39 protein-coding genes, 1 tRNA gene and 1 pseudogene are annotated in these 49,137 nt (G+C 68.4%); 20 read left to right on the forward strand and 21 right to left on the reverse strand.

Going from position 1 to position 49,137, the window contains the following annotated elements; all coding sequences use genetic code 11:
- Positions 1-125 precede the first annotated feature (125 nt).
- Positions 126-1,319: an MFS transporter gene (locus tag AB0N16_RS24225; protein ID WP_365799900.1), complete on the forward strand. Its 1,194-nt coding sequence runs from the start codon at positions 126-128 to the stop codon at positions 1,317-1,319.
- Here the strand turns inward: AB0N16_RS24225 and AB0N16_RS24230 are convergent.
- The 5 genes from AB0N16_RS24230 to AB0N16_RS24250 form a co-directional block, all read right to left on the reverse strand.
- Positions 1,264-2,199 (reverse strand): slipin family protein, encoded by a 936-nt coding sequence (locus tag AB0N16_RS24230; protein ID WP_365799902.1) that lies wholly within the window; start codon positions 2,197-2,199, stop codon positions 1,264-1,266. The two genes, AB0N16_RS24225 and AB0N16_RS24230, sit on opposite strands and share 56 nt — an antisense overlap.
- A gap of 322 nt (positions 2,200-2,521) precedes the next feature.
- A complete protein-coding gene (locus AB0N16_RS24235; RefSeq protein WP_365799904.1) occupies positions 2,522-3,712 on the reverse strand; it encodes an SPFH domain-containing protein in 1,191 nt (396 codons plus the stop codon).
- A gap of 11 nt (positions 3,713-3,723) precedes the next feature.
- The gene (locus AB0N16_RS24240) at positions 3,724-3,972 is read right to left on the reverse strand and encodes a hypothetical protein (protein ID WP_365800035.1); all 249 of its coding nucleotides are present in this window, start codon (positions 3,970-3,972) and stop codon (positions 3,724-3,726) included.
- 121 nt (positions 3,973-4,093) lie between these two features.
- Positions 4,094-4,855, reverse strand: coding sequence for a zinc-dependent alcohol dehydrogenase family protein (locus AB0N16_RS24245; protein WP_365799906.1), 762 nt, complete (start codon positions 4,853-4,855; stop codon positions 4,094-4,096).
- The gene (locus AB0N16_RS24250) at positions 4,786-5,142 is read right to left on the reverse strand and encodes an alcohol dehydrogenase catalytic domain-containing protein (protein ID WP_365799908.1); all 357 of its coding nucleotides are present in this window, start codon (positions 5,140-5,142) and stop codon (positions 4,786-4,788) included. The genes AB0N16_RS24245 and AB0N16_RS24250 overlap by 70 nt, the downstream gene beginning before the upstream one ends.
- Before the next feature lie 486 nt (positions 5,143-5,628).
- On the opposite strand from AB0N16_RS24250, the gene AB0N16_RS24255 reads away from it, so the two are divergent.
- Entirely contained in the window at positions 5,629-6,387 is a 759-nt protein-coding gene (locus AB0N16_RS24255; protein ID WP_365799910.1) for a hypothetical protein, read from the forward strand.
- Between the two features lie 609 nt (positions 6,388-6,996).
- Here AB0N16_RS24255 and AB0N16_RS24260 read toward each other — a convergent pair.
- Positions 6,997-7,569 (reverse strand): hypothetical protein, encoded by a 573-nt coding sequence (locus AB0N16_RS24260; protein WP_365799912.1) that lies wholly within the window; start codon positions 7,567-7,569, stop codon positions 6,997-6,999.
- A 621-nt stretch (positions 7,570-8,190) separates the two neighbouring features.
- Here AB0N16_RS24260 and AB0N16_RS24265 point away from each other — a divergent pair.
- Positions 8,191-8,529: a glycosyl hydrolase gene (locus AB0N16_RS24265; RefSeq protein WP_365799914.1), complete on the forward strand. Its 339-nt coding sequence runs from the start codon at positions 8,191-8,193 to the stop codon at positions 8,527-8,529.
- Between the two features lie 143 nt (positions 8,530-8,672).
- On the opposite strand, the gene AB0N16_RS24270 is transcribed toward AB0N16_RS24265, so the two are convergent.
- Positions 8,673-9,866, reverse strand: coding sequence for a glycosyl hydrolase (locus AB0N16_RS24270; RefSeq protein WP_365799916.1), 1,194 nt, complete (start codon positions 9,864-9,866; stop codon positions 8,673-8,675).
- Entirely contained in the window at positions 9,859-11,109 is a 1,251-nt protein-coding gene (locus AB0N16_RS24275) for a glycosyltransferase family 2 protein (protein WP_365799918.1), read from the reverse strand. The genes AB0N16_RS24270 and AB0N16_RS24275 overlap by 8 nt, the downstream gene beginning before the upstream one ends.
- A gap of 471 nt (positions 11,110-11,580) precedes the next feature.
- Between AB0N16_RS24275 and AB0N16_RS24280 the strand changes: the two genes are divergently transcribed.
- Positions 11,581-12,885 (forward strand): UDP-glucose/GDP-mannose dehydrogenase family protein, encoded by a 1,305-nt coding sequence (locus AB0N16_RS24280; RefSeq protein WP_365799920.1) that lies wholly within the window; start codon positions 11,581-11,583, stop codon positions 12,883-12,885.
- Between the two features lie 433 nt (positions 12,886-13,318).
- On the opposite strand, the pseudogene AB0N16_RS24285 reads toward AB0N16_RS24280, so the two are convergent.
- From AB0N16_RS24285 to AB0N16_RS24295, 3 genes and pseudogenes are all read right to left on the reverse strand, one after another.
- Positions 13,319-13,646, reverse strand: a pseudogene (locus tag AB0N16_RS24285) (N-acetylmuramoyl-L-alanine amidase); the annotation flags it as partial.
- A 152-nt stretch (positions 13,647-13,798) separates the two neighbouring features.
- Complete coding sequence (locus tag AB0N16_RS24290) at positions 13,799-14,134, reverse strand: deoxyxylulose-5-phosphate synthase (protein WP_365799922.1); 336 nt, start codon at positions 14,132-14,134, stop codon at positions 13,799-13,801.
- Positions 14,135-14,238: 104 nt separating this feature from the next.
- The gene (locus AB0N16_RS24295) at positions 14,239-14,505 is read right to left on the reverse strand and encodes a hypothetical protein (RefSeq protein WP_365799924.1); all 267 of its coding nucleotides are present in this window, start codon (positions 14,503-14,505) and stop codon (positions 14,239-14,241) included.
- A gap of 542 nt (positions 14,506-15,047) precedes the next feature.
- Between AB0N16_RS24295 and AB0N16_RS24300 the strand changes: the two genes are divergently transcribed.
- The 3 genes from AB0N16_RS24300 to AB0N16_RS24310 all read left to right on the forward strand — a co-directional run bounded on the left by AB0N16_RS24300 (position 15,048) and on the right by AB0N16_RS24310 (position 18,055).
- Positions 15,048-15,320: a hypothetical protein gene (locus tag AB0N16_RS24300; RefSeq protein WP_365799926.1), complete on the forward strand. Its 273-nt coding sequence runs from the start codon at positions 15,048-15,050 to the stop codon at positions 15,318-15,320.
- A complete protein-coding gene (locus AB0N16_RS24305; RefSeq protein ID WP_328362906.1) occupies positions 15,317-15,745 on the forward strand; it encodes a type II toxin-antitoxin system VapC family toxin in 429 nt (142 codons plus the stop codon). The genes AB0N16_RS24300 and AB0N16_RS24305 overlap by 4 nt, the downstream gene beginning before the upstream one ends.
- Before the next feature lie 636 nt (positions 15,746-16,381).
- Positions 16,382-18,055, forward strand: a complete 1,674-nt coding sequence (locus tag AB0N16_RS24310; RefSeq protein WP_365799928.1) for a DUF262 domain-containing protein — start codon at positions 16,382-16,384, stop codon at positions 18,053-18,055.
- A 154-nt stretch (positions 18,056-18,209) separates the two neighbouring features.
- Here AB0N16_RS24310 and AB0N16_RS24315 read toward each other — a convergent pair whose 3' ends face one another.
- From AB0N16_RS24315 to AB0N16_RS24330, 4 genes are all read right to left on the reverse strand, one after another.
- Positions 18,210-19,796 carry a protein kinase gene (locus tag AB0N16_RS24315; RefSeq protein WP_365800037.1) on the reverse strand — a complete coding sequence of 529 codons (1,587 nt, stop codon included), beginning with the start codon at positions 19,794-19,796 and terminating at the stop codon, positions 18,210-18,212.
- Between the two features lie 67 nt (positions 19,797-19,863).
- Positions 19,864-20,400, reverse strand: a complete 537-nt coding sequence (locus tag AB0N16_RS24320) for an ATP-binding protein (RefSeq protein ID WP_365799930.1) — start codon at positions 20,398-20,400, stop codon at positions 19,864-19,866.
- Between the two features lie 462 nt (positions 20,401-20,862).
- The gene (locus AB0N16_RS24325) at positions 20,863-21,114 is read right to left on the reverse strand and encodes a hypothetical protein (protein ID WP_365799932.1); all 252 of its coding nucleotides are present in this window, start codon (positions 21,112-21,114) and stop codon (positions 20,863-20,865) included.
- Positions 21,111-21,467 (reverse strand): hypothetical protein, encoded by a 357-nt coding sequence (locus tag AB0N16_RS24330; RefSeq protein WP_365799934.1) that lies wholly within the window; start codon positions 21,465-21,467, stop codon positions 21,111-21,113. Before AB0N16_RS24330 ends, AB0N16_RS24325 begins: the two co-directional genes overlap by 4 nt.
- Before the next feature lie 334 nt (positions 21,468-21,801).
- On the opposite strand from AB0N16_RS24330, the gene AB0N16_RS24335 reads away from it, so the two are divergent.
- Both AB0N16_RS24335 and AB0N16_RS24340 read left to right on the forward strand, forming a co-directional pair.
- Entirely contained in the window at positions 21,802-22,668 is an 867-nt protein-coding gene (locus tag AB0N16_RS24335) for a helix-turn-helix transcriptional regulator (protein ID WP_365799936.1), read from the forward strand.
- Positions 22,665-22,877, forward strand: coding sequence for a DUF397 domain-containing protein (locus tag AB0N16_RS24340; protein WP_365799938.1), 213 nt, complete (start codon positions 22,665-22,667; stop codon positions 22,875-22,877). The genes AB0N16_RS24335 and AB0N16_RS24340 overlap by 4 nt, the downstream gene beginning before the upstream one ends.
- Before the next feature lie 177 nt (positions 22,878-23,054).
- Here AB0N16_RS24340 and AB0N16_RS24345 read toward each other — a convergent pair whose 3' ends face one another.
- The 5 genes from AB0N16_RS24345 to AB0N16_RS24365 all read right to left on the reverse strand — a co-directional run bounded on the left by AB0N16_RS24345 (position 23,055) and on the right by AB0N16_RS24365 (position 33,285).
- Positions 23,055-24,368, reverse strand: coding sequence for a hypothetical protein (locus AB0N16_RS24345; RefSeq protein WP_365799940.1), 1,314 nt, complete (start codon positions 24,366-24,368; stop codon positions 23,055-23,057).
- Positions 24,369-24,571: 203 nt separating this feature from the next.
- Positions 24,572-27,772, reverse strand: coding sequence for a type I restriction endonuclease (locus tag AB0N16_RS24350; protein ID WP_365799942.1), 3,201 nt, complete (start codon positions 27,770-27,772; stop codon positions 24,572-24,574).
- Between the two features lie 2 nt (positions 27,773-27,774).
- The gene (locus AB0N16_RS24355; protein ID WP_365799944.1) at positions 27,775-29,034 is read right to left on the reverse strand and encodes a restriction endonuclease subunit S; all 1,260 of its coding nucleotides are present in this window, start codon (positions 29,032-29,034) and stop codon (positions 27,775-27,777) included.
- Positions 29,031-31,040: a class I SAM-dependent DNA methyltransferase gene (locus tag AB0N16_RS24360; RefSeq protein WP_365799946.1), complete on the reverse strand. Its 2,010-nt coding sequence runs from the start codon at positions 31,038-31,040 to the stop codon at positions 29,031-29,033. The genes AB0N16_RS24355 and AB0N16_RS24360 overlap by 4 nt, the downstream gene beginning before the upstream one ends.
- Positions 31,041-31,131: 91 nt before the next feature.
- Entirely contained in the window at positions 31,132-33,285 is a 2,154-nt protein-coding gene (locus AB0N16_RS24365; protein WP_365799948.1) for an N-6 DNA methylase, read from the reverse strand.
- 203 nt (positions 33,286-33,488) lie between these two features.
- Here AB0N16_RS24365 and AB0N16_RS24370 point away from each other — a divergent pair, with 203 nt between their 5' ends.
- From AB0N16_RS24370 to AB0N16_RS24410, 9 genes are all read left to right on the forward strand, one after another.
- On the forward strand, positions 33,489-33,815 hold the full coding sequence (locus AB0N16_RS24370) for a hypothetical protein (RefSeq protein ID WP_365799950.1): 327 nt from the start codon (positions 33,489-33,491) through the stop codon (positions 33,813-33,815).
- A gap of 150 nt (positions 33,816-33,965) precedes the next feature.
- Positions 33,966-34,604, forward strand: a complete 639-nt coding sequence (locus tag AB0N16_RS24375) for a hypothetical protein (RefSeq protein WP_365799951.1) — start codon at positions 33,966-33,968, stop codon at positions 34,602-34,604.
- Complete coding sequence (locus tag AB0N16_RS24380; RefSeq protein WP_365799953.1) at positions 34,601-35,191, forward strand: hypothetical protein; 591 nt, start codon at positions 34,601-34,603, stop codon at positions 35,189-35,191. Before AB0N16_RS24375 ends, AB0N16_RS24380 begins: the two co-directional genes overlap by 4 nt.
- Positions 35,192-35,408: 217 nt before the next feature.
- On the forward strand, positions 35,409-35,843 hold the full coding sequence (locus AB0N16_RS24385; RefSeq protein WP_365799955.1) for a hypothetical protein: 435 nt from the start codon (positions 35,409-35,411) through the stop codon (positions 35,841-35,843).
- A 292-nt stretch (positions 35,844-36,135) separates the two neighbouring features.
- Positions 36,136-38,598 (forward strand): AAA family ATPase, encoded by a 2,463-nt coding sequence (locus AB0N16_RS24390; protein WP_365799957.1) that lies wholly within the window; start codon positions 36,136-36,138, stop codon positions 38,596-38,598.
- Positions 38,595-39,008, forward strand: a complete 414-nt coding sequence (locus AB0N16_RS24395; RefSeq protein ID WP_365799959.1) for a hypothetical protein — start codon at positions 38,595-38,597, stop codon at positions 39,006-39,008. The genes AB0N16_RS24390 and AB0N16_RS24395 overlap by 4 nt, the downstream gene beginning before the upstream one ends.
- Positions 39,009-39,440: 432 nt before the next feature.
- Entirely contained in the window at positions 39,441-45,086 is a 5,646-nt protein-coding gene (locus AB0N16_RS24400) for a DUF4011 domain-containing protein (RefSeq protein ID WP_365799961.1), read from the forward strand.
- Positions 45,087-45,118: 32 nt separating this feature from the next.
- Entirely contained in the window at positions 45,119-45,430 is a 312-nt protein-coding gene (locus tag AB0N16_RS24405; protein ID WP_365799963.1) for a hypothetical protein, read from the forward strand.
- 109 nt (positions 45,431-45,539) lie between these two features.
- Entirely contained in the window at positions 45,540-46,058 is a 519-nt protein-coding gene (locus tag AB0N16_RS24410) for a hypothetical protein (protein WP_365799965.1), read from the forward strand.
- Between the two features lie 642 nt (positions 46,059-46,700).
- On the opposite strand, the gene AB0N16_RS24415 is transcribed toward AB0N16_RS24410, so the two are convergent.
- A tRNA-Arg gene (locus AB0N16_RS24415) sits at positions 46,701-46,773 on the reverse strand.
- 167 nt (positions 46,774-46,940) lie between these two features.
- On the opposite strand from AB0N16_RS24415, the gene AB0N16_RS24420 reads away from it, so the two are divergent.
- The gene (locus AB0N16_RS24420; protein ID WP_365799967.1) at positions 46,941-48,119 is read left to right on the forward strand and encodes an MFS transporter; all 1,179 of its coding nucleotides are present in this window, start codon (positions 46,941-46,943) and stop codon (positions 48,117-48,119) included.
- Positions 48,120-48,189: 70 nt separating this feature from the next.
- Positions 48,190-48,951, forward strand: coding sequence for a glucose 1-dehydrogenase (locus AB0N16_RS24425; protein ID WP_365799969.1), 762 nt, complete (start codon positions 48,190-48,192; stop codon positions 48,949-48,951).
- Positions 48,952-49,137 lie beyond the last annotated feature (186 nt).

Here is a 49,137-nt window from a genome sequence, read left to right on the forward strand (position 1 = left end):
GCTCGCGAGAGGTCCACCGTCCGTTAGAGCCCCTCACACTCGCGACGGACCCACCGGCCGTTAGAACCTTTCGCGTCCCCGCGAAACAATAACGCCCGCTACAAGCACCCCCGAGACTCCCGACCATGCCCACCACCTACCGGTCTCTCTTCCGCACGCCCGAGTTCACCCCCCTCTTCCTCGGCTCTGCCGCCCAGAACGCCGGCGGTACCGTCGGCGGGCTCGCCCTCGGCACGCTCGTCTACCGCACCACCGGCTCCCCCCTCCTGTCCGCGCTGAGCATGTTCGGCCCCTCGCTGGCCCAGGTGCTGGGCGCGACCTTCCTGCTTTCCGGCGCCGACCGGCTGCCCCCACGCACCACCCTCGCCGTGATCTCGGCCACCTTCGCCGTCGGCACCGCGGGCATGGCGCTGCCCGGCCTCCCGCCCGGCGTGCTGCTCGCCGCCGTCCTGCTGCTCGGCCTGGTCGCCTCGCTCGGCGGCGGGGTCCGCTGGGGGCTGCTGAACGAGATCCTCGCCAAGGACGGTTATCTGCCCGGGCGTTCGCTGTTCAACATGATGAGCGGACTGGTGCAGGTCACCGGGTACGCCGCCGGCGGGGCCCTGCTCGCCGCCGTCTCCCCACGCGCCTGCCTGCTGCTCGCCGCGGCCCTCTACCTGGCGTCCGCCGTCGTGGTCCGCCTCGGCCTGACCGACCGCCCGCCCCGTGCCGCCGGCCGACCCTCGGTCGCGGAGACCCGCCGTACCAACGCCCTGCTGTGGTCGTCCCGCCCGCGCCGCCTCACCTATCTCGGCCTGTGGCTGCCCAACGGCCTGGTCGTCGGCTGCGAGTCGCTGTACGTGTCGTACGCCCCGGACGCGGCCGGCACCCTCTTCGCCTGCGCCGCCCTCGGCATGCTGGCCGGTGACGTGACCGTCGGCCGACTGCTCCCGCCCGCCGTCCGGACCCGCATGGCCACCCCCCTGCTCCTGCTCCTGGCCACGCCTTACCTGCTCTTTTTCCTCCACCCGCCCCTGGCACTCGCCACGGTCTGCGCCACCGTCGCCTCCGTCGGCTTCGGCGCGAGTCTGGTCCAGCAGGAGCGGCTGATGAGCCTGACCCCCGAGGAACTCAGCGGCCACGCCCTGGGGTTGCACTCGGCGGGGATGCTGACCCTGCAGGGCGTGGGTGCGGCACTGGCGGGCTCGGTGGCCCAACTCACCTCGCCCGCCAGTGCGATGACGCTGATGGCGCTCGCGTCACTCGCCGTGACGCTGACGCTGGCTACTGCCGGTCGGCAGGAGCGGAAGGTTCCGGCGACGGTCCCCGTGGGGCGGTGACCTCCCCGGCCGGCCCGAACCGGTCGGCGACGGCGGCGATCTGCTCGATCCCGGCCTTCAGCGCGGCCTGCCCCTCCGGCGCCTCCAGCTCCCGCTCGTTCTTCTCCACCTCCTGGTCGAGCCGCTTGGTGGCGCGCTCGAAGTAGCGCAGCAGCTCGACCGGGAAGGGCATCACCAGGGTGGAGTTCTTCTCGGCGGCCACCTCGACGACGGTCTGCAGCAGCCGCAGCTGCATCGCCTCGGGCGAGTCGGACATGATCCGGGAGGCGTTGGCGAGCTGCTGCGCGGCCTGGAACTCACCGTCCGCGGTGATGACCCGGGCCCGCCGCTCCCGCTCGGCCTCCGCCTGCCGGGACATGGACCGCTTCAGCGACTCCGGCAGCTGGACGTCCTTGATCTCGACGCGGTCGATGTGGATGCCCCACTCGGCGGCCGGGCTGTCGATCATCAGGGCGAGCCCCTCGTGCAGCCGCTCCCGGTCGGTGAGCAGGTCGTCGAGGTCGCTCTTGCCGATGATGGACCGCAGCGACGACTGGGCGACCTGCCCGACGGCGAAGACGTAGTCCTGCACCTCGATCGCGGCGCGGATCGGGTCGGTGACCCGGAAGTAGACGACGGCGTCGACCTTCACGGACACGTTGTCCTTGGTGATGCCCTCCTGCGTGGGCACCGGCATGGTGACCACCTGCACGTTCACCTTGCGCATCCGGTCGGCGAAGGGAATGAGGAAGGTGATCCCCGGGTGCCGGTAGGCCGGCAGCGCCTTGCCCCACCGGAACACGACCCCGCGCTCGACCTGGTTGACCACCCGCATCCCGCTGCGCAGCACCAGCAGGACCAAAACGACGACCAGTACGACCCCTACGACGGCGCCGTCCATCGGCACTCACTCCATTCTCCGACGAGATCCGGACAACGATCCGGCAAGGATGAGGACACCGGCCGGACCCCACGGGATGCAGGGGCGGGCGTCAGGAGTGCGTAAAGAAAACGAACGGGAGCCGGGGGCGCCTCGGCACGAGGTCCACGGCGCGGTGCGGCTATCCCAGCGGCGGGCCCACGCAAGAACGCCCGGCCGGGAAACCCTGAACGCCCGGCCGGGAAACCCTGGCCGGGCGGCCGGGAAACCCCGAACGCCCGGCCGGGAAACCCTGGCCGGGCGCCTGCCCTGCGTGAACCGCTCGCGTCTTTTCCGGGCGTACCTAGTCGACGTCCACCGGACCGTCGTCCGACTTCCTGGCCTTGCTGGAGGGCAGCTGGAGCAGGCTGCTGCCGCCCTTCCCGCTCTCCTCCGGGCGGTGGCCGTCGGACTCCTGTCCGCTCAGGTTCTGCCGGACCGAATCGAGGATCGTCAGGCCCTGGGACACCAGGCCGGCGGCGATCTCGCCGAGGCCGTCCGCGCCGTTGAGGACGTTCACGTTGGCGCCGGCGAGACCGCCGGCGGCCTCCTTGACGATCTGCGGAAGCTGGTCGATCAGCATCCGGTCGAGCGCGACGCGGTCGTACGACGCCGCGGCCTCCGCCTGGATCTTCATCCGCTGCGCCTCGGCGGCCGCGAGGATCCTGACCCGCTCGGCCTCGGCCTCCGCGGGCTTCACGACCTCGGACACCAGCTGCTGCTGGCGCAGCTTGGCCTGGCGCTGGGCCAGCTCCGTCTGGGCGGCGAGCACCTCCTGCTGGGCGTGTGCCTGCGCCAGCGGTCCGGCCTGCGCGGCCTGCGCCTGGGCGCGGTCCACCTCGGCCGAGTACTCGGCCTTGACGATCGCGGTCTGCCGGGCGTACTCGGCCTGGTTACGGGCCGCCACCTGCTCCGCCTCGACCGAGGCCTGGGTGGCCTGCGCCTGGGCGATCTGCGCCTGCCGCTGGATGGCCGCCTTGTGCGGCGCGGACATGGCGTCGATGTAGCCGGTGTCGCCGTCGTCGATGGACTGGATCTGCAACGAGTCGACGATCAGGCCGATCTTCGCCATCTCCGTCTTGGAGGTGTCCAGGACCTCCGCGGCGAGCTTCTGCCGCTCGGTGACGATCTCCTCGACCGTCATCGAGCCGATGATGGCCCGCAGGTGGCCGGCGAAGATCCGACCGGTGAGCACGGACATCTGCTGCTGGTCGGAGAGGAAACGCTGACCGGCGTTGATGATGCTCTCGGGGTCGTTGCCGACCTTGAAGGCGATGACCGCGCGGACGTGCAACGAGATGCCCTGTCTGGTCACGCAGGTCTCGGTGACCTCGGACTCACACATGGACAGGGTGAGGAACCGGACCTTCCGGAAGACCGGCAGCACGAACTTGCCGTGCCCCGTCACCACTCGGAACGGCGCGCCCCCCAGTCCCCGCCTGCCCCCCGAGATCAACATCGCCTCGTCGGGAGCGGGGACGCGGTATCCGAACATGCTTGTACTCCTCAGCCGGCCTCGGCTCTGTCGCCGAGCGCGTCCAATGGATCCACCCACTCGATGACGCAGACCTCGCGGCATCCACGCGATTCGATCACGAGCACCGCGGCGCCCACCGGCAGGGGATCCTCCGACCAGGCGAGGAAGGTCTCGGAGCCGCCCCGGACCCGTACCAGGACTTCGCCGGGGCCGTCGGAACCACGGGTTCCGATGAGTACCTGCCCCATGCAGCCGATCACGGCATCGTCCTGCGGCATCATCGGCCGCCTTCCTCGTCCTGGCCCATGATTCCGACGATAGACCCACTCGGCCCCGGACCCAACGGGCAGGTAATTTCGGGCTCCCCACAGGAACGCCCACGCCCCGGCCGGGCCGCGTCTACCCGCCGTCCGCGTCCCGGTCGTCCTCGAAGACGATGAGCGGTTTGGCGCCGTGCGCGGGTGCCTCGGCGAACGCGATGGCTTCGGTGAAACGGTCGAGCGGGAAAGGCCGGCCCCGGGGGATGCTCAGCACCTCGTCGGCGACCAGACCGCGTACCTCGGAGAGCGCGCGCAGCGCATCCGCGGGTGAAGTGCTGCCGAACCAGCGGTTGAGCCAGAAGCCGCGGACTCTTTTGGTCTCGTAGATGACCGAGCGTGCCCGCAACGGGATCGTCAGCGCCGCCGGGTCGGTCTGCCGATGGGTGGAGAGCGCGCCGTAGACCACGACCTCTCCTCCCGGAGCCAGTGCCTGGGACACCTGGGCACCCACGTCGCCCGCGACGCAGTCGGCGGCCTTGCGCACGCCGCCCGGTCCTGCGATCTCGGCCACCCGCCGCACCAGGTCCTCGTCCTCGGTGCAGACGACCTCGTCACCACCGAGCGCTCTGATCTCCTCGACGGCGGCGCGCCTCCGTACGACGTTGATCGTGCGCATCCCCAGATGCCCGGCCAGCTGAATGACGAGCCGGCCGACGGTGGAGCCCGCGGCCGTCTGCACCAACCACTCACCCGGCTGTACGTCGAGTTCGCGCGTCACCAGGAGCAGCGCGGTCAACGGGTTGACGGCGAGTTGACAGGCGCTGGAGTCGCTCAGACGGTCGGGGACCGGCAGGAGCCTGTGGGCATCGGCGACCAGGTATTCCTGCCAGGTACCGGCCACCCGCGGGCCGGGACGGCCACGGCCACCACGCGCTCGCCGATCTCCAGCCCCTCGGTGTCCGGGCCCAGGGCCTCGATGCGGCCCACGCATTCCATGTGGCCGCCGACAGTGGGAAACCCGGGGGAGAAGCCGTAGCGGCCACGCAGCACATGCAGATCACTGGCGTGAATCGGAGTCGCCTTCACACGGATCAGCGCCTGACCGGTCCCCGGGGTGGGAACAGGCCGGGATTCCAGCCGCAGGACATCGGCCGGCTCGCCGGCCGTTCCCGCTACGAGCGCGCGCATGGATCGTGGCATGAGTGACCTCGTCTCTCGGCGCCCGCCGGGCCCGGCGGGCGTTCCGGACGGAGCAGGCCCGTGCGCGGAGTGTCATCGGCGCCCGGGTCCCCTCCGGGCCTTTACCGGACCCCGGACACATGCCCTGCGAAGTCCGCCGCGCGCACCGCACCCGAGATCACGCTAAGCGCCACGGGCAGGCCCTGCAATCCAGCCTCCGACGGCTCCGTCCGGGGCCCCGTTCGGACGGGCGGCCTGACCACCACGCCGCATCCGGCGGTCGAGCAGCGGCGCGACGCACCCCACTTCGAGGCGGTCCTGGACGGCATCCGGGTGCCCCGGCCCGACGCACGCCTCCCGCGAGAACCTTGCTGGATGTGGCGGAGGAAAAATACGCCACCCTTCAGCATCCTGCCCGGTGAAATCGGCGATCAACAGGGGGAGGAACCACGGAGCGACCCGCCCACGACCTGGCCTCGATCGGAGTCCCTCTGGATGAGCAGCAGCCTCCGAGACCTCATGATCAACCTCTCTTCCGCTGCCATCGCCTTTGCGGCCGGTTGGTCATTCGACAAGCTTCGCGACTTGTGGCGATTCCGCAACATCCGAGGCTTCTGGAAGCCGTTCGCCACCAGCGACCTAAGGGTCGTGACGTCGATCTTCATCAAGGAAGAGCATTACATTTGGGAGCGATCAGGGCTTGTCGGCGTGGGGGATGTGCTGGCTCTGAATGAACTTCGGCAACAATTGAAGCGAGCGGGAGTCGACCAGCTTCCGATTACGCCGAGTCACCAGCTCACCGGGCTTGAGCGGCAAGGCAATCTCGTGCTCGTCGGGGGACCGCACTCCAACCGAATAACTGCCGAGGTCATGCAGCGATTGCCCGTGACCTTCACCTTTGGTTCCGTAGAGGCGCATGACGCACATATCTATGACTCCGTGACAGGTGATGTCATGCGATGCGTCATGAACTCCGATGATCAACTCGTCGTCGATCAAGGCATACTCATTCGAGCGACTAATCCTTTCGATCGGGAGCGAAACGTCGTCATCCTTGCCGGAAGTTTTGGATTTGGTACGAGTGCAGCAGCCCGCCTCCTCGCCGGCCTGGAGATCCTCACGCACGAAATCGTCGCTCAGGGTAATCCGTTTGAGGCCGTCTTCTCTGTTGAGATAGCCGGAGGTACACCCCAGCAGATCGAGTTGAAGAAACTACGGCAGCTGGATTCCACGGTGCTTCGGGTGGGAACGTAGGCCCAGCTCCTCGTGGTGTCAGCGCGCCGCCGCTCAAGGCCGACCAGTCGAACGGCCGGGTTCGGAGCCACCTGTGCCCGACCAGCGGAAACGCGGCGATCGCGGGCGGAAGGACATCGGCTTCCCGACGCTCACCGTCGCCTGCCCCATGGGCTGCCTGCCCAAGCTCGCTGCCCGTTCGAGCCGAGCCCGGGTACCGACCGGTCATCGTGGCGGTCGGCGCCACCGAGGACGCCGCCCAGGTCGTCGACGTGGCCGCCGCCATCGTGAACCGTGCCGCCGGTCCGCGCGGGGATCGGCCGATCGCGATCGTGAGTGCGTCGACGTCGCGGCGTGCTGGGCGAGGACCCTGCCGGCTGTGGCGGGGTCACCGGTGGCAGGGCACGGTGGCATGTCGGTCGGAAGGCCCTGACGGTGGCCGAGGGCTGGCCAGGTGACGGCTACGGCTGCCGCATCCCGCTCTTGACCCCGAGCCTTCGTCGGCCGCATTCGGCCCGATAGGGCCAGGCGCCCCTGGATGCGTGCTTGACGGCCCCTGCCCTGCTGCTCGGCCGGCCGGGGGCCGCTCGTTCCGGGGAACTTGCAGTCTCCCGTTGCGACTTCCGCTGATCAGGGCTGGGGTGTCACCGCAGTCCACTGAGACTGAGGCGTCGTCCCCTGTGCCGGAGCGGGACATACGAGCGTGGTGCCGTTGGCCGCGCAATGCAGCGTGTAGACCGAGCCGCCCTGAGTGATGATCTTGTAGAACGCGTCACTGCCCTGAGCGTCGACCGAGACGCCGCAGACCGGGGAATTCGTGGGAAATCCGGCGATCGTGCTGAGGTCGGTCCAGCCGGCCGTGTTGGCCGGGCCCGAGACGATGTTCGGGTTGTCCGGGTTGGTGTTGGTGTTGGGGCGCCTCCCGGCGAACGGCACCCCGTCAACGAGTGCGGCGAGGAATTGCTCCATGCCGTTCGGCTTCGTCGAGTCGACACCGGTGCCACATGCGGTTGCGGTCGCCGTCACCGTCGCGGTCGCCGTGGTGGTCGCGGTTGCGGTCTTCGTTACGGTGACGGTGGGTTTCGGGTGGGTGGTGTCGCAGTCGTCGTCGCCCCCGCGTCGGCCGGGCTTGTGGTGGTCGCAGTGGGGATCGACGGTGTATGACACGCCAGTCTGGGACGCGACCCCGGCGGCCGCCGCCACCGCGGGAGTTCCTACCGCGACCGTAACCGCCGTCGCGATCGCGGCCAGCCTGCGGACCCTGTGGGAGCCGCCGTGACCGGCTGGCCCGAGTTGCGAGGTCGTTCTGCGTTCAGGACTCATGGGGGTGCTCCTTGCTACTAAGTCCCGGGTGATCCCCGAGGCCACCTGCGGAGCTTGGCCTGGGCGCATCGGAGCACCGGTCTGATAGTGGGAAACACGCTTGTAGATCAATAAATCGGACTAGCTGACATCTTCCGAATGGGGCATTTTCTGTGGATTATCTGTGCGTGCCGGGCGGGGTCGGTACTTCGGCGTAAACGCTCGCCGGCATGTCTTCACCACACAGCGGCAGGAGCCCTCCGGTGGTCCCGGCGCGGGCACCGCTGTCCGGGCACTGCCGGTTCCGCCGCGCGACACCACACCGCCCGTGTCACCGAGCGCGCGCCTGCCGGGCCTGGTCACTTCGCCGCTGCGCATGATGGCGGCGATCGTCGGAGTCACGCTGAGCGCCGTGCCGTTCGCGATGGCGACAAAGCCCGCGTCGGCGCCCGCGCCGCAGCCGCACGTGGCCTCTTTCCAGGTAAGGGACCAGGAAATACCGGGCTTCTGGGGCGCCAACCGGTGCGCAACGGCAACCACCGGGGCGACTACGTGAAGGCGTGGCGGCACGTCCACGACCTCTTCGAGCAGGCCGGTGCCGACAACGTCGTCTGGCTGTGGAGTCCGAACGTGGTGCGGGACGCGCCCGCCGTGTCGCTGCGGGGGCTGTACCCCGGGGACGCGTACGTCGACCTGGTGGGGATGACGGGCTATCAGGACGACGAGTCCACGGCGGGCGCGGTGTTCGACGCGACACTCGCCCGGCTGCGCGGGCTGACCGGTCGCCCGGTGGTGATCGCGGAGACCGGGGCCCGGCCGGGCCGGAAGAAGGCCGCCTGGATAGCCGCCTTCTTCCGCTGATTCGCCGCGCACCGGGAGGTGATCGGCTTCGTGTGGTTCGAGCGCAGCCGTGCCGAAGGCGGCCACCAGGACTGGCGCTTCACCCAGACCCCGGGACCACCCGGGCCTTCGCCGGCGGCTGGACACCGTACGGCTGGCGAGGATCAGCCGTTCGTAGGGGTGGCGGAGGCCGTCGGGGTCCCCGACGTGGACAGGTCCGCCGACCCGGTCAGGTCGATGTGCGCGAGCCCGTGCCGGAATGCCTTGAGCGTCGCCCCGTTCTCGGTGAAGCGCCAGTCCGCGCCGCCGCCCTGTTGCCGGTCGCGTTCGAACCAGATGAAGCCGATGACGTCGTCCTGCTTGCTCTTCCCGAGCCACTTGAAGAAGTCAGTGATCCACGCCGCCTTCGACGCGCCGGGCTGCGCGCCGGCCTCGGTGATGACGATCGGGTGGTCGGTGAGCTTGCGCAGCTTCTTCAGGGTGGGGTTGAAGACGGCGACCGCGGTCTTCTCGTGCACGGCGTAGCCGACCGTGCCGATCCAGTCGGTGTAGTCGTCGCCGGGATACAGCTCGGCCAGGCTCACCTTGGGCACCGGGCGCAGGATGTTCGGGCTCCACAGCCAGATGACGTTGTCGGCGCCGGCCTGCTCGAAGAGGTCGTGGACGTGCCGCCACGCCTTGACGTAGTCGCCCTTGTGGTTGCCGCTGCGCTGCTCCGACCAGGGGTACCAGGCGCCGTTCATCTCATGCGCGAAGCGAACGACCACGGGCCACCGGTGGGCGGCGACGGCTTTCGCGAAGCGCGTGACGTACGCGTCGTACGTGCCGTCGGCGATCTTCGAGAGGGCGTACTTCGGCTGGTCGGTGCCGTATTTCCGGCCCGCCCAGGGCTGCCAGGAGATCACCGGGAGCATGCCCTGCCGGTAGGAGGCGTCGACGGCGGTGGGGTCGAAGCCTTCGTTCCAGTTGACGAAGTACTCGGACATGGTCGGCCGCTGTCCGGCCGCCTTCGCCAGGGTGTTCGTCTTCTTGGTCGACCAGGGGATCTGGGTGCTGCTGAGTCCGAAGTACTTGCCCTCGGGAGCGGTGAAGGAAGCTTTCTGCGGGACGGTGGAGCGGGCGGTGGACGTTCCGGACGTGAGCCGGTCCTTGATGCCCGGCTCGGCCGCGGGGACACCGAGGCCCTGGTAGACCGGCTCGGAGCTGGAGTTGGCGAGGAGGTAGACGCCGTAGCTGAGGAGCGTCAGTACGACGACGTTGACGGCCATCCACAGCCGCAGCCGGACACCGCTACCGCGGTTCCACCAGTGCAGGCGCTTGGCATGGGACCGGCCGGAGGACTCGGCTGTCTCAGACACTCATCATCACCGATCCGAAGAGCAGGGCGGCGCCCAGCAGGTAGGGGACCCCGACGAGGGGGCTGCGGGTGCGTTCGCCGGCGAAGCTGTCGGCACGGGTTCCCCAACTCGCGTTGTGCGCCATGCGGAAGAAGCCGAGGAGCCGAACCGGGAGCAGGAGCAGCGTGTTGATGATCATGAACACCGGCAGGAAGACCATGTCCTTGGGCCGGTAGGCGAAATGGCGGCCGAAGCGGATGGCCATGGAGATCAGGGACATGAGGGCGGCCAGGCCGAGGACGAACACCAGCGCGTGCCACGGAGTGTGCGGCAGCGGCAGCTGGTTGTAGATGCCGGGCTTGTCGCGCTGCCAGGCGGCGACGGCCCAGGACGCGAAGGTGCCGAGCAGGACGAAGGGCACCAGGATGTCGGCGATGTAGAACAGCCAGAGCATCTTCGCGTGGCGCAGCATCCACCAGAACATCCGCAGGGTGTTGTACTGCGAGCCGCGCGCCCAGCGGTACTGCTGCTTGGCGAGCTTCCGCAGCTCCAGCGGGGCGTCGGTGTAGACCAGCGAGGTGGACTGGTAGACACTCCTGTACCCGGCCTTGAGCGTGTAGTTGGTCAGCGTCCGGTCGTCGCTGACCTCCAGGAAGACGCCGAGGAACTTCTCGCTGAGGAAGTCCTCCATGCAGTCCTCCAGGATGCTCCGGCGGAAGGCGATGGTCCGGCCGGGCAGGCAGCCCACCGTGCCGACCACGCTCATCGCGGGCATCGAGTAGTGGCAGCGGACGCTCTCCAGCCAGTCGGCCCAGCGGGTGAGTACCGAGCGTCCAGGGTCAAGGATCCGCTGCCGGGTGGTGACACCGCCGACCTCGGGATCGCGGAAGGGTTTCACCAGTTCGGCCAGGGTGTCCGTGGTCCAGATGGTGTCCGAGTCGACGAGTACGGCGATCTCGCCGGTCGCCTCCGCCAGGCCGACGCGCAGCGCGTTGCGCTTGCCGGGGGTCTCGGTCCAGCGCCAGTCGACACCCATGTCGGTGCAGATGTCCTCCAGGACCGGGTTGCGCCGGCCGTTGATGACGACGATGACCTCGGTCGGCTGCTGCTCGGTTATTCGCTGGAGCACGGAACGGAAAAGGCCTTCCGGCTCGTCGACGACGGGAATGATGACGGAGGTCGTCGTCTGCCAGGGTCGCTTCCACGGTTTGTAGCGGCGGGCCAGCAGAATGCGGATGATCCAGAGCGACCAGACCATGGTCATGAAAACAGCGAACGGGTAGACAGCCCCGTTGTTCCGCCATTCTCTCAATTCCAGCAAATACGCAAGCATGACGTTCCCTGAGCCGTGGAATCGGAGATTCAGACACGGGAGGTCCTCTGCCGGCAGGCCGTGCCGACTGCTCCGCCGGGCCTGTGCAGCCCCGGTCGCCCTCCAGCCCCTGGCGTCGGCGACCTCGACACTGATCTCGCCAACTGGCCGGAAACTAGCAGGAGTTACAGTGTGCTAAATCGTGAAAAAAACCTCAAAACACCACATCGAGATCGTTCGTTATTGAACGGAGATGTGAAAGATGTGTGAGGGTTACACGTTCAAACCGCGAAAGATCACGCTCGTGTGACGTTTGCGCGGCATGGGCCGGTGAGGTCGATTCACCCTCTTCCCCGGGGTTATGGTTCCGCTCTCCACAGACCTCCAAAGGGTCATTGAGCACCATGTGCGGAAGGCGATTCAGTGTCTGCCCGTGTGACAGTCATCGGTACCGGATATCTTGGTGCCACCCATGCTGCCTGTATGGCGGAAATAGGCCACGAGGTTCTCGGGCTTGACGTCGACCCGGACAAGGTTGCCGCACTGCGATCCGGTCGGGTCCCGTTCTATGAACCCGGTCTGGAAGAGCTTTTGGCCAAACACGTGGCCACCGGGCGGCTGCGCTTCACCACCGCGTACGAGGAAGTCGCCGAATTCGGCGAAGTCCACTTCTCCTGTGTCGGTACCCCGCAGTCGCCCGGCGGCAACGCGGCGGACCTGCGCTACGTCGACGCCGTCATCGAACACCTGGCCCCGCTGTTGGCCGGCCGGAACGCGCTCGTGGTCGGCAAGTCCACCGTCCCGGTCGGCACCGCCGAGCGACTGGCGGCGATGCTGCCCGAGGACGCCGAACTCGCCTGGAACCCCGAGTTCCTCCGCGAGGGCTTCGCCGTCGAGGACACCCTGCGGCCCGACCGACTGGTCTTCGGCGTGCGCTCGACGACGGCGGAGGCCCGCCTGCGCGCGGTCTACGCCCCCGTCATCTCGAACGGCACCCCTGTCGTCGTCACCGACTTCCCGACGGCGGAACTGGTGAAGACCTCGGCCAACGCCTTCCTGGCCACCAAGATCTCCTTCATCAACGCCATGGCCGAGGTCTGCGAGGCCGCCGGTGCCGACGTCACCCTCCTTGCCGAGGCCCTGTCCCACGACACCCGCATCGGCGGCCGCTTCCTGCGCGCCGGCGTCGGATTCGGCGGAGGCTGCCTGCCCAAGGACATCCGCGCCTTCATGGCCCGGGCGGGAGAACTGGGGGTGGGCCAGGCCCTGACCTTCCTCCGCGAGGTCGACGACATCAACATGCGCCGCCGCAGCAGGGTCGTGGACCTGGCCCGCGAAGCGACCGTGGGCGGCTTCCTCGGCCGCCGGATCGCCGTCCTGGGCGCTGCCTTCAAGCCCGACTCCGACGACATCCGGGACTCCCCGGCCCTCAACGTGGCCGCACAGATCCAGCTCCAGGGCGGCAACGTCAGCGTCTACGACCCGAAGGCCATGGACAACGCCCGCAAGGCGTTCCCGACCCTGGCCTACGCGGCCTCCGCCGAGGACGCCCTGTCCGAGGCCGACGTCGTCCTCCACCTCACCGAGTGGCAGGAGTTCCGCGATCTGGACCCCGCCGTACTGAGGGACACGGTGGCGCGGCCATACGTCATCGACGGCCGCAACGCCCTGGACGCCGGACGGTGGCGCGCGGCGGGATGGACGTACCGGGCCCTCGGCCGCCCCTGAAATCAGCCGACGCGCCCCACGAACGCGTCGACCGGAACAGCCCCGGGGCGCTCATCCCCCCGCGCCCCGGAGCGCGGGGGGATGAGCGTCCGCCCCGGCCGAGCGGCCGCAGGAATCGCACCACCCGCACGGTGCTCCGGACGGTGCCCGGCATCCTGGCCGCCCTGCCCGTCGTCGTCGCATCCGGAGTTCGGTCCGGACCCCACGCACGCGGACACGAACGACCGCGGCAGCCCCGCGACCAGGCGCCGCCCCTCACGCGATCACCCGACCAGGACCCCTGATTCCCCATATGCACCACGGCACCGGTACACCCCGAGGGCCCGCGTCAGGCCCGCATCGCACCGTGGCCCGACTGCACGTCAGCTCACGCAAACGGCCCGGAACGAGGAGTCCGACGTCGGCGCTTCCATGGCCTGTGGCGAGGGCAAGCGCCACGAGGACTTCCCCCAGAACACAAAGAGGTGCTTGGCGACCGCTGCGCGGAAGTCGTCCATCGAGATGCCGGCCGGGTCGGGCTTGCCGGGCTGCCACTCCTAGTGTCCGATCAGCGACCGCGAACTCCAGCCGTGGGCCTGGCACAGGGCGGCGCTGACCTGCTGCATGGCGTCGAGTTGGGCCTGCGGCCACGCTTGTCCGCCGCCGGTGTTGACGCACTCGAAGCCGTAGACAGGGGGGTTGCCGTCGGTGTTGGCCTCGTTGTCCGGCGGCAACGTCTTCTCGGCGATGACGGCCTTGAGGATGTCGTCGTCGCCAAGGCCAAGCCGGAGAAAGCGGAGAAGAAAGCCCGCAAGGCTGCCGAGGCCGTGGCTGTCCTGGAGGATCCTGCGGCGTGATGTGTGCCTTATCTGTGCTGTCTATGACAGCGGGGGTAGCTTCGGCGGCGCGGCGGAACGCCCCTGCTGTCGGGCTGCTAGGGCAGGTCGCGGCGGACCAACGCCCGAGCGAACGGTTCACCGGTGGCCCGGGCGTAGGCCATCCGCTCGCGTACCTCGCTAAGGGCGCGTGGGCGGTAGCCGGGGCCGCCGCAGCAACTCTTGTGGAAGCGCACACCGGCGTGCAGCAGCACGGAGAGGGTGCGCCAGGCGGCGGTGTCCCGTCTCTTGGGTGCCGCGAAGGCGGAGCCGACGTGGATCAGGGGTTCGGCGCAGCGTGGACAGACCCGGTCGTGGTGGTGATAGCCGGGGTAGGGCTGCTTGTACGAGGCCCGGCAGGGCAGGCAAACGTACGACGTCTTGGCATGGGCCATGCGGGAAGGGTAGAGCCACCACAAGGTCGGGCTCGACAGATTTCCGGCATGCTGCGCAGGCCCTTCCGCAAAGGTGGGGTGACGACGGCCGACCATACTTGCTTCTACTCGCCCTTTCGGAGTGCTGCGTCGACGGCGTCAGCAGCATCCTTCGCGGCCAGCTCGCTGATCTCTCTGGGGACCTCGCGGTCGTCGTACACGGAGAGTCTTGCGTCGACGACGTGGGTCTTCGGTTGCCAGCCGAGACGACGGCCCGCCTCGCGTGCAGCACGACGGACGTCGTTCAGTTCGCCCATCTCCTCAAGATCGCCACTGCTCAGGATCAGCTGCCCGTGGTAGCCCCGGTAGCGAGGCTTCAGCGAAGCCCGCATCAGGTCCTCCTAGCGGTCGACCAGCTTCTCGAACCGGCGCCGGGCCAACTCGTCCTTCGCGGGCATCTCGCACAGCTCCCCACCTCTGCCCGCAGCGGCATGTATGCCATATGTGTGCTGCGAGTACGAAGGCCCTCCCGCCCGTTGGACAGAAGGGCCTCTGAACAGGCGTTTTGCTGTGCCCCCGGCAGGATTCGAACCTGCGACACCCGCTTTAGGAGTTTTCCTTGGGCGTGGCTGTGACCTGCGTAAATGTAGCCTCCAGTGCACCTGACCTGCGAAATCACTCCTCCACGGTTCTCGCGTGTTCCCAGCCATTCCCGGCCTCACGTGTGCCGAATCCGTTCCGGCCGGCCACTTGGTTGGGGGCGGTACCTGTTGACGAGGACGACCAGGCGGACGCTGTAAGAACTGCCGCTGTCGCTCGGCGGCCAGGCTGACGGATGCCCCGCTCTCGTCCCAAAGTTGTGAGCGGGCAGGCGGAAACCCGTAGCCTGGGACCAGCAGCAGTACGCAGCCCGATGCATGCGGAGGGGATGCCGATGACCACAGTTCCGAGCGGTGTGCCTCACCCGCCGCGCCCGTCGTCGCATCCGCTGCGGACCATCCGTGACATCCGGGAGTCCCTGCCTGAGGACCAGCGTCGGCACTTCGACGCAGAGCTCGCCGACACGGAGATCGAGGCTCTGCCCGAGATGCTGCACCGCTGGGTGACGCTGAGCAACGATGGCTTCGAGGAATTCCTGCTCTCTCGGCCCTTCGAGGGTCTGGAGTTCGGCGCCCGCTCCTACGATGCGCAGACGGACGCCGAGTGATCTACCTGTTCGACACAAATGTCGTTGCCGAGCTCACCACCCGGGCGAAGCCCGACCCACGCGTCCTGGCCTGGTTCCGATCCACGGCCCGCCCCAACCGCTTCTTGAGCGTGATCACCGTGGCCGAGATCGAGGCTGGCGTTGCCGCCGCCCCGGATCCCGTAAGGCAAGCCCGCTACGCACAAGCCCTCGCTGCGGTACGGCACGAATTCCGTGACCGCATCGCACCTATCGGCGAACCGGAAGCGGCCGCCTACCTCACCATCCACAAGACGCTCAAAGCCGCCGGCACCAGCATCGACCCACCGGACGCCCTGATCGCCGCCACTGCCCTGGCCAACGGCTGGACGGTGGCCACACGCAACATCAAGCACATGGCCAGAACCGGGGCTCTGGTGGTCAATCCGTGGGAGCAGCAACTGTAGGTGGCCGCGGCGTCGGTGCCGTACGTGTGCTGCAACCGCAGAGGCCCTCCCGTCCGACGGGCGGAAGGGCCTCTGACCATGCGTTTCTCTGTGCCCCCGGCAGGATTCGAACCTGCGACACCCGCTTTAGGAGAGACCCTATAGCCTGCCCTGTCTGTGATGGCCTTTCCTTGGGCTCCTCGTTCCTGCTGGTCAGCGGGGCGCGGTCTTCCGCTCTTACCTGATCGTTCCCTGTCCTTACACGGCCTTCCGTTCCCATGACGTTCCCATGAGGGGCCCCTCGGGGGCTCTGGGGTTGGGGCGGGGGAGTCCGCTGAGACCAGCCGCGGTCGCTGAAACGCTGAGCACCGCAGACCCCTTCGGGGCGCCAAGGGCCCCGCACCGAACGGGGTTGTCCGGGCCCCTCGGTCATCTGCGCGGCCACGCTGCCTGGGCTGCCGAGCGGCCGTAGCTGATCTGCCAGCCCAAGGAGCTCGGGCCGATCTCGGACCGGCCGACGTAGCCGCACTCGTGTGACAGCGACGCTACGCAGCCGTGGCCGCCGCGACATCACTCTGCCCAGACCAGGCCCACGCGCATCGTTCAGCTCGCGAGATCCCTGGGACATGGCAGCAACAGCCGGGACATCATTGGACAATGCAGCAACTCGAGGCGCAGGAAGTGTCCCTGCACAAGGTATTCAGCAGCGACTACGACTTCAGGATTCCGGACTACCAGCGACCGTACGCCTGGGACGTCGAGCAGGCCGTCCAGCTGCTCACCGACTTGGAGGAGTCGCTGGAAAGGGGGACGGACGAGCCGTACTTCCTCGGCTCCATCGTGCTCGTCAAGGCCAAGGGCAATGCGCCCGCCGAGGTCATCGACGGCCAGCAGCGCCTCACCACCCTGACCATCCTGCTCGCCCTCCTTCGCGACCTGACGGAGGACCCCGACCTCCGCAGCGATCTCGACAGACTGGTCACGGAGCCCGGCAACAAGGTCCGCCGACTCGATCCCAAGCCGAGGCTCACCCTGCGATTCCGCGACGCCGGCTTCTTCCAGAAGTACGTCCAGACGAAGGGAGCCACCGAGGCACTGCGGATCCTGAAGGAAGAGACGCTGCCGACGGACGCGCAGAAGGCCGTCGTGCGCAATGCGAAGGCTCTCCACGCGATACTTGACGGCTGGTCGGAGGAACGGCGGCTGGACCTCGTGCAGATGCTTGGCGAGCGCACCTTCCTGGTCGTCGTCAGTACCCCCGATCTGGACAGCGCGCACCGCATCTTCAGCGTCATGAACTCGCGGGGCATGGACCTCTCTCCCACGGACATCTTCAAGTCGCACATCATCGGTGCTCTGGACGAGAAGGCCTCGGAGGAGTGCGCCCGCAAGTGGGAAGACGCGGAGGAAGCCCTGGGCCGGGACGACTTCGCCGACCTCTTCCTTCACCTGCGCATGGTGTTCGCCATGAAGCGGGCAGAGCGGGAACTGCTCAAAGAGTTTCCTGAGCAGGTGCTCAACCACTACCTGCCCGGCAAGGCCGAGTCGTTCGTCAATGACGTCGTCGTGCCGTACGCGGACGCCTACGTGCAGATTCGCGACGCCGGCTACGCGGCGGCCTTTGGAGCGGAGCAGGTCAATGCCTGGTTCAAACGCCTCCAGCAGATCGACAACAACGACTGGCGGCCCGCAGCTCTGTGGGCGCTGCGTAACCACGGTGACGACCCGGCCTGGCTCGACAGATTCTTCGGCGCACTGGAACGGCTGGCGGCCAGTATGTTCATACGGCGCGTCTACACGACTCCCCGTGTCACGCGATACGCGGACCTCCTGCGCGAACTCAACGCCGGCGATGGCCTGGACGCGGCGTCCTTCGCCCTGACCGACGCGGAGAAGGCCGAAACTCTTGCGCGTCTGGACGGTGACATCTACCTCGTCACCAAGACCCGCAAGTACGTCCTGCTGCGTCTGGACGAGATGCTGGCCGGAAAGCCCGGGGTGTCGTATGACCACACCCTGATCACCGTAGAGCACGTGCTACCGCAGAATCCGAAGCAGCAGTCGCAGTGGCTGCGGCACTTCACCGACGCGCAGCGCGGGGAGTGGACGCACCGACTGGGCAACCTCGTCCTGCTCAACCGGACGAAGAACGCGTACGCCCAGAACTACGACTTCACAGAGAAGAAGGCCAAGTACTTCACCGGCAGACATGGCGTCTCCACTTTCGCCCTGACCAGCCAGGTGTTGCAGCATCAGGAGTGGTCGCCGGAACTGCTGCAGAAGCGGCAGCGACGGCTCGTGGGGCTGCTGGCCGACGAGTGGGATCTGTAAGGAGTCAGGGGCAGAAGCCCGCAGGGATCATGCGCCTGCGGGCTGCCGTATGCCCGGGAAGCTCGGATCAAAGGTGTGGTCACTGGTGTGGCGCTGATCCGAACTCGGCGCGAGCAGCATGGTTTCGGATGATGCTGCTTGTGGAGGACACGGGTCAGGAAGCCGATCCGTCGAGGCCGAGGCGGATCACGGCGAGTGCCTCGGCGATCTCGACGGTCATCTCGTCGTCGGGGCCGAACACCATGCACATGTCCTGGTGGAGCGGTTCGAGGACCTGCCGGGCTTCGGCGGCCCGGCCCTGGGCGAGCAGCAGCATCCCGATGTTGTGCCGCAGCTCCACGGCCTCTTCGCTCACGTCGCTGTCGACGGCCCGTACGACGTTCAGCACGCCCTGGAGCGCGGCGAGCGCGTCGGTGACCTGGCCGAGTTCGGCGCGGCACCGGGCCGCCTGGGCGCGGCAGGCGCGGGCCTGCTCTCCGGTGGGTCCGGCGATGCGGGCGTAGGCGTCGGCGAGGGCGTCGAACTCGGGCAGGGCGGCCCGGTAGTCGCCGCCGAGGAGACGGATCGCCGCTCGCTGCCGGCGCAGCGCCAGGACCTGCTTGCTTTCGGAGCCGAGGGCGAGGGCGGCGGGTTCGATGACTTCGCCGAGCACCTCGGCGGCCTGCGCGAACCGCTCCTCCTCCAGCAGGGCGTCGGAGTGGGCGTACGCCGCCTTGATGTCTTCGCGCAGCTGGCCGGGGACGGGTACCGGCTGGGCCCCTGGGAGGACCGCTGTCGGCGCCGAATCGCCGGGGGCGGGGGCCTGGGCTCGGGCGCGGGGCGCGAAGGGGTGGCGGAACACGCCCGTCGGGTCGGGGGCGCCGGCGGGCCCGACATCCGCCGTGCCAGGCTCCTGGCCCGGCGGCGGGAGGAACGGCAGCAGCCGCGCGTACACCTCCTGCGTGTCGGCGGGCCGCGCCTCGGGCGCCTTGCGCAGCAGGTGCAGGACCAGCTCCTCCAGCGCCTGGGGGACGTCGGGCCGCAGCTGTCTCAGCGGGGTGGGGGCGGCGTTGACGTGCTGGTACATCAGCAGGTACTCGTTCTCGGCCTGGAACGCGAGGCGCCCGCTGAGAAGTTCGTGCAGCACGCAGCCCAGCGCGTACAGGTCGGTCTGCGGGGTGATGCGTCCGCCGCGGACCTGCTCGGGCGACATGTACTGATGGGTGCCAATGGGGCTGCCGGTGGCGGTCAGCTTGGTGACGTCGGTGCGCAGGATCGCCGCGATGCCGAAGTCGAGGACCTTCACGGTGCCGTCGCGAGCGACGAGGATGTTGCCCGGCTTGAGGTCCCGGTGGATGACCGGCACGTCATGCGCGTAGGACAGCACGGTCGCGATCTGCGCGGCGACGGCGGCCGCCCAGCTGACCGGCAGCGGCCGGCCGGGGTCGAGGTAGGCGGACAGCGGTATGCCGTCGACGAGCTCCATCACCAGGAACAGTCGCTCGTACGAGGCGTCGAGCACCGCGTCGTACACCTGCGGCACGCCGGGGTGCTGGATGCGCGCGGTGATGCGGGCCTCGCGGCGGAAACGCTTGGCGAACTCCTCGGCCAGCTGCGGTGAGGTGACCGACGCCTGCCGGATGAGCTTCACGGCGACGGGCCGGTCGAGCACGGCGTCGTAGCCGCGCCACACGTCGCCCATGCCGCCGTGGCTGAGCTCCTCCAGGAGTTCGTAACGGTCGGAGATCGCCTCCTGCGGCACCTTGCCCCCGGTGTGGTGAAGAACAGCCAAGCCACGGTCAGGGGTCCAGTTTGACCGCCGCGTCGATCTACCGTCCAGGGCTCTCACGATGCGACAGGGGCACGGTCGAAACGGTGGACGACGGGCAGGAGGGTGTGGCGGCCGGTCGGCCTGGCTCCGGCAGGACGTACTCCGCCCAGACGGTCTTGCCGGGGCCGCCCCGGCACGGGTGCCAGTCCCAGCGGTGGGCGAGGTGCTCCACCAGGAGCAGGCCGCGGCCGGTGTCACGGAGGTCCGTGAGCGCCGCTACGACGGGTACGCCTTCGGTGCGGGTGTCGGTGACCTCGATCCGTACGGCCGTTGCGTCGCAGGCCACCGCGAGGTGGAAGTCGCGGCCGGAGACCCGGCCGTGCCGGACGGCGTTGGCGGCGAGCTCCGCGACGATCAGCGTCAGCGTGTGGTGCGTGTCGCAGTCGTAGGGGATGCCCCACGCGTCGAGCCGCTGCCCGGCAAGCCGCCGGGCGAGCCGCGCGCCGCGCGGGGTCGAACTGAACCGCATGGCGAAGTGTTGTGCGGGGGAGGCGGGTTCGCCGGCGCGGAAGAGGGGAGCGATCTCACTGTTCATACCCTCAACGCTCCCGGCGGTTGCGTAACGTGACCAGTGGTGACGCACCGCCGCGTTCCGGTTGTACGTGAGGGAGTGAGGTCCGTACGAGGCAGGCTGCGCTGGATCGCTCGGACCGGAGCGTGGGCGACCAGGAAGACGCCGGGTCCAGAGTGGAGGACGACCCCGGATCGAGCCCGGTCACGGTGCTCGGGCGGCTGTTGAATCCTCCGCGGACCAGAGCGGGCTTTGCGCGGGCCGAGTCCGGCGCCGGGCCTCGAAAGGTGGCGTGATTTCGGCTGTGGTGAGGGTTGTTGCGCCCCTACTGTCCGCACCCGCATCGAGTCTCTGTCGGCCGGATTCGGCGACTGACTCGGAGTGCTCGCCCGCGGCCACGAACCGGCGGCTGTGCACCCAGGTCTTGCCTGGTCAACCGACCCAGAAGAAGGCATCCGCTCCGAAGAGCCGGGGCCGACCGTCGGGTCAGATCCAGGTCACTTGGCGAACGTATACGCATTCATGCCGGGGAACGATGAGGTAGACGAAGAATCCGCTGTCGACGTGTGCGGTATCTCCCTTCGGGCCCAGCCCTTCGTACTGTGTTCCGTCGAGGTAGAAGGCCGCAGCCGCCCGAACCAGCTCGTCAGCCTTTTTCTCGACCTCGGCGACGAACGTGGGCGGCGCTCCGCCGATGACGTACTCCTCGCTGGGGTCGTACTCCCACCTCCACGTCACTCGGACACCGCCTGCGTCGCCGCATCCTCGACGGCACGCAGCTCGTCCATGGCGGATCGGAACGCGGGGTCGTCCTTGGTGGTCGTGCCGTGGATCGCGGCGAGAGCACGGCTACGGCGCGCGGAGAGATCGGGCCGACGCTCGATCTCCACCTGAGCGGCCCAGTGGGTCAGCCAGTGCTGAAGGTGCCCGATCTTGCTGGTCCGAATGGCGGCGGCGAGCGCTTCTTCCTTGTGCTTCTCCATCTCGTCCAGGCGGTGAGGGGCGATCCGGGCGAGCGCCACGCGGACGGCGTCGGGGGTACGTTCCGGGCGCGGTACCAGCTCCGTGCCGTGGTCCGGCTGTGTGCTCACGATGTCCTCCCAAGGGTGCCCCGGCCAGCATATCCAGCCGAGGCGTACGCATCAGACGTCGTCGTCCAGGCCCTCCTCAATGCGGATCATCCGCCGCGCGGAAAGGATCTGGACCGCATCGCGAAGTGGCCTGTGGGGCTGCTGTGGCGGTGGGACGCGGTCGGGGGGAGCGATCTCACTGTTCACGCCGCTACGCCCCCGGTGGTGGCGTAGCGTGACCAGTGGTGACGCGCCGTCGCGTGACGGTTGTACGCGACGGGGCGGTAGGTGTACGAGGCGCGAGGCGTGACTGGCTCGGGACGGGCGCGTTGGGCCGGGGAGGCGGTGGACGTTGATGGAGGCGGTGGAGCAGGGCGCGGGCGGGGGCGAGCGGGAGGACGCCGGGCCGAGGCCGGAGGACGAGCCGGGGTCGGGCGTGGTGACGGCGTTCGGGCGGCAGTTGAAGCTGCTGCGGGTGCGGGCGGGCCTGGACCGGTCGGAGTTCGGGAAGCTCACGGGCTACGCGGCCCAGTCGATCGCGTCCTTCGAGCAGGGGCGGCGGATTCCCCCGCCCAGGTTCATCGACCGCGCGGACGAGGTGCTGGACGCCGGGGACGTTCTCAAGGCGCTGAAAGAGGAGGTGGGGCGGGCGCAGTATCCGGCGTTCTTCCGGGACATGGCGCGGTTGGAGGCGGAGGCGGTGGCTCTCCATGTGTATGCGGCCCAGGCGGTTCCCGGCCTGCTGCAAACCGACGAGTACGCGCGCGCCGTGTTCACCATGCGGCGCCCGCTACTTGACGAAGACACTGTCGAGCAACGAGTCGCAGCCCGCCTTGCCCGACAGGAGATCTTCTCCCGCAGGCCGATGCCGACCTTGAGTTTCGTGATCGAGGAGTCGGTACTTCGACGCCCCATCGGCGGTTGGGCGGTACTGCAAGGACAGCTTGAGCAGATCATGCTGCTTGCGCAGCGTCGCAACGTGGAGGTCCAGATCATGCCCAACGAACGCACGGAGCACTGCGGTCTGGCCGGACCCTTCACCTTGATCGAGAACCGCGACGGGCGGAGGATGGCCTACGTTGAAGTCCAGCGGGACAGCCATCTACACAGCGACAGGTCGGCTGTCAGGGAGATCGAGGAGCAGTACGGGATCCTCCGGGCTCAGGCGCTGACTCCTCATGAATCGCTGGCCTTTGTCGAGAAGCTGCTGGGGGAGAAATGAGCAACCAGATACCCGAGCCGACTGTGCCGGAGTCAGCCTGGTTCAAGAGCAGCCATAGCAGTGGCGAGGGCGGGGAGTGTGTCGAGGTCGCCGCTGCCGCCGGAACCGTACACATCCGGGACTCGAAGGCCCGATCCGGACCGGTTCTGACGGTCACCGCCCAGACGTGGGCCGGGTTCGTCGGGCTGGCCGCCGACCAGGCCGTCTGAGCCGTACATTCGCGCCCCCCCCGTGGGCTCAGTCGCTCGGGCGGCTGGGCCCACGTCCGGGGTCGAAACTCCACCTACGCGTCACTCGGACAGCGCCCGTCGCCATGTCCTCGACGGTACGCAGCTCGTCCATGGCGGATGGGGAATGCGGGGCCGTCCATGCCGAGGCGAGCGCGCTTACGCTTGCAGGGGCAGCGCAGGGAACACGACCACCGAGCCGTCCTTGTCACGGGCGATCTCAATCGCCACATCTGTCGAGCGGCTGTTGACCATGACGCCGTCGCCCAGCTTGCGAATCCGGTATGCCCCGCGCATCAGGCGATCGACTTCATCGGTCGTGAAGACGGGCCGCCAACCTTGCGGGCCTGCCAGCTCCAGCGCCGAAAGGTGTACCAGCACACCGGCGATGCTCGACTCCAGCTCGTCGAGGCGCTGCTGGTCGCGCTTGAGCTCGCGGGTGAAGTTCTCGAACATGTTGTCAGGGTTGTCCTGGGCATGCTCGACCGCCTGCAAGACGACGACCCGCCGCTTCAGCGCAATGGCCAAGGCAGCGAGTTCCAGGTGGGCGCGGAACGTGCCGCCATGCTCGTCGACGCCGGGGAACGACTTGGTCAGCGTGCCGATCTCGACGGGCTTGCCGTCGGGCAGCTTGTCGAGTGCGCTCTGCCACTGGGCAAGGCGGCGGTCAGCGCGGCCCAGCGCCGTGTTGATGGCGTGCACTGCCGAGTCCAGTCCTAGCGAGATACCGAGTTTGCCCTGGTCGAGCAGAATGGCGGTGGCTTTGTCGATGGCATCGCGGCAGCCGTCGAGTTCGCTGTGTTCCTCTTCGAGCTTCTGTTCGTGCAGCTGCTCCAGCAGTTCTGTGATGTGTTCGATAGCCTGCTGGCGCTTGTAGTCGGCATGCGCGCTCACCCCAACCGCTACGGCCATGATCACGAGCGGCGCGGCCACGGTGAGCGCCGCGCTGCCGGCGGCCGCGACGCCGGCTGTCGCACCGGCTCCGCCGACTGCGCCCGCTGCTGCCGCTTTGCCGACTGGCACGAACGTCGCATTGGCGGCGATGCCCGTCGAGTTCATGAGTGCGCTGTGGATGCCACCGGCCGCCGCCTTCGACGCCATCGGTCGAACCATGCCCTGACCGAACTGAGCGGCAACCTTCGCCGGAACCACCATGCGATACAGGTTTTCGCCGGCAGCGGTCGCCCTGGCCGCCGTAAGGGAACTTCGCGTCGATTGCGTGATGAACTGTGACAGGTGCTGCGCCAGGGGACTCGCGGCATCGAGCGGGATGCCACGGCCGCGGTCGAGCTTGTCGGGCAGCGGATGCACTTCCAGCGTGGCAATCGGCGCGTCGGCCAGGGCGGCCAGCACACCGCGCAGTTCAGCCAGGCGTTCAGTCGTCATCGGCCCGTCTCCGGCCAATGTGGGCACCTGGACGTCACCGGTCGCCAGCGTCCACACCGGAACGAGTGCCTTGCGAGCTTCAGCCATCGTCTCCCCCTTTTTTCCCACAACAACCTATGGCGTACATCAGACAAGAACGGTACGAGCCTCGTGCATTCGGTTACGGGCGCTGCCTGCTGGTGAACTGACGGTCACCGGGGCAACCCACTAGATCATCCACGGCCGTCAGGCCGCAGACGAATCGAGGCCGAAGGGCGCCCCGGTCGGCATGTCCAGCCGGGGCGTACGCATCAGACGTCGTCGTCCAGGCCCTCCTCGCGGCGGATCATCCGCCAGGCGGCCTTGCGGGCGCTGCGGTCCAGGCTGGACTTGAAGCCCTTGTCGGGGCCGAAGTACTGGCGGCCCATGCCCGCGATGGTGTCGATGTGGTCGGCCATCTTGTCCGCGAAGACGTTGTCGAAGACGAGGCCGAAGTTGTCCTCGTCGTTGACGACGGCCGCCGCCCGCACCTTCGGGTCGGCCTTGGCCTCCTCGAACGGGCGGATGACGTCCTGCTCGGTGAACTCGGTGCCGAAGCGTTCGTTGAACTTGTCGATCAGCTGCGAAAGCAGCGACTTCTCCGCTTCCTTCGCACCGCCCGAGCCGTCGCCGAAGCCCTTCATCGTCGTCGGCCCCTCGGAGGTGAGGGAGACGTCGTACTCGCCGGTCTTCTCCACCCGCATATGGCTGAGGTCGACCTCCCCTATGTCCACGCTGCCGTCCGCGCGGGGCGGCAGCCGGTTCAGGAGATAGCGGCCGTAGAGGTGCAGTCGCTCCAGCTCGGCGTCCCGGTAGGGGACGATCTGCGCGAGGAAGCCGTACTTCCTGACGTAGTCGTTGAGGTCGGAGCGGAAGCCTTCCGCCGTCTCCTGGTCGTCCTCGTCCTCGCTTTCGCTCAGAGCGGTGAAGCGGGCGACGGCGGGCGAGAGCAACCGGTACAGCTCGGCGTGCAGCTTCTCCCACTTGGACTGCGAGCCCGCGGCCTTCTCTTTGGCGGCGAAGTACGTGGCGGCGAACTCGTCCATCTCCTGCCCGGACAGGATCGGCGCCCGCATGACCCGGCTCTGCGCGGTGTAGAGCAGGTTGGGATCGGAGGGGAGGGTGTTCGCCTCCTCGAAGTACGGGCGGAAGGACTCCTGTATGTCCTCGGCGTCGTTGACGAAGTCCAGTACCGCGAGGTCGGCCTGGGTCTTGCGCTCGGCGGTCCGGTTCAGCCGCGAAAGGGTCTGGACGGCAGAGATACCGGTCAGCGACTTGTTGACGTACATCGTCGTCAGCAGCGGCTGGTCGAACCCGGTCTGGTACTTCTCCGCGACGACCAGGATCTTGTACTCCCGCTGCCCCGCCCCGCCGGCGCGCGCGGCCTTGTCGTCGGCACGCGTGTACGCGAACGCCTTCGGCAGCGCGCTCTCCGACAGCCCGCCGTTCTCCTTCGGCTCGGTGGTCTCCTTGCCGTCGACGGTGAGCGAGCCGGAGAAGGCGACGAGGACACCCAGGTCGGGGTACTTGGTGTCGTAGTCCCGGTCCTTGATGTAGCTCTTGATCGCGCGCGCCATCTGCACGGCGGACTGCCGCGAGGCCGTCACCACCATGGACTTGGCCCGCCCGCCGAGACGGCCCCGGCTGTGCGCCACGAAGTGCTCCACGATCACCTGGGCGTGCTGGGCGACCGTCGAGTCATGGGTCAGCGCGTACCGGGCGAGCAGACTGTTCGCCTTCGACGGGTCGACTTCCTTCTCGTCGGGGTTCTTGTTCACCAGCTTCCAGTACGTGTTGTACGTGACGTAGTTGCGCAGCGGGTCGAGGATGAAGCCCTCCTCGATCGCCTGCCGCATGGAGTACGTGTGGAAGGGCCGGTAGGCCGCCTTGCCGTCGATGTCCTGGAGCGTGCCGAAGAGTTCGAGGGTCTTGGCCTTCGGCGTGGCGGTGAACGCGAAGTAGGAGAGGTTCGCGGCGCGGGAACGCTGCTCGGCCCTCTTCTTGAGCTGCTCGTCGAGCGTGGCGGCGGCCGGGGCCTTGACCGTGGTCGCGCCCGCGTCGTCCGAGTCGGAGTCCAGGCCGAGGTCGCGTAGGGCGGACCGTACGGCGGTGGCGGCGTCACCGGACTGCGAGGAGTGCGCCTCGTCCACGATGATCGCGAAGCGGCTGCCCTGGATCTCCGTGGGGTTGCGGTGGAGGTAGTCGAGCAGCGCCGGGAAGGAGTGCAGCGTGACGGTGACGATCTTCCCGGTGTCGCGGGAGAGGGCCTTGGCGAGCTGCTCGCCCTTCGCCCCGTGCTTTTCGTCGATCTTCACGACGAGGCCCGCGGTCTGCTCAAAGTTGCCGACGGTTTCCCGGAGTTGCGCGTCCAGGTTGCGCCGGTCGGTGATGACGATGACCTTGTCGAAGACCGGCACGCCCGGCTTGAGGCCTTTGGTCAAGGCCTCGGCGTCGAGCTCCGACGGGTCGGTGGGGGTGTGCAGGTCGCTGAGGCGGTGCGCGAGCCAGCCGATGGTGTTCGACTTGCCCGAGCCGGCCGAGGCCATGACCAGGTAGTCGTGCCCGGCGCCGTGGGTGGCGGCGTGCGCGGTGAGCTTCTTGACCGCGTCCCACTGCTGGAACCGGGGGAAGACTATCGTCTTCGTCGTGCCGCCGCCGGGCGCCTTGCTCTTGTGCAGGTGCACGAACCGCTGGAGCAGGTCCAGCCAGTTGTCCGGCTGCCAGACCTGCTCCCAGAGGTAGGAGGTCGCGTACGTGCCATAGGCGGTCGGGGCTGGATTGCCTGCGCCGCCCGGCTGACCGGGACCGTTGGAGCCCGTGTTGAAGGGGAGGAAGCGGGTGTTCTTGCCCTTGAGCTGGGTGGCGACGAAGACCAGGTCCGGGTCGACGGCGAAGTTCGCGACGACCCGACGCGTGAAGATCAGCTCGGTGGGGTCCCGGTCGGTGCGGTACTGCTCCTTGGCCTGCTCCACCCCTTGCCTGGTCAGCGGGTTCTTCAACTCGGCCGTGGCGGCCGGGATTCCGTTGAGGAAGAGGGTGAGATCGAGCCGGTTGCCCCAGTCGGCCTGCTTCGTCGCGTACTCGAGTTCCCGGACGACGGTGAGGCGGTTGGCGCGGTATCCGTCCAGCACGGAGTCGTGGGCGACGAGGTTGGGCTTGAAGTAGGCGACGCGGAGGAGGACGCCCCGGTCCTTGACGCCGTTGCGGAGGACATCGAGGAGCCCGTCGGTGGCGATGGCCTGGTCGAGGCGGCCGGCGAACCCGCGCTGCGCCTCGTTGGGGTCGCCGCCGTAGACGGTGAGCAGTTCGTTCCACTCGTTGGGCTGGGTCGCCCCGATGAAGGTGAACAACTCGTTGGTGTCCAGGCCGAGATCGGCCCGATAGTCCTGCGGGCGCGCCTCGCGCCAGCCGCGTTCGACCATGGCGGCGACGATGGCGTCACCGAAGGCGGACTCCGTGTGGATGGGGCTCATGGCTACGCGGTGACTCCGTCCGTTACGTTGCGTCCGCTGGCGGTGGAGACGTCGAAGTGGCCGGTTACGGCGGCGGTGATGAGGGCTTGGCGGCGTTCGGTGAGGAGCTGCTCCTGGTGATCAAGTTTGCGATGCAGAAGGTCGAGAGCGCCGACCCTAATATCGAGCAGGCGAACAATCTCGTCCTGCTCCGCGCGAGGGATTGAGGGGATGGGAATCTGCTTCATGGCGCCCACGTTGAAGTGCGCTTGGATACTGCCGACAGAGTGCTCCGTGACCCGTGCACTGGCATAGTCCGAGTTCAAGACGTACTGCAAGTACCTCGGCGAGAGCTTCCTGCCGGGACGCACCACGATGAGGTCGATGCAATTCGCCCCGTCCAACTCAGCTGGTACCACAGCTGCTGCACCTGCCTGGCCCGTGCGCACAACGACAACGTCACCAGTGTTGAGTCGCGACTTGCGGTTCTCAGCATGTCCCTCGGCGCTGATCTGCACGAGGTCACTGGTGCTGATGAAACCAGGCTTGACGTTTAGGCCTCGCAGCGCGGGAGTCCCGCCCGCTTCTACATACCACTTGGCCGGAGTGATGACGATTCCAACGGTGACATCGGCCACCAGATACTTCAGAGGTACCAAATCATCATTCGTCTGCGCTCGCTCAAGGCCCAGCGTCGACTCAATGACCCGTTCCCGCTTGAGCGTCAGCAAAGTCCGCATCTGACGGCGCTTCAACGCCAGCTGGTTGATGCGGGCGGTCTCGGCGTCGAGGAAGTCGGCGATGCGGCGCTGCTCCTCCAGCGGGGGCAGCAACATGGGAAGCTTGCGAAGGGTCTCCCAGGGGGTGTCGAACTGGGACGGAGGCATCCATTTGGAGATACGCGTCAGTTCGGCGAGGTAGGGCTTCGACCGGAGCAAGTAGTGGAGGAACCGGGAATCCGACGCTTCGCCAGGGCGGCACACGAAGTAAGCGGGACTGACGATTCCTTCGTACTTCGAGACACCCAGCCCGCCCTGCCAGGTACGTAGCTTGTTGAACACGATGTCATGGGGCTGGACGATGAGATAGCGCGATAGGTCTTCGCCCAGTTGGTTGTGATTGTCTCCACGCGAGTCTCGTGGCACGACGCCAGCGTCTAGGTAAACCGAGAGAGGTCTCAGCTCCGGACGACCAAACTCCTTGATCCGTGGCGCTACGGTCCACAGCGCATTCCAGCGCCAGTTAGCAGGTGTGGTGATACCTGCAAGGGCTCCGGTGGTCATTCCGTCACCTCACCCAGCAGCGCCTGGATCTCCGCCTCCAGCGACTTCAGCTCTGCGTCGATCTCCGCCAGCGGCCTCGGCGGCTTGTACACGTAGAAATGCCGCGTGAACGGGATCTCGTAGCCGATCTTGGTCTTCGTGTGGTCGATCCACGCGTCCGGCACGTGCGGCAGCACCTCGCGCTTGAGGTAGTCCTCGACGTCCTCGCCCAGCGGCACGTTCTCGTAGTCCCGCAGGTCCCCGTCCGGCTCCGCCGCCCCCTTGACCTTCTGTACCTCGCCCTCGGGGTCCCGGACGCCGATCATCTCCCGTACTGCCTTCGCGAACGGCGCTCCCGACGGCCACGTCAACCCGGCCGCGACCACCGCGTCCTTGAGCGCGATGAACGCCTCGGACTTCGTCGTCCAGGACGAGCCGAGCAACGTACGCACCGCCGCGACGAACTCCTCGCTCCGCTCCAGCTTGGCCACCGGCTTGGCCTCCGCCAGCGCCGCCAGCGTCTCCTCCGTGACCTCGAAGCGCAGCTTCAACGGCCGCTCCACGGTGATGCGCTGGTAGCCGAAGTCCTCGTTGGCGAAGACCTTGACCTTGCCGTGCAGCGGGTGCTCGGAGTCCTTCGCGACCTGGACGGCCTCCGCGTACAGCCGGGTGATGTCGGCGATGTGGTCGGGGCGGCCGTTCGTCCCGTCGCCCAACTCCTTGCGTTTGTCGCCGAGCGACTTGCGCATCTTCTGCCATTGGTCTCGCGCGTCGAGCAGGACGACCTTGCCCTTGTGGTCGGAGTTCTTGCGGTTGGTGAGGATCCAGAAGTACGTCGAGATACCGGTGTTGTAGAAGAGCTGGTCCGGGAGGGCGACGATTGCCTCCAGCCAGTCGTTCTCCAGGATCCAGCGGCGGATGTTGGACTCGCCGGACTCGGCCGCGCCGGTGAAGAGAGGGGAGCCGTTGAAGACGATGGCGATGCGGGAGCCGCCCCCGCCGTTGACGTCCACCGGCTTCATCTTCGAGATCATGTGCTGGAGGAAGAGCAGCGAGCCGTCGTTGATGCGCGGCAGGCCCGCGCCGAAGCGGCCGGCGTCGCCGAGCGACCTGTGCTCGTACTCGACCTCCTCCTTGACCTTCTTCCACTCCACGCCGAACGGCGGGTTGGCGAGGATGTAGTCGAACTTACGGCGGGCGTGGCCGTCGTCGGAGAAGGAGTTGCCGAAGCGGATGTTCTCCGGGTCCTGGCCCTTGATCATGAGGTCGGACCGGCAGATCGCCCAGGACTCGGGGTTGAGTTCCTGCCCGTACACCTCGACCGTCGCGTCCGGGTTGAAGGCCTTGATGCGGTCGTCGGCGGCGCTGAGCATGCCGCCCGTGCCGCAGGCCGGGTCCATGACCGTGCGGACGACACCCGGCACGGTGAGGGCGTCCGCGTCCGGTGCCACCAGCAGGTTGACCATCAGCTTGATGACCTCGCGCGGGGTGAAGTGCTCACCCGCGGTCTCGTTTGACTGCTCGGCGAAGCGGCGGATCAGCTCTTCGAAGATGTAGCCCATGTTGTGGTTGGGCACGACATCGGGGTGCAGGTCGAGGTCCGTGAACTTGCCGATGACCTGGTAGAGCAGGTTCGCGCTGTCGAGCTTCCTGACCTGCTGGTTGAACTCGTACTTGTCGAGGACCTCGCGGGCGTTGTCGGAGAAGGCGCCGACGTAGATCTGCAGGTTCTTCGCCGCGTTCTGCGGGTCGGCCGCGATCTTCCGCAGCGTGAGCTCGCTCCTGTTGTAGAAGGAGTGGCCTGAGGCCTTCCGCAGGAAGCGGTCGGTGTCGATGTCCTGGCCGGCGAAGCGGGCCACCGTCTCGATGACCTTGTCCCGGGAGGGCTCCAGGACGCACTCCAGGCGGCGCAGCACGGTGAACGGCAGGATCACCTTGCCGTAGTCGGACTGCTTGTAGTCGCCGCGCAGGAGGTCGGCGACGGACCAGGCGTGGTTCGCCAGCTCCGTGTGCTTGCTGCTGTTCAAGGTTCCCCGAGTTCCTTCCGAGCCGTCTCACCCAGGCATAGGGGCGGGCGCAGCCGAGTGTGGTGGATTAGTGAAGAAGTACGCCAGTCCGTCAGGTCGATGCAGTCTCGGGTGGGAGCAGCGCCCCCGCCGTCAGGCCGGTGGTCAGGAGGTTCGCGTACTCGCGGGCGAGGTCGGTGGCCCGGCGGGCGGCCGTGCGTAGTTCGTGGACGCGGCGGAAGGCCTCGCCGTAGCGGCGCTGCTCCTGCAGGGGCAGTAGCGGCACGCGCAGTCGGCCGGGTTGGAGGTGGACGGTGGTGCTGCCGGTGGATGCCCCGGTGATGTTGTCGTGCGCGCCGACGAAGCCCGCGAGGAACCAGGGGTCCAGTCGGGTCGGGTCGGGGCGCAGGAGGTAGAGGTCGTGGCCGAGCAGTACGCCGATGTCCTGTCGGTCGGCCAGTCGGGCCATGTTTCCGCCGTCCCCCGTGAACATGCGTACCAGGATGTCCCCTTCGGCGATGACTGGTGACGACTTCAGGGGAATGCCGTCGAGGAACGTGCCGGAGGCGGGCAGGCCGTCCGCGATGTCGGTGCCGTGGAGGACCCGCCGTCCGGTGTTCTCTGCCCTCCATCGCGCACCCTCGGTCTTCTCCCGGGTGTCGGCCGCCGCCCGCAGGATTTCCAGGGCGCCGCCGCGGGCGAGGTCGGAGAGGGTGGCCGTGCGCCACTGCCGTGGGGAGTCGCCGGTGGGCTGCCACGTGCCCTGGGCGGCCTCGGCGAGGAGGCCGGCGTGCTCGGTCAGCTGCTTGCGCTGGTCGTCGGCCTGCCGTGCCACCTGGGCCGGGTCGATGTCGACGGGCAGGGCGCGGACCTGGCGGGCCGGGGTGAGGTCGACGACCTCGTCGAGGAGGTCCAGTACGGGGACGGCCCGGGCGGTGCCGGGCTGGCCGGCGAAGGACTCCGGGTTGGCGCGGAAGGCCGTCCAGTGGTTCAGCACGGTGTCGGTCAGCTCGTCCCAGTCGAGGGCGTCGCGGCGGCGGCGCGTCCCCGTTGAGCCGGGCGTGCTGTCGGACCGGTTGCGTGGCCTGTCCTGTTGCCTCTCGCCGCCGGCGTCCACGAACAGCACGGAGGCGCGGTCCGGGCCGTCCGGCTGCGGGGTCTGCAGGATCCACAGCTGGAGCCCGATGTGCAGGGGGGCGGCCGCGCCGGGCGGCAGGGCCACGACGGCGCGCAGGGCGCCGCCGCGGACCAGTTCGGCGCGCACGCGGCGGCCCGAGGCGCGGGCGGCGGTGGCGGGGGGCAGCAGCAGGACCGCGTAGCCGCCGGGGTGCAGGTGGGCCAGGGCGTGCTGGATCCAGGCGAGTTCGGGTTCGGAGCGGGGTGGGACGCCGTAGGCCCAGCGGGGGTCGTAGGCCAGTTCGTCGTGGCCCCAGTCGCGGTCGCCGTAGGGCGGGTTGCACAAGACCGCGTCGACCGGGGGCTGGGGGAAGGCGTCGTGGCGCAGGCTGTCGCCGGCCTGCACGGCCACCGTCGCGTCGGGCGTGGCCAGCAGCAGGCGTACCGCGCTGCGTTGGGCCTGCACGGGCAGGGCGTCCTGGCCGTAGAGCTCGCGGGCGCCGTGGCGTGCGGCGGCCGCGAGCAGGGTGCCGCTGCCGCACGCGGGGTCCAGGACGCGGGCCGTGTCCGCGGGCAGCAGGCGTGCCATGAGGTCGGCCAGGCGGTCGGGGGTCTGGTAGGTGCCGGTGGAGGCGCTGTCCTCCAGTTCTCGCTCGGCGAGCACGTCGAGGGCGGCCTGGGCGCCCTCCTCCCGTACGCAGTGGATCAGCGCCCGCACGATGGTCGCGTCGGCTGCTGTGAAGGGGGCGGCCTCGGTCTGCGGAAGCGTGCCGGTGAGGTCGGCGACTGCGGCGTCCGCGCGTGCGGCGAGATCGGCGTCCGGCAGGTCGGTCAGCTCGGTCAGCTCGTGCGGGGAGCGGCGGGAGGTGGCGAGGACCAGAGGGAACAGTGGTGCGGCCGGGCCTGTGCCCGTTGGGTGCAGGCGCAGCAGGGTGCGCAGCTCCTCGGCCGGGGCTGCGGCTGAGGTCTGGCCGCGTGAGCGCAGCCAGGCTCGCACGGTTTCCAGGTCGTAGAGCGGGCTGCTCTCGTTGCCGCCGGCCGGTGCCGGGAAGTCGTCGTGCCGACGGCGCCAGTTGCTGACGGTGGCGCGCGTGACTCCCGCGATACGGGAGATCTCCGCGGCTGTCACCTGGGCTGACGGCTGGGCCATGACGGGTTCTCGCCTCTCGTCGGGTACAGCGAACACACTACACCATCGACTAAGCGTGTGAATACGTTTGACAGTGCTTTCAATGATGTGCTTCTCTGTGGATGCTTCCGGATGACAGTAGTCGGCGGAAGCATCCCCCGGGGACCGGCCGCTGCGGCACGCCTCGGGAGGACAGACGAAGCCTCACGAGAGGAGAGACCTGCTTGACCGAGACGGGCGAGCCCGAACTGACCGTGTACCACCGCCATCTGGCGCAGTTGCTGAAGCGCGACGCCGGGGAGAACTTCCGGGCCCTGCTAGTCCAGGCCCGCCACATCACCGGCACGTCCTACGAGACCAACCTCTACGACCACCAGCAGGCGTGCCGCCTCCTCTGGCGCCACCTGGAGCGCGGCGGCCACCTGCGCCGCGCTCACCCTGAGGCCCGCGCCCGCCTCGCCTCCGGTCACGCCGCACCCGACGAGCGCGCCGACCTGGAGCTGTTCCTCACCGTCTACGGCCAGGTCCACCCGTCGACCGCCGGCGCCTGACCTACATGCCCCACCCGGCGGGCGTCACGCGCCGCCCGCTCTCTCCCGCTGTCCCGTCATGAAGACAAGGAGGCCACAACTGCCATGGGTCGCCGTTCTCCCCTCGCCCACGCACCCCGCCCCACCATGTCCACTTGCCGTCAGGTGAGAGTGAACGACAAGGTCAAGGCCGTCGCCGGGCCGATCGTGCTCGCCACGGACGCCTCCCTCGGCGGCCCGGACCGGGTGGCCTCCGGCTACCTCGCCACCACCGGCCACGCCAGTCTGCGTGCCCACCTCTACCCGAAGTACCTCGCGCGCCCCCACTCCCGCGTGGTCGTCACCGAACTGCGCGCCGTGTACTGGGGCCTCAAAGCGGTCCTCCACGAGCACCCCGGCCGGCCGATCGAGGTCCGCGTGGACAACCTGCAGGCGCTGAGACACCTGCACAGCTGGCAGCAGGGCGGCACGGACATGCCCGAGGGCTACGACACCCACCTGCGTTCCCAGGGCCGCCGGCCCAGTCTGGTCAAGCTGCAGTTGCTCGCCGAGTACACCCCGCACCTGACCTTCGTCTACGAGAAGGCCCACGCCGGCCACCCTCTCAACGAGGCCGCCGACTCCCTCGCCAAGCTCGGCTGCGCTGCGTGCGCGGCGCCGTCCCGCGTACCGAACTCCCGCGGCTGGTCCCGCTGTGGGCCACCGGCGCCCTCGCCGACTACCGGCGCTCCCGGGCCGCCTGACGCACATTCCAGTTCACACGTCACACGCACCCGCAAGGTGCATCCACATCCCTGGGGGGAACCATGAGCCAGCAGCAGTACCCGCAGCAGCCCCAGCAGCCCCAGCCCGGTTGGGGCGGCCCGCAGCAGCAGAGTTACGGCACTCCGCCGTTCCAGCCGCAGCCGCCGAAGAAGTCGAAGGCGGGGAAGATCGTCGGCTTCGGCTGCCTCGGCGTCGTCGCCTTCTTCGTTCTGATCGGCGTCGTCGCCGCGGCCGGCGGCGGAAACGGCGACTCCACCGACACCGGCGCCAAGGACAAGGCCGTCGCCGCCGGCCATACGCCGAAGTCCGACAAGCCCGAGGCTACGACCGCGCAGAAGACGCAGAAGACGAAGACGCAGGCGGAGCAGTTCAAGGCCTGCGTCGCCAAGTCCGGTACGGCCACGGAGAAGAAGGCCGTCCGGCACGTGACGAAGGTGACCGGCGCGGACAAGCGGAACGACATCCTGGACTCGGCCGAGGTCTACACCGACTTCACCGGCGGGCTGATGAGCGACAACCAGGGCGACGCGAAGCTCATCGCCTCCGCGTTCACGTCCTGCTACGAGTCCAAGAACGGGCTCGTCAGTGTCTACGGCCAGGACGGCGACCTCATCGCCAACGCCAACTACTGACCTCTTCGGCCAGGGCCGTGATGGTGGTGCGGCGGCAGCTCGTTCTTCAGCGGCAAGTGGACTGACACGAGAGTCGGCTGACTGGCTGCCCAAGCGGGTCAGCACACCTTGGAGCGCGGGGGCGAGGCGATGCTCCGCCACCTCCGCGCCGCCCCCGGTCACGTCCTACCGCGTGGTTTTCATCCTCCGATTCCTTTTCATCATCTGAAGGACAACCGTGAACCGAGCCAACGTCATCGCCATTGCTGCCTGCGGGTTGGCAGCCCTTTCCGTCACCGCGGCCACGGTGGACCACGTCAGTACCCACTCCGCGCTCGCCGCCGCGCGCCGTCAGACGGCTGCTGCCGACCACCGTGCCCATCAGGCCGAGTCCCGCCCGCCCAAGGTCGTCACCCATACGGTCACCAAGACTGTGGACAAGCCCGTCTTCGGCCGCTCGACGCTCCTCGGCGCCTACGCGTCCGGCGTGATATCGGGCGGCGTGTACGCCGACGACGGCAGCATGACCTACACCGCGAGCGACAGCACCTGCTCGCAGGAGTACGCCCAGATCTCCCAGGAGCCCACCGGCGGTACCGTCCACCGCGACGACTTCATGAAGGCGTGTCTGACCAACGTCAACGACACCGCCAAGACCGACTCAGCGCCCTGACCGGCGGCGCTTGGCGCTGACCGGCAGGTCACGCGGGGGCGTCGAGCGCGGCACTCCTCGACGAGGCCGCCGCCCCCCTCGCCGAGTTCAGCCTGCACTTCGTGCGTGACAGCGTCCCGCGCGGCGAACTCCCGCGCCTGGTCACGCTGTAGGTCACCGCCACCCTCACCGACTGCCGACGCTCCCAGGCCGCTTTTCCCGGCTGCTGACCGGGGATCCGGTGAACCTGCCTCGCCTTCGGCCCAGCCCTCGGGCTCTTCCATGCTTTCCCGCGCCCACACCGGAGCACCTCATGACCGAGACGGAACAGCCCCAGCACACCGCGCACCATTCCACCCAGCCGACCCAGACCGCCCCGTCCATGCCCGTAGCCGAACTGGTGCAGGCCCGCCTCACGGAAGCGAGCCTCAGCGCGCCGGTGAAGGCGCTCCTCAAGGACGCTCTGGGCGAGGGGGAGGCCGAAGGACCGTCCTCCGTCGGCCGGATCTACCTGGCCTCGGTCGCCGTCACCGGATTCCGCGGCATCGGTCCCCGCACCTGGCTGAACCTCAGCCCTCGGCCGGGCGTGAACCTCGTGGTGGGCCGCAACGGGTCCGGCAAGTCCAGCATCGCCGAGGGCATCGAGACGGCGTTCACCGGCACGAACATGCGCTGGCACGGGCTCCACGCGTCGCGCAGCGGCAACTGGCGCAACCTCCATCTTGAGAACGGTGCCAAGCCGGAGATCGAGGTCAAGCTCGCCGTTGAGGGCGACACCGGCCGCAGCACGCTCACCCGCACGTGGGACGGCGGGGACTTCGGCGACTCCGAGGCAGAGTTCAAGCGGCCCGGACACGGACGCGTCCCTCTCGACCAGGTGGCCTGGAAGCAGGCCATGGAGGACTACCGGCCCTTTCTGTCGTACGTCGATCTCGACCGGATGATCAGCGGCAAGCCCTCCGAGATGTACGACGCCATCGCCACGATCCTCGGCCTGCGGCATCTCAGCGCGGCGGACAGCCGGCTTCGCGCGGAGGAGAAGGTACTCGACGACGCGGCGAAGGCGGCGAAGGCCGAAGTCCCGGAACTCGTGGACGCCCTGTACGCGCTGGAGGACGACGAGCGCGCGGTGCACGCCCTCCTGGCCATCGACACCCCGGGCAGCCCGGACTTCGACACCGTCGAGGCACTGGTGGCGGGACTGCCCGCCGACACCGACGAGGGTCTTCTCGCCGAACTGCGGGCCGCGGCCGCCGTGCAGGGCCCCGACATGAAGCAGGTCGCCGCCGCGGTGGCCGGGCTGCGCAAGGCTCTCGCCGATGCCGAGGATGTGCGCGGCACGAGCGCCGAGGACGCTCACCAGCGCGCCGACCTCCTCGCCAGGGCTCTGGCCCACAACGACCGGCACTCCGACGAGGAGTCCTGCCCGGTCTGCGGAACGGACCGCGTCCTGGACGGGGAGTGGGCCACGCGTGCCGCCGCGCAGATCGCCGTACTGCGGCAGGAAGCCAAGGCCGCCGACGACGCACGCAGCGCCCTGCGGTCGGCGGTGCGCCTCCTGCAGGACCTCGTGCACAGGCCTCAGCGGATCCCGGCCGCGTTGGCCGACCCGTGGGACGCCTGGACCGCCTGCCGCACGGTCAGCGATCCTGGCGAGCTCGTCACACGGGCTTATGAGGCGGCCGCGACGCTGGCCGACGCTTGCGCCGCTGTCAGGGAGAACGCCGCGAGGGAGCTGGAGAAGCGGGACGAACGCTGGCGCCGGCTCGTCACCCGCCTGGCCGGCTGGGCGGAGCGGGCTCGTGCCGCGAAGGAGAGTGATCCCCGGCTGAGAGACATTCGGCGGGCCCGTGCCTGGATCAAGGCACTGACCACCGAGCTGCGGGAGCGGCGCATGGAGGGCTTCGCCGAACAGTCGCAGCACATCTGGGAGAAGCTTCGCCAGGAGAGCAACATCGACCTCAACGGCGTGAGTCTGCGCGGCAGCGAGAAGGCCACCGTACGCAAGCTCGTCATGGATGTCTCCGTCGACGGCCAGGACGCCTCGGCGCTGGGCGTCATGAGCCAGGGCGAGCTGCACTCCCTCGCGCTGTCCCTGTTCCTGCCCCGCGCCGTCACGGCCGACAGCCCGTTCGGTTTCATAGTCATCGACGATCCGGTGCAGTCCATGGACCCCGCCAAGGTCAACGGGCTCGCTCAGGTCCTGCACGAACTCGGCAGGCACCGGCAGGTCGTCGTGTTCACCCACGACACCCGGCTCCAGAGGGCGTTCACGAGCCAGGAGCTGCCGGTGACGGTGTTCCAGGTCGAGCGGAGCAAGGCCTCGAGGGTGAAGGTCGAGCGAGTGACCGACCCGGTCGCGCAGGCGATCGCCGACGCGATGGCCATCGTCCGTACCCCGGATCTGCCGCCTGCGGCCCGGACCCATGTGTTGCCCAGCCTGTGCCGTATCGCCCTGGAGAACGCCTTCCTGGAAGCCGCGTGGATCAAGCACCATCTCTCCGGCGGACCGGAGCAGGAACTGCACGCTGCCGTCGATGACGCCGAGAAGTTCACGAAGGTCGCGGCGCTCGCCCTGTTCGGCGACGTCACACGGATCCGCGACGTCGCCGAGGAAGTGAAAAGCCGCTACGGAGCGCAGGCGGCATACCTCATCAAGCAGTGCCAGAGAGGAGCCCACGCCGTAGGAGCGCAGATCACCGACCCGCGCCGTTTCGTCCAGGACGTCGAGGCTCTGGCGCAGAAGGTGCGCAAGCCGGAGGGGAACGCCCGATGAGTGCCTCCGCTGCATCCTCACCCTCCGTATCCACAGCACCCGCTTTCCCGGCATCCGTCGAAGACCTCCTGCTGACGGCCGACCAGCTTCTCGCCGGCGACCTCAGCGGTGCCACAGCCGTCGGCCGTCACCGCGGAGCCTCACTGGCCCTGAGAACTGCCCTGGAGATCTGCGTGGACCGGGTGCTCGACACAGCGGTACCGGCACTCGCCCACGCCACCATGCGAGCCAAGATGCTCTGCTTGCGCTGCTACACACCTGGGGAGACCGCCCGGCGGACCCGCGCCGTCTGGTCGCACCTGTGCTTGGGGTGTCACTACCACCAGTACGAGATCGGCCCAACCCACGAGCAGGTCCGCACTTGGCGTACGGAGGTCGGCGAGCTCGTCCGGACTCTGGGCGTTCCCTGACTGTGCGGTCAGCGGGGTCACCTTTGGTCCGCACGGTTCACCGGTCGGATTTCACCCGCGGCCGAGACCAACGCCATCCAGCCCAGTACAGCAGGGGTACGCCGCCTTCCAATTCGGGCCGACTCCGCTCCTGTCGGTGGTGTCGGCGGACCGCTTCACGCGTTGCGGAAGTGGGTGGGCCGGCGGGTCCGTCGGGTTGTGCGGGTGCAGGGTCGACGGTTCAGGAGTGGGGTGATGCTGTGTGGAAGGGCCGTCCTGCCGAGTCTCCTCACTCATGCCTGTCAGAAAGTTGCTTCTTCACCCTCCAGCGCCCCGGTTCAGAGAGGATCATCCAGTTCCATCCCTCCTGACGCCGTTGCGATGCGCCGCTAAGCTTCACCCATTTCGTCTGTTGCCTTCACGACCTCTTCACCAACGAGGGAGCTGCGCTGTATGACCCGCCAAGGCAGGCTGCCTTCCACGGACCGCGCTCGGCTGGAGAGGTTGCTCGCCTCATGGCGGGACTCACTCATCGATCTGAGCTTCCGTAACCGGCTGCTCAACTACCAGCGTCGCTCGTCGTCCGCAGGCATGGACGTGGTCGAGCCCGGGTTGTCCACCGTGCTGGAAGGGCTTTCCCGTGGCTGCTCCTTCGCAGCTGTACGCGAGGACGGTGACGAGAGCGCCTCGTCGGACGGCTTGGCACCCCTCGCCAGAGCGTTCCCAGCCAGTTCCGCCTCTGGGGCCAGGTCGATCGACACCCCTGCATCCCGGGCTGGAGTCGGCAGCAACCGCCCCGCTGTAAAGATCACCACGTCCAAGTCCACACAGGCTGAACAGGACCGGCATGTGCGCCGCCTCGCCCTCGTTGCGCGAGAGAAGTACAACGACTACGGCCTGTGGGTGCTTCATCTCGGTGTGGGCTTCCTCGACTGGACGCCGGCCCCGTCTGCTGAGAAGAGTTTCAGCTCGCCGTTGGTGATGGTGCCGGTCGTACTGGAACGGCGACGCGGTGACTCGTACGTCCTGAAGGCCAACGCGGATGAGGAGCCGGCTCTCAATCCCGCCCTGGCGATCAAAATGGGCGAGTTGGGTGTTGACTGGCCACGCGTCGAGCAGGTGGAACACCGTGACATTCCAGCTCTGATCGCGCAGGTCCGGCGTGCGGTGGCGGGTATGCGCGGCTGGAAAGTCACCAATCGGGTAGTGCTGGACACGTTCAACTCCAGCAAGGAGGTCATGTATCGAGACCTCCTCGACAACGCCGATCGGGTGCAGGCCAGTGCTCTGGTGCGGGCCATTGGGCTCGGCGCCGACTCCGGCATCTCGCCTGGAACCTTCGCCTTCGAGCCGGCCGACGCCGATCGCATCGACGAGATCCAGCCGCCCGAGCAAGCCCCGCTTGTGCTCGACGCGGACTCCTCGCAGCGCCAGTGCGTTGCCGCTGCGATCGAAGGCCGCAGCTTCGTGATGGACGGGCCGCCCGGCACCGGCAAGAGCCAGACGATCACCAATATGATCGCGGGCTTGCTGGAGCAGGGGCGTACCGTGCTGTTCGTCAGCGAGAAGGCGGCCGCGCTGGATGTGGTCCGCAACCGTCTGAGCGATGTCGGTCTCGACGACTACGTCTTGGCGTTGCACAGCAACAACACGGGCCGGAAGCAGGTAGCGCAGGAGCTCGGCGGGGCATTGCAAGCGCCTCGCCGCACCCTGTCGGGCGGTGCCCGAGCCGATCTTCAGCGTGCGCGCCAACTGCGCCAGGAACTCTCCGGGTACGCGGCGGCGATGAACGAGAGCCGGTCCGGGCTCGGTATGAGCCTGCATGACGTCCTGGGCAGGATCTCACTACTGGACAATTCTCATCCACTGCCTGCGGACCCGGCCTTCGACGCGGCGACGCTCACGGCCGAGGGGCTCGACCAGGTGACCGTGGCGGCCCGCAAGGTCAGCAGGTCGTGGCGCCCGGCTTTGGAAGGCACGGCATTCTCCTGGTACGGGCTGGCAGAGGCTGGTAACCCGCTGCAGACGCTCGACCTCGCCACTGAAGCTCTCAGTGAACTCGATACAAGGCTGCTGCCGCACACGGCTCTGCTCGCTGAACTCGATTGGGAGGGAGTCCGTGACACCGCCCGGCTGACCTCGCTGCTGCGCGTCGCGGACGCTCGGCCGACGCTGCCGCACTCTTGGCTGACCGCCGATCACCAGGGCCTGGCCACAGCGGTGACGGGCTTCCGGAGCCGTCTGGACGAGGTCATCGAAGCCGAACGGTCGGCGGAACAGACACTTGGCGCGGCATGGGAGCGGTTGCCTGCCGAGGCGGATCCCGCTCCGAGTGCTGAGGAGACCGCTCTGTCGGCTGTGCTGCCCCCGGCCATCGATATCAGTGTGCTGACTGCCGACGCCGCCCGTGAGCTCGCTGACCGTCTTGAGGCAGACGCCGTGGCACTCGACGAGGCGGTCCAGTCGCTGGCGGCCGTTGCCGCGATGTACGGCCTGCCCGCCCCCGAGTCCTGCGACGAGGCCCTTCGCTTGGGCCGCCTCGCCGTCCTTGCGGGACAGCCCGATGACGCCAAGCCCCTGCCCGCATGGCTCACCCGTGAGGGAGCTGCCGATGCCAGGACCGCCGCAATGGTCCTGCGTGAAGCGGTCAGGCGGCTGCGCGAGACTCGGAGGAAGGCCGAAGGAGTCTTCACGGACCGGGTACTGCAGGAAGACTCCCTCGAAGAGGTCACGCACCGGTTTGCCACCGTGCACCGGTCCCTCACCGGGAGGTTGTCCGCAGCGTGCCGTGCCGACCGGCGGTTGGTCAGGTCACTTCTTCCTGACGGCGGTAAATGCACCAGGGCGGTTGTGGCCGCGCTTCCGGCCGCGGTGGCTTGGCAGCAGGCGGCACGGACACTGGATGCTGAGGCCAGTCGCCATGCGTCTGTCCTCGGTCCGCGGTGGCGGGGCGAGGACACCGACTTCGATGGCCTGGACTCCCTCGTCACGCGAGCCGACGACATTCTCAGGCTCGCACCCCGGGTGAGGAACCAGGACGCCCTGGCGCGCGAGGTGGCCTTCGGAGGGCAACCGCGTGCTGCTGCGAGGAACACTGCAGAACGGGCAGCCGCCCGGCTGGCCGAGTGGCGCGACTCCCTGGTGCTTCCACCCGCGCCGGGACCGTCGTACGAATTGGAATCAGGAAGCCTCCGGGCCGCTGCGAAATGGAGCCGCGCGCATGTTGCACCTCTGCGAGAGGCCGAGCGACTGATCCAGAGGGTGGAGGAGACCGCCGTCGCGAACGGAGGAGCGGTCACGGCACCGGGCACCTGGACTCTCTCCACGGCACGCACCAGTGTGCATGCCGTACGGGCAGCGCGTGCCGCCGCGGTGAAGTTCCAGTCCGGAGCGGAAGACGACCGGGCACTGCTCGGGGATCTCTACACGGGCCGGAGCACGAGCGTGTCGGACCTGACCGCCGCCCTCGACTGGATCACCACTCTGCGTGCGGCGTGCGGACTACAGAAAACGGTGCGACTGAGTGCGTCCGCCGCCGAGATCCTCTACCACGGGAAAGCCGACACCGGACTGGAATCCGCCGCAGCAGCATGGGCACGGGCCGCAGAGGCATTGGCGGGTCTGTTCCGTCCGGAACGTGCTGAGCAGCTCCGTGAGTCGTTCTCCCGCGGCCAGGACGCGGCCTTGAAGGTGCTCGCGGTCCTGGACGGAGATCGGGGCGGCCCTGACGAGTGGCGCGCCTACGACAAAGGCCGCCGGGCACTCGACGACCTGAAGCTGGGCGATCTGGTGGACCGGGCGGTGCGCCGCGGGACTGCTCCGGCCGACTTTCCGGCGCTGGCCGAACGTGCGGCTCTCCGCGCCTGGGCTGACCTCCAACTGTCCCGTGATCCACGGCTGGGAACCCCCCGATCCGCGGACCGCGATGACTTGGTGGCCGGCTTCAGGGAACTGGACGCGAGACTGGCCAACCACGCCCGCGCGCGCGTCATCCAGACCTGTGACGCCCGCCGCCCACGGACCACGGACGCTCCCGGTGCGGCGTTGCTCAGACGAGAGGGCGAGAAGAAGAGCCGGCACAAGCCGGTGCGAGAGCTCCTGGAGGCCGCCAGGGAGACGGTACCGCTGATCAAGCCCTGCTTCATGATGAGCCCGCTTACGGTCAGCCGCTTTCTGCCGCCCGACCTCGTCTTCGATGTGGTGATCTTCGACGAGGCGTCGCAAGTGTTGCCGCAGGACGCCATCAACTGTGTCTACCGTGGTCGGGCGCTGATCGTGGCCGGCGACCAGAAGCAGCTGCCGCCCACCGAATTCTTCTCCTCCACGGGCGACGACGACGAGGACAGTGAGGACCAGGAGTCCCCCGATCAGTTCCGCTCCGTGCTGGATCTGTGCAAGGCAAGCGGGCTGCTGGAGAGTTTGTCGCTGCGCTGGCACTACCGCAGCCGCCATGAGGACCTGATCGCCTTCAGCAACCGGGAGTTCTACGACGAGTCCATGACCACCTTCCCAGGGGCTCACGCCGAGGGCGCGGATGTCGGCGTCGCCTTCTACCGCGCCAGGCAAGGCGTCTACCGTTCCGGGGCAGCCGCACGGAACAACCCCGGGGAGGCCGAGGACGTGGCCCGCCGGGTGATCCACCACTTCAGTACGCGCAAGGGCAGATCGCTGGGTGTGGTCGCCCTGTCCCAGTCACAGGCCGTCGCGATCCAGGACGCCGTGGACGCGGCACGCCGGAGTCGCCCCGACCTCGACGAATGCTTCTCCGAGGACCGGCTGAACGGGTTCTTCGTCAAGAACCTGGAAAGTGTGCAGGGCGACGAACGGGACGTCATGATCCTGTCGGTCGGGTATGGCCGGGACGCCCAGGGCAAGTTCTCGAAGAACTTCGGCCCCATGAACAAGGCAGATGGCTGGCGCCGTCTGAACGTCGCCGTGACCCGCGCACGCTACCGGGTGGAGGTCGTAGCCTCGTTCGATCCGGATGAGGTGGGGAACACCGGCAGCAAGAGTTTCCGGCACTTCCACCGCTATCTGCAGTACGCACAGAGCGGTCCATCCGTGCTCTCCCAGGAGACGGTGGACCCGGACGCCCAGCCGGAAAGCCCGTTCGAGGAATCCGTACTGGCTGTGCTGCGCGGCTGGGGCTATGACGTGCAGCCTCAGGTCGGCGTCGCCGGCTACCGCATCGATCTGGGCGTCCGGCATCCGCACCGGCCGGGGTTGTACGCGCTGGGGGTGGAGTGCGATGGCGCCATGTACCACTCCTCGAAGGCCGCCCGTGACCGTGACCGGCTGCGCGAAGGAGTGCTGCGCGGGCTCGGCTGGGAACTGCACCGGATCTGGGGCACCGACTGGTACCGCGACCGGTCCGGCGCCGAAGCCCGACTGCGCGCCGCCGTCGAACGTGCGGTAGGCCTCGTCGGTACGAGCCCCAGCGCGCCGACAGCGGTCGATGGTGACGACGACGCGAGACCGGAAGCGTCGTCGTCACGAGCCGAACCACACATCGGGTCTGGGCGGCAGTCCTCTGCGAGTCAGGACGTCGCAACCCGGACCGCTTCAGTTTCTGCTCCCGCTGCGCGACAGCGCAGAACCGTGCCGACTCCGCGGCATGGCGCGCCCCCTCCGGTTGCCGTCTACCCGGTGACAGCGTTGGCCAGAACATCCCGGCAACGCGTGGAGAACGAGCTGTCCCAGATACGCGAGTACCTGGGGCAGCCGGAGGCCCTTGATACCGCGACCGATTACCGGGTGCGCGCCGATAATCGGCGAAAATGGGAAAAGAGGCGTGAACAGCTCTCGGAGCGCGCCGCTTTCCTGGAGAGCTTCCTCAGCGCAACCTCTGTCACCCCTCGCCCAACCGGGGGAGCGACGGTCGCTCCTGGCCGCTTGGTCGGGTTGACCTTCGACGGTTCCGCGGATGTCGAGGAGTACGAGATCACCTCGCAGAGCCCAGTCGCGGAGGAGGGCCAGGCGCTCAGTCCGTTCACTCCACTCGCAGCTGCCCTGCTGTGGCGCGAGGCCGGCGCCCTGGTGGAGTACGAGGACGGGTCAGGGAGGCGCCGCACCGCCCACATTCGACACGTTCACGACTGAACGGAACCCAGGAAGCAGCCGAAGCCAAAGCCATGCAGGATCGCGGGTGGACGATCTCCGTGATCGCCCGCCACCTGCACCGGGACCGCAAAACCATCCGCAGCTACCTCACCGGACAACGAGTGCCGGGGCCCCGGCGCTCGGGTCCGAACTCACTGGCGCACTTCACCGACTACTGCCGACGGCGCTTCACCGACGACCCCCACCTGCCGGCTTCCACCCTCTTCGAGGAACTGGTCGAACTCGGCTACCAGGGCGCCTACTCCACCTTCACCCGAGCACTCCGCACCACGACCTCCGGCCCCACTGCGACACCTGTCACCAGGCGAGACACACGAAAGTGAACGATGAGCAAGCCGCTTCGCCACCACCGCCAGCAGGACTCGCGGACGGCCCTCCCGGGACCTACGAAAATGACGCGCCAGGCGTTCTGCCTGCGACTATCGTGCATCCGTGACGCTGACTGACACTGATATGGCCGCCCTGATCGCACCCGCCGGCCTTCACTTCGTGCAACGGCGTCGGGACGACGTCCTGCTGCCGCCGCTGCCTCAGGGTTACTCACCCGCGAGTGCCCGTTCCGAGCACGGGCGATTCGATTCCCACCCGGACGAGATCGCCGACGTCGACGCCCCGGACATGGCCGACAAGACCAATGCGAGTTGGTATCGGATGGCAATGGAATACGGGCTCTTCGACGAAGACCGCGAGTTCCTCCTCGGCGTCGACTACAACACGCACTCGGAGGACGAGGGGCCCCAAGAGGACGACTGGGCCTGGGTGCGCGTCCGTCTCCTCGACGGCTGGGACTTCGTGACAAGCGAGGTGGCCCAGCTACGTAGCGGAATGGCGACGCTGTTCACCACGCGCTTCGTGCCGGAATTCACCGCGGTGTCATTGGACGGGCGCATGATGATGAACACCACTGTCTGGGGAAACGGCACCGTCAGCACCATCGCCATCCGCCCCTAACGATCTACTGGCGGAACATCACTCGTTTTGGCAGTGACTCAGTCGTCCCAGGTCAGAGCGCCGCCTCTGACTAACTTCACTGGCCAAGGACACCTCGGGCGGTACTGCCCAGGCGTCGGCCTGTTCGCACGCCTACGAGGAAGGGCAGTTGGTTCCCCGGCGCCCGCCCTCCGGCCTATCCCCTTTTCCTGAGGCAGGAGTTGGCCGGGCAGCACATGGCGGTCGGAGTGTTCGACGGCACCGCTGGCGGGATCTCGGCGCGACCTGCACTCCCGGAGGTCGGTACACCACGAAGCGCGGCAAATGCTTCGTGCGCACGCAGTACAGACCCGAGGCGCGGGGCGCCGGGCGGGTGTGTGCCAGGAGGATCGAAGCGGTGAGCGCCGTTTTCGCCAGCGGATTCTCCAGATGCGCGAGCCAGGTGCTTCCGCCCCGCTCAGCATCGCCCAGAGAGCAGTTCGCCGGGGCTGGCGATTCCCTCTAGATCATGATGAAGCTACAAAAAGCAACCCATGAGGTAATCGACGAAGAGTTACTACTCGTTACCCATCGTGCCGTTCCCATGGGGTTCCCATAGGACAAAAGCACCCCTCTGTGATCCTCGCCGACGGGTGCTATGTCCAATTATCCAGCATTTTGTTGTGCCCCCGGCAGGATTCGAACCTGCGACACCCGCTTTAGGAGAGCGGTGCTCTATCCCCTGAGCTACGAAGGCGGGGCCTTGCGTGGAACGTGGCTGAATACTTTGCGTGCGTACTCGCCTGCGCTCCGGCAAGGATCGGGACCGCCGCTGAGGGCGGTCCCTGACAGGTTAGCGGATCAGACGGGGGTGATGGGGCTGCGACTGATGCCTCGGTCCGATTTCATGATCGGGATCCGCCCTTGGCGGCTGTCGACCGGCCGCGTACGACCCCCGGAACACCTTCCGGCACTCGCAGTCCATATTGGACGCTGCTGGTGGCGCGCTTCGTCCAGGGGGCCGGTGCGGCACTGGCCGTACCCGCCGCGATGGCACTGGTGAGCGTCCTGCACCCCGAACCCGCGCGGCACGCCCGGGCCATGGCGGTCTGGGGCGATCTGGCGGCCTCCGGCGGGACCGCCGGGATGCTGCTGTCCGGCGTGGTGGCCTCGTCGAACTCCTGGCGCTGGGCGTTCGTCGTGCCCGTCGCGGTGGCGGCGGTGACCCTCGTCGCGGCCCCGCCTCTGATCCCCGAGGGCGCGGCCGGCCGATCCGGCCGGCTGGACGTCCTCGGGGCGGTCCTGGTCACCACCGGGATCGCCCTGCTCAGCTACGGCCTGGTGGAGGCGCCGGAGCGCGGCTGGACCTCCCCGGTGGCGCTCTCCACCCTGACCGCCGGCGGTGCGCTGCTGCTGGCGTTCGTCATCGCCGAGGCACGGGTGCCGCAGCCGCTGCTGCCGCTGTCGTTCCCCGCCTCCCCCCGCAGGGCGACGGCGCTGCTGGCGGTCTTCCTGGGCGCCGCCGGGATCACCACGATCTTCTTCATGCTCGCGCTGTACTTCCAGGAGGTCCGGGGCTATTCCGCGCTGGAGACGTCGGCGGCCTTCCTGCCCTTCGGCCTGACCCTCGTCGTCAGCGGCCTGTGCGTGGGCAGGCTGGCGCAGCGATTCGGCGCGCGCGTGGTGCTGGTCGCGGGACTGCTGCTGGCCGGACTGGGGCTGGCGGCGGTGGGCCGGATCGGCACGGACACGCCCTACGTGGGCGCCGTCCTGGCCGGGCTGGTGCTCTTTCCCGCCGGGGTGGCACTGGTCTTCGCCGGATCCACCGTCACCGCGACCGCCGACGTCCCGCGGGATCAGGCCGGTCTCGCCGGCGCCGTGGTCAACACCGCGCTGGAGGCCGGGCCGGCCATCGGTCTCGCCGTCCTGGTGACCCTGGCCACCGGACGCACCACGGGTCTGGTGCACACGGGGAGGAGTACGGCGTCGGCCCTGACCTCCGGCTACGGCTTCGCCTTCACCATCGCGGCCGTGGCCTTCGCCGCCGCCGCGGTGTGCGCGCTCGTCCTGCTGCGCCCCGCACCGCCCCGGGACGCCGGCTGACGGACGCCTTCCCTTCCGCCCGGGCACCCTGAATTCCCATCCATCACGACATGTACCAAGGAGCACCCCCATGACCGCACGTTTCAAGGACAAGGTCGTCATCGTCACCGGGGCCGGATCCGGCATCGGCCGGGCCAGCACCAGGGCCTTCGCCCGCGAGGGCGCCACCGTGGTGGCCGCCGGATCGCGGCCGGAACCCATCGAGGAGACCGTGCGACTCGTCGAGGAGGACGGCGGCGCGGCCGACGCCGTCGTCGCCGACGTCACCCGGCCCGAGGACATGGAGCGCCTGGTGCGCACCACGGTGGAGCGGCACGGCGGCCTGCACGTCGCCCACAACAACGCGGGCATCTTCGGCAAGCCCACCCCGGTCGGCGACCTGGACCTGTCCGTGTGGCAGGCCGTGCTGGACGTCAACCTGAACGGTGTCCTGATCGGCATGCAGCAGGAGATCGCGCACATGCGGGCGAACGGCGGCGGCGTCATCGTCAACACCGCGTCCAACATCGGTTACCACGGGCGCCGCCCCGGCATGGCCGCCTATGCGGCGTCCAAGGCCGCGGTGAGCACCCTCACCCGGGTCGCCGCCCTGGACCACATCAAGGACAACGTGCGCATCAACGCGGTGAGCCCCGGCGCCACGGACACCGGGATGTCGCTGCGGCCCGGGGAGAGCGACGCCGATCGCGCCGCCCGGCTGGCCACGACGGTTCCGATCGCCCGCGTCGCGACGACGGACGAGATCGTGGCCGCGGTGCTGTGGCTGGCGTCCGACGAGTCGAGTTTCGTCGTCGGCCACGACCTCGTCGTCGACGGCGGCGTGACCAGCTGATTCCTTGGCCTGATCCCCTCGCCTGATCCTTTGGCTGATCCCCTCGCCTGATCAACGGAGTCCCGGACGCGTGGCCACGCGTCCGGGACTCCGTGCTTTCCCGGCGCCCCCGCGCCCCCCCCGGGAATAAGCCCCCCCCCAGCCGCTGAATTATTTGTGGCCCCCCGCGGAAGCCGCGATAAAATA

Source organism: Streptomyces sp. NPDC051105, assembly GCF_040682795.1.
In the GTDB taxonomy this organism is placed as follows: Bacteria; Actinomycetota; Actinomycetes; order Streptomycetales; family Streptomycetaceae; genus Streptomyces.

What these genes read in the sequence shown, in the direction of transcription:
- AB0N16_RS24225 (WP_365799900.1), top strand. Translation starts at nt 126, where the DNA reads ATGCCCACCACCTACCGGTCTCTCTTCCGCACGCCCGAGTTCACCCCC.
- AB0N16_RS24230 (WP_365799902.1), bottom strand. Translation starts at nt 2,199, where the DNA reads ATGGACGGCGCCGTCGTAGGGGTCGTACTGGTCGTCGTTTTGGTCCTG.
- AB0N16_RS24235 (WP_365799904.1), bottom strand. Translation starts at nt 3,712, where the DNA reads ATGTTCGGATACCGCGTCCCCGCTCCCGACGAGGCGATGTTGATCTCG.
- AB0N16_RS24240 (WP_365800035.1), bottom strand. Translation starts at nt 3,972, where the DNA reads ATGCCGCAGGACGATGCCGTGATCGGCTGCATGGGGCAGGTACTCATC.
- AB0N16_RS24250 (WP_365799908.1), bottom strand. Translation starts at nt 5,142, where the DNA reads ATGCGCGCGCTCGTAGCGGGAACGGCCGGCGAGCCGGCCGATGTCCTG.
- AB0N16_RS24255 (WP_365799910.1), top strand. Translation starts at nt 5,629, where the DNA reads ATGAGCAGCAGCCTCCGAGACCTCATGATCAACCTCTCTTCCGCTGCC.
- AB0N16_RS24275 (WP_365799918.1), bottom strand. Translation starts at nt 11,109, where the DNA reads ATGACCATGGTCTGGTCGCTCTGGATCATCCGCATTCTGCTGGCCCGC.
- AB0N16_RS24290 (WP_365799922.1), bottom strand. Translation starts at nt 14,134, where the DNA reads ATGGCCCATGCCAAGACGTCGTACGTTTGCCTGCCCTGCCGGGCCTCG.
- AB0N16_RS24295 (WP_365799924.1), bottom strand. Translation starts at nt 14,505, where the DNA reads ATGCGGGCTTCGCTGAAGCCTCGCTACCGGGGCTACCACGGGCAGCTG.
- AB0N16_RS24300 (WP_365799926.1), top strand. Translation starts at nt 15,048, where the DNA reads ATGACCACAGTTCCGAGCGGTGTGCCTCACCCGCCGCGCCCGTCGTCG.
- AB0N16_RS24310 (WP_365799928.1), top strand. Translation starts at nt 16,382, where the DNA reads ATGCAGCAACTCGAGGCGCAGGAAGTGTCCCTGCACAAGGTATTCAGC.
- AB0N16_RS24320 (WP_365799930.1), bottom strand. Translation starts at nt 20,400, where the DNA reads ATGAACAGTGAGATCGCTCCCCTCTTCCGCGCCGGCGAACCCGCCTCC.
- AB0N16_RS24335 (WP_365799936.1), top strand. Translation starts at nt 21,802, where the DNA reads ATGGAGGCGGTGGAGCAGGGCGCGGGCGGGGGCGAGCGGGAGGACGCC.
- AB0N16_RS24340 (WP_365799938.1), top strand. Translation starts at nt 22,665, where the DNA reads ATGAGCAACCAGATACCCGAGCCGACTGTGCCGGAGTCAGCCTGGTTC.
- AB0N16_RS24345 (WP_365799940.1), bottom strand. Translation starts at nt 24,368, where the DNA reads ATGGCTGAAGCTCGCAAGGCACTCGTTCCGGTGTGGACGCTGGCGACC.
- AB0N16_RS24350 (WP_365799942.1), bottom strand. Translation starts at nt 27,772, where the DNA reads ATGAGCCCCATCCACACGGAGTCCGCCTTCGGTGACGCCATCGTCGCC.
- AB0N16_RS24355 (WP_365799944.1), bottom strand. Translation starts at nt 29,034, where the DNA reads ATGACCACCGGAGCCCTTGCAGGTATCACCACACCTGCTAACTGGCGC.
- AB0N16_RS24365 (WP_365799948.1), bottom strand. Translation starts at nt 33,285, where the DNA reads ATGGCCCAGCCGTCAGCCCAGGTGACAGCCGCGGAGATCTCCCGTATC.
- AB0N16_RS24380 (WP_365799953.1), top strand. Translation starts at nt 34,601, where the DNA reads ATGAGCCAGCAGCAGTACCCGCAGCAGCCCCAGCAGCCCCAGCCCGGT.
- AB0N16_RS24390 (WP_365799957.1), top strand. Translation starts at nt 36,136, where the DNA reads ATGACCGAGACGGAACAGCCCCAGCACACCGCGCACCATTCCACCCAG.
- AB0N16_RS24395 (WP_365799959.1), top strand. Translation starts at nt 38,595, where the DNA reads ATGAGTGCCTCCGCTGCATCCTCACCCTCCGTATCCACAGCACCCGCT.
- AB0N16_RS24400 (WP_365799961.1), top strand. Translation starts at nt 39,441, where the DNA reads ATGACCCGCCAAGGCAGGCTGCCTTCCACGGACCGCGCTCGGCTGGAG.
- AB0N16_RS24405 (WP_365799963.1), top strand. Translation starts at nt 45,119, where the DNA reads ATGCAGGATCGCGGGTGGACGATCTCCGTGATCGCCCGCCACCTGCAC.
- AB0N16_RS24425 (WP_365799969.1), top strand. Translation starts at nt 48,190, where the DNA reads ATGACCGCACGTTTCAAGGACAAGGTCGTCATCGTCACCGGGGCCGGA.